Consider the following 57,671-nt stretch of genomic DNA (forward strand, 5'->3'; position numbering starts at 1 on the left):
GGACCATCGCGTCTGGCGCGTGTTTGCCAGCGATACAGGTCAAATGTGGGAGCTGGCTTGCCTGCGAAAGCGGCGGTGCTGCCAATGAATAGGCCGCCTGTGCCGCCGCCTTCGCAGCCTCGCTGAAGCTCGACAGCTCCCACAGGGGATTGGCGGTGATTGGGGACCATCGCGTCTGGCGCGTGTTTGCCAGCGATACAGGTCAAATGTGGGAGCTGGCTTGCCTGCGAAAGCGGCGGTACTGCCGATGAATAGACCGCCTGTGCCGCCGCCTTCGCAGCCTCGCTGAAGCTCGACAGCTCCCACACTGAACAGGGTTGGGCAACAGGATGCCAATGGCGCTACTTGACTAGTCGCTTCTCTTTCGACGGCCTGTAACCGAAGTAGGCGCTGTAGCATTTGCTGAAATGACTCGGCGACACAAACCCGCACGCTACCAGCACATCCACTTGTGACAACTCGGTGTGTTGTAACAGTCGACGTGCCTCCGTCACACGCAATTCCATGTAATAGCGTTGCGGCGTGGTGCCCAGTTGCTCCTTGAACAAGCGCTCCAGCTGGCGCCGGGAGCGGCCGGCGTACACGGCGAGTTGGTCCAGTTCCAGGGGTTCTTCCAGGTTGGCGTCCATCAGTTTCACCACTTCACGCAATGGCGCACTGACGCAGACGTTCTCCGTGGGTTTGATCCGGCGATAGCGGGACTCTTCAAACGCCAGGATGTCTTCGATCCCTTCGACCAACGCCTTGCCGTGCAAGCTCTTGATCCAGTCAAGCGCCATGTGGAAAGCCCCCGATGGGCTCGAAGCGGTCAGGCGGTCGCGGTCGATCACGTAGGGTTCGCTGGTGACCTGGGCTGCCTTGGACACTTCTGCCAGCGCCGGACGATGTTCCGGGTGGATGGCGCAGCGGTAGCCGTCGAGCAGACCGGCACGCCCGAGAAACCATGAGCCATTCCACAAACCAGCCAGGCCGATCCCTTGTTCGGCGGCGGCACGCAGCAGCTGGATCAAGTCATCGCCTGCTTTGAGTTCTGTACGAAAACCGCCACAGACCACCAAGAGATCAAGGTCCGGCAATGCCGACGGTTGCAAGGGCGCGTCGGGGCGGATCACCAGGCCCAGGTCGCTGATGACCTCGGCACTGCTGCAGCCGAAAGTACGGGTGGCAAACAGCTCGGGCCGCAACAGGTTGGCGGTGATCAGGGTATCGAGCGCCTGGGTGAATGCAGGCAGGGAGAAGTGTTCAAGCAACAAAAAGCCGACGCGGGTGAGCGGCGACGGCTGTTGGGGGGAGTCTTTGAGGTAGCGCAGGTTCTTGCCTTTCATGCCACCGCTGAACTGGCGTCTTTCCATTGAGGGTCAGCCCACTTTTATTGTCGATTGCTGTGGGCGACATCTTAGAGGATTGGCGTACCAAAGCGGCGAAAACGTGGCATCCAGTTATCCAGGATCTGCGCCGACGCCAGGATATGGTGGGCACGCCCGATCAGCAGGCGGCGCGGTACAAAGCCGATGTAGCGGGAGTCTGCGCTGTTGTCGCGGTTATCGCCCAGCATGAAGTAGCTGTCGGCCGGCACCACCACCGGGCCGAAATCACGCAAAGCGCGTACCTGCGGGATGAATTGGACAGTGCGCTTGCTGGTGTTCACCTGCTCGGTCAGCTTGACCGCCGCAAGGGTTTGCCCTGCAGCGAAAGGTTCACGGATATCTTGCACATCCGCGTAGGTGGCTGGCGTGCCATTGACCCACAACACTTCGTTTTTCATTTCCAGCGTGTCACCAGGGATGCCGACGATCCGCTTGATCAAGCGCTCGCCATCCTTGGGCGAGGTGAAGGTCACCACATCGCCACGCTGGGGGTTATTCAGCTTGACCAGCGAAATATCGCTGAGGGGCAACTTGAGGTCATAAGCCACTCGGTTCACCAGCACCACGTCCCCCTCGACCAGCGTCGGACGCATGGAACCGGACGGAATGGGGTTCCAATCGGCCAACGAAGTACGGAACACACCAAAACACAGCCAAAAAAGGATGACGTAACGGTATTTGCTCAACCAACGTTGCATAAAGCCTCACACGGTAAAGAAGTGCAGAACAGGCTCCACACGGTCCCGGTCATATTGAGTAACCTTCACAGTTGCCCATGAAGGTTACATTAACGTTTAACACCAAGCGCACAAAACACCGAATCCTGTCCTGATCTTCATAAACACCACCCCTCCCAAGCCCATCTCCCAGCAGGCGAAGCCCCATCTGATACGGTTTTTTCTTTGGCATCTGCGCCTGTATCGAAATCTGTTCCGGGCGGACAATAACCCCATTCCCGACACCCTTGTCGAGCATGGCAGGAAGGTTCCTGCCGTCCCCTTCCCTTCGGAGGCGTTATGACCAAGATGGCACTTTTCCTGTTCGGCTTTTTGGTGCTGACCATCGGCATTGGCATGCTGGCGACCATATCGCCGGTTTAACGCCGATCAGTTGCCGGCGAGCATCGGGTACAGCGACACCACTAGCAGCCCGGCCATCGACCAGTTGAACAGACGCAACCAACGCGGCTCGCGCAGCACATTGCGCAAGCCGCTGCCACAACCGACCCACACACATACGCTGGGCAGGTTGACCACGGCAAACACCAAGGCAATCACTAGCACGTTGGTGACGTAGCCCTCGGCGGGCGTATAGGTGGTGATCGCGCCCAGCGCCATGATCCACGCCTTGGGGTTGACCCACTGAAACGCCGCCGCCCCCAGGAACGTCATGGGCTTGCCCTGGGTATCGCTGCTGTCGGACATGCCGGCGGAGGTGGCGATCTTCCACGCCAGGTACAGCAGGTACGCCGCGCCCATATAGCGCAACAACGTGTAGGCCCACGGGAACAGCTTGAACACCTCCCCCAGCCCCAGACCAACTGAAATCACCAGCACCATGAAACCGATGCTGATCCCCAACGCATGAGGCATCGACCGACGAAACCCGAAGTTCACCCCCGACGCCAGCAACATGGTGTTGTTGGGGCCTGGGGTGATCGAAGACACGAAGGCAAACAGTACAAAGGCTGAGAGCAGACTGGTAGACATGAACATGGCGCGGCATCCGAACGGCGGTGGTATGCCGGTGACAGTAGTGGGTTCCAGCCGCTGGCGCCCCGTACAGCTAAGGGCGGATAGAGGCATACACTTTCGTCAGCGTTGCGCCTATTCAAGCAGCCAATCGATCAGCACCTGGAGCCTTTTGGGCAGCGTTGGATGAGCGGGATGCACCAGGTAATAACCATAGCCGACCGCGTCGATGAAACCGCCGAATGGCAGCACCAGCTCACCCGCCTCCACTCGTTGACGCACCAGTTGCTCACGACCAATGGCGATGCCCGCGTGGTTGATCGCGGCCAGTACGCTCAAGTCGGAACGGTCAAACGTCATGAAACGATCAGGCAACTCAACCGTGTTGCCGGTCGCCTGCAGCCAAAGCCGCCATTCCGCATCGAATGAAACGTTGTCCCACGCTGCCACGTCATGCAACACCGTGCAGTCGGGCAACCGTTGCGGCTGGCCCATCAAGCCATGGGCCATGGCATATTCGGGGCTGCACACCGGGGCGATGCGTTCGGGCATCAACCGGGTGCTTTGCAAGCCGGGGTGTTCGCCGTTCGAGTAACACAGCACCAAGTCGATACGGCGGGTGCGATAGTCGATGGGCTCATTGCCGACCCGCACATCCAACTGGATCGCCGGATAGCGCGCGATGAAGTCCGACAACCTGGGCACCAACCAGCACTGGGCCACTGACGGTCTTGCGTAAAAGCACAGTTGCCCTTCGACCTGGGCGGCGGAGCGTTCCTGGACCGCTTCAGACAGCGTATCCATGGCCTGCTGCATGACCTTGAAGATCCGCTCGCCATCCTCCGTCAGCTCGACCCGCCTGGGCAGGCGATGGAACAGCTTGAGCGTCAGCTCCTCTTCCAGGCGCGCAATGCGGTGGCTGACGGCACTCGCCGTCAGGCACAGCTCTTGCGCGGCGCGGGCAAAACTCAGGTGGCGGGCGGCAACCAGAAAGGTGTGCAGGTTGGACAGATGGGCACCGCTCAGTTTGGGCACCTTTGTCAGACCGCGTGCAGGCATTGCTATTGACCCCTCTCGTGCTATTGTTGGTTACGTCGCAGGCTCCTGCAGCTTGCGCCCTTTATCAAGGTAAGCCGCGAACTCCGTCGCGGGCACCATGCTGCCGCCTGTGCCCCAGATCAGATGCGTGGCGTTGGCCAGCCGGGTCGCATCCATGCCGATGAGCTGCAGGTATGACGCATCGCTGAGCACTCGCACCATACCGGGTGCGCCTGCCATGGCCGACGGCTCCAGTTGCACACCTTCGAGCTCATGGGCCAGGAACATCAGGCGGTAAAGCGTCTGATCGGTGACGGTATAGTAACCGTCGATCAAACGTTGCATCGCCCTGCCGACAAAACCGGACGGGCGCCCTACCGCCAACCCGTCCGCCGCCGTGATGTTGTCGATCCCCACGTCCTGGACACTGACCTGGTCATGCAACCCGGTGTACACGCCCAACAGCATGCAGGGTGAATGGGTGGGCTCGGCGAACACGCAGCGCACAGCATCGCCAAACGCAAGCTTCAACCCAAACGCAACACCGCCAGGACCACCGCCCACTCCGCACGGCAGGTACACAAAGAGCGGGTGTTCGGCGTCCACTTTCACCCCTGCCGCCTCGAACTGCTGCGCCAGACGCTCGGCCGCCACGGCGTAGCCAAGGAACAGGTGAGGCGAGTTTTCGTCATCGATGAAGTAGCAGGCAGGATCGTTTTCTGCCTGCTGGCGCCCGTTCTCCACGGCGACGCTGTAGTCGCTGGTATATTCCACCACCGTCACGCCGTTGGCGCGCAACTTGTCTTTCTTCCATTGGCGCGCATCCGATGACATATGGACCGTGGCCTGGAACCCCAACTTGGCGCTCATGATGCCGATGGACAAGCCGAGGTTGCCAGTGGAGCCGACCGCGATCTTGTGGCGGCCAAAAAACTCCACGGCCGCTGTGCTCGCCAAACAGGCGTAGTCATCCTCAAGGGTGATCAAGCCCGCCTGCAAGGCCAGGTCCTCGGCATGCTTGAGCACTTCATGAATCCCGCCGCGCGCCTTGATCGAACCCGAGATCGGTAGATCGCTGTCTTTCTTGAGCCACAAGGCTCCCTGCCCGGATAACCCGGCGTCACTCAAAAGCCGCTGCTGGAAGGCCTTCAGCGGCTCGATACCCGACTCGATAATGCCGCCAGCCGCTGCCGTTTCCGGGAAAACCTTGGCGATGTACGGTGCAAAGCGCCGCAAGCGTTCACTGGCTTCCTTGACATCGTCCTGGCTCAAGCCGACGTCCCCCAACGCAGTGGCGGTGGGTGCGATAGCGGGGTTGAACCAAGTCACCGGCTCAAGTGACACCAACGCTTTGATCAGTGGATGGCTGTGATACCACGCCTCCAGGGTTTTGCCTTGAATCATAAAAACCACCTTTGGTCACACAAACTGGGAAAGAACCAACGTAAACAACAGTGCCGAGACCGAAGCCAACACGGTGGCGCCGGTGAATGTCTTGAGGGCTTCGGAGAGGGAAATGCCCAGGTACTCCTTCACGACCCAGAACGCGGAATCCGTGACGTGGGTCCAGCCAATGGCGCCGGCACCGATGGCGATGACTAAAATCTCCGGGCTGTATTCCGGGTGCTGAGCCAGCATCGGCAGGATCATGCCAGCGGTGCTGATCATGGCCACCGTGGCGGAGCCGACTGCGAAGTGCATCAGCCCTGCGATCAGCCACGCCAGGATGATTGGGTTGATGTTCGACTGGCCCAGCACATCGGCCAATGCCTTGCCGATCCCGCTGCCCACCAACATGTCGTTGAACGCCCCACCCGCCCCGATCACCAGAAGAATGCCGGCCAAGGGCGGAAAGCAGCGCTGGGTCAAACTGAGCAAGTCGCCCATGCCCAACCCTCGGCGCAGGCCCAGTGACCAGTAGGCAAAGACAATCGACAGCATCAGGGCAATCAGTGGGTGGCCGATAAAGGAGGCCCACTCCAGTGCTATCGAGCCCTTCGCCAATACCGACGCAGCCAGTGTTTTGCCCACCATCAGAGCCAACGGCAATAGCACGTTGAACAGCGCCACCACAAAACTGGGGGCGCGGCTGTCATCAAGGCTGACGTCGCCACGCTCAACCAGAAACCGGGCCTGGTCGTCAGGCGCTTGTCGCGAGCACACCAACTTCACCCAGATCGGCCCGGCGATCACCGCGGTGGGTAGCCCGACGATAAGGCCGTACAGGATCACCGTGCCGATGTCGGCGTTGAGCAAGCCGGTGATCGCCGTTGCCGCCGGGTGTGGCGGAAGCATGCAGTGGACCACCATCAGCGAAGTCGCCAAGGGCACGCCCAGGTACAAGCGGTTGATGTGGGTCTGGCGGGCGACCACGTAAATCAAGGGAATCAACAGGACAAAACCCACCTCGAAGAACACCGGGATACCGGCAATAAAGCCCACCAGCATCATGGCCCACGCGGCGTGTCGTTCTCCCAGAACATGTAGCAAGGTGGTCGCTATACGTTTTGCACCCCCGGACTCCTCCAGCAACTTACCGAGAATACTGCCCAGGCCGATGATGCCGGCCAAAAAGCCCAGCGTGCTACCCATGCCCTTCTCGAAAGCGGCGACGATTGCTCCGGGGCTCATACCGGTGCCGATTCCCACCACCAGGCTGGCGGCTATCAGGGCGAGGAAAGGATGAATGCGCAGTTTGCTGATCAGCACCACGATCAGCAGGATTGAAACACCCAGGATCGATAGGGAAAGCGTAGGGGTCATGGCGGGAGTTGCTCCATCGCAGCTCGCATCGGTGCGAGTTATTGTTTGTTTGCGATGGATTAGATTTCAGGCGAGGAATGGGTACAAACGATGAATCGTCAGGCGCCAGATGAGCTCTCGTCAGCTATTTGAAACGATTACCAAGCAACTTGCCGGGCAAGGCATTCAGTCTTGCGGTCGCTGCCCGCTCGTTGGAACGAATGAAATTATCGGGCTGACGGGCCGACTCCTGCGCCGTATTAAAGAAATTTCACGCAGCATTTAGCTACACGTCTCCTATTTGCATCGGGCTTTCCAAGGCCTACTGAGCGCGTCCCTGCTCAACGCCCGTGGAGAATTCAATGCACGACAACATTTGTTATTCCGCGCTACAAAGAATTGGCCGTTACCTCAAGAGAGGACTGCTGAGTACCGCACTCATGTTCCCCGTTTATTGCAACGCCGTCGTAGGGGGAGCGGATGTCCGCGAAGGAAAATACCCATTCATGGCAACCATTCAGTACCACGCTTCAGGGCCAACATCACTACAGCGCCATGGCTGCGGAGGTTCCCTGATAGCCCCCGACTGGGTGCTGACGGCCGCCCATTGCCTGGTGAACATTGAACCCTCGCAGATCGAAGTCATTGTGGGCCGCACCCAGCTCAGTGATGCCTCGCAGGGGCAAACAGTCCCAGTACAACGCATCGTCCTGCACCCCGACTTCCTGCGCACGCTCGCTCCGGATGTGGCGCTGCTCAAACTCGAACACATCCCGAACGGCATCGGGCCGATTGCGATGGTGGCAAGCCGGGAAAATCTGGAGGACCGCTTGAAGCAGATGATAGTGACCGGCTGGGGTAACACTGCACGCAGTCCAGCCCCCGATACACACCCCGACAAGTTACAGCGAGCCAGGCTGCCACGCATGATGGACGTGCAGTGCACCTCTATCGCGCCGAGCCTGAACCTGCAAAATAGTTTTTGTATCGGTGCCGATGGCTTGATACCGGACAGTGGTGATTCAGGCGGCCCGGTTTTTATCAAACGGCGCGCACAAGGCTATGTGCAGTTAGGCATCGTCAGCCAAGGAATTATCATTGCCCGCTTGTCGAACCCAACAGTGGCCGACTTCATTCGCAAAACCATTGCTACGACGCCTTGAGGCGCGGCTCAATCATCCGATGCAGGCAGGTCGCGCTGCCTGACTAGCCCTTCAAGCGTAAACCGCGCCTGCATCAGCACCACATCCCGCACCAGTTCCATCTCCTTCTGATTGACCTCGGTCCACTTCAGCGCTTCGAGCAGCTTGGGTTTCTGTACCCGAAACGCCAACCCTTGGGTAAACAGTGCCATGGAATGAATCACCGTACGTTCATCTTCCACGGCAAAACCGGCCAGGCGCGCGATCAGTTGGCGGATGACCCGGCCAATACGCGCCTTGAAGCGATCCTCGAATGCCATCGTCGCACTTTCAGGGCATAGACCGGCCTGGTGGCGATCGAGAAATGCGCGCCAGGCCGTGGTCTGGGGACTGTCCTGGATCGTCGAGACGACGGTGCCCAGGATGCCCAGCGACACGTCGATCAAGCTGCTGTCGTTAGCCTGCCCATCGGCCAACGCCTGTTCTGCGGCTTCCACGCAAGGCGCCATCTTGCGCCAGAGCAACGCGATCAAGTGTTCGACGCACGCCAAGTACACGCCTTCCTTGCCATCGAAGTAGTACTGGATCGCCGGAGCATTGACGCCGGCCGCCGTGGCGATGTCACGCGTGGACGCGCCGTCGTAGCCGCGCTCACCAAACACCACGACCGCGGCCTCAACGATGCGTGCACGGGTTTCTTCACCGCGCTGGTAGCCACCTTCAGCGGCAGGTTTATGTCGTGCCATGTGCAGCTCCTTGTCTATACCGAAGCAAAATATACCAGTTGACAAAAATTCGCGAAAAATAGAATTTATTCCATCCGATATAAATCTGGAGTGCCCCTCGATGTCCGCTGCACCTCCCTCCCCTCAGGTCATTCCTGAAGACACCGTCAACGGTCAGCGTGGCAAAGCACGTCGAATCCTCCTGAGCATCGCCGCCCTCGCGCTGTTGATCGGTGTGGGCTGGGCCGCGTGGTGGTGGCTGACCGGTCGCTTTATCGAGACAACCGACGACGCTTATCTGCAGGCCGACAGCATCAGCGTGGCACCCAAGATCAACGGCTATGTGGCCGAAGTGCTGGTGAGCGACAACCAGAACGTGAAGCGCGGCGATGTGTTGGTACGCCTGGACGCACGCAAGTACCAGGCCGTCAGCGACGAAGCCACGGCGACCATCGCCGCGCGTAATGCCGACTACGCCAAAGCCCAAGCCGACCTGGTGCAACAGGACTCGACCATCGCCGAAGCCCGCGCCCAGTTGCAAGGTGCCGAAGCTGATGCACGCCACGCGCAGACCGAAGTGGCTCGCTACGCCCCTTTGGCCCGTTCCGGCGCCGAACCGCAGGAACGCCTGGCGCAACTCAACAACCAACTGGCCCAGGCTCGCAGCACAGTGGCCGCCAAACAGGCCGCGTTGTGTTCCAGCGAAACCCGCTACGGCACCCTGCAGGCCCAGCTCAAGCAGGCTCAGGCGCAACTCGGCGTGGCCAAGGCCAGCGAGGCGCAGAGCCAGTTGGATGTCGATGACGCGGTGATACGCAGCCCGTTGGATGGCCGTGTAGCTGATCGCGGTGTACGGGTTGGCCAGTACGTGCAGCCCGGCACCCGCTTGTTGACGGTCGTGCCGATCAGCGCGATTTACCTCACCGCCAACTACAAGGAAACCCAGATCGGCGAAATGCGCCCCGGCCAGAGCGTCAGCGTGCAAGTAGATGCGCTGCCAGGCCGTAAGCTGCAAGGCCACATCGACAGCCTCTCCCCCGGCACCGGTGCGCAGTTTGCGTTGCTGCCGCCGTCGAATGCCACCGGCAACTTCACCAAAATCGTCCAGCGCGTACCGGTGCGTATTGCCCTGGATGTTCCGGATGACGTGCGTATCGCCTTGATGCCCGGACTGTCGGCAACCGTAGAAGTGGACACCCGCACCTACGGCGCGGACGCCAATCATGGCTGAAGCGCTGATCGCCGGGCTCGTTGCCGATAAACCGCGCAACGCCTCGCTGACCGACTGGATCGCAGTGGCCGCAGGCGCGCTGGGTGCCTTGCTGGCAACGCTGGACGTGTCGATCACCAACTCGGCACTGCCGCTGATCCAGGGCCAGATCGGCGCCACCGGTACCGAGGGCACCTGGATCGCCACCGGCTACCTGATGTCGGAAATCGTCATGATCCCCCTCGCCGCCTGGCTGACCCGGGTATTCGGCCTGCGCCGGTTCCTGATCGGCACCGCCTTGATGTTCACGGCGTTTTCGATGTTCTGCGGCCTGTCCGCAAGCCTCGGCGCGATGATCGCCGGGCGCATCGGCCAGGGCTTCGCAGGTGGCGCGATGATCCCCACCGCGCAGACCATCGTGCGCACGCGCCTGCCGCCCCACCAACTGGCCATCGGCACCACGATGTTCGGCATGACCGTGATCCTCGGCCCCTTGCTTGGCCCGGTGATCGGCGGCTGGCTCACGGAAAACATCAACTGGCGCTGGTGCTTCTTTCTCAACCTGCCCATCAGCATCGCCCTGATCACCCTGCTGATCACCGGCTTGCCATCCGAACGCATGAACCTGCAACGTTTTATCAGCGCCGACTGGCTGGGCATCCTTGGCCTGGCCATGGGCCTCAGTTCACTCACCGTGGTGCTTGAGGAAGGCCAGCGCGAACACTGGTTCGACTCGTTGTTGATCACCTGGCTGAGCATCACCACGGTGGTGGGTTTCTTTCTGATTGCCGTCGGGCAGTTCCGGTCGAGTACGCCGATCCTGCGCTTGCAACTGGTGCTCAACAAAAGCTTCGGCAGCGTGTTGTTGATCGGTACTGCCGTCGGCGCCGGGATTTATGGCACGGCGTATCTGGTGCCGCAGTTCCTCGGCATTCTGTCTGGCTACAACGCCCAGCAGTCGGGCGCGATCATGCTGCTGTCGGGGATTCCTGCGTTTCTACTGATGCCGATTCTGCCGCGCATGCTGGGCCGTTATGACCTGCGCTGGATGGTCGGGATCGGTCTGTTGTTGTATTGGGCCAGTTGCTTTGTAGACACCACGCTCACCGCCGACAGCGTCGGGCACGACTTCGTCTGGTCCCAACTGTTACGGGGTTTCGGGCAGATCCTGGTGATGATGCCCCTCAGCCAACTATCGATGCGCTCGGTCGACACACGGGACGCCGGCGACGCCGCCGGGCTCTACAACATGTCACGCAACCTGGGCGGTACCATCGGACTGGCGTTGCTCGGCGTGCTGATGGACCGGCGCAGCCACTTTCATGACGACATGCTGCGCGAAGGCATCCAGGCCAACAGCCAATTGGCCCAGGACCACATGGCGAGCAACACCGCCAGCTACCTGGCGCAAACCGGCGACCCTTCCAGCGCACCGTTGCAGGCGTTGGCCCAACTGGCCAATGACATTGCCCGGCAGGCGTCGGTGATGGCCTATAACGACTCATTTTATGTCCTGGGACTCGCGATGCTGGCGTGCCTGCCCCTGATCCTCATCCTGAAAAAGCGCACGGTACCACGATGATTGCTCGCTCCTTTCCGCTGCTTCTCACCGTCGGCCTGCTGTCCGCCTGCACCGTCGGCCCGGATTACCAAGGCGCCCCCAGCGTTGCGCCTAAAACCTTGGCGGCCGGGCGTTTGCCCCATGCAGACAACACCGCGCCAGCCGCTCCCGCCGTCGCTCAATGGTGGCGAACCCTGGGCGATGCCCAGCTCACTGAACTGGTTGAAAAGGCACTGCAAAACAGTCCCGACATTGCCACTGCTCAAGCTCGGCTAACACAATCGCGCGCCAGCCTCAGCAGCACTCGTGCCGATGCGATGCCCAAAGTCACCGGCGATGCGGCGATGCTCAGATTACGCTCCCCCGACACCTCGGCGTTGGGCGGCAGCAGCGGCAGCGGTCGTGGCCCATTGAGCCTGTACCTCGCCGGCTTCGATGCCAGTTGGGAGGCCGACCTGTTCGGCGGCACCCGTCGTGCCGTCGAAGCAGCCCAGGCGGAAGCGGACTCGGCCGAAGCACAGCTGGTCGATGCCCAAGTGCAACTGGCCGCAGAAATCGTCCAAACCTACACCGACCTGCGCGACCAACAGGCACGCCTGGCATTGGTGGACGCCAGCGTCGACATCGAAAACCAGGCCCTGAACCTTACCCAGCAACGCCGCGACCGAGGCGTGGCCTCTCAATTGCAGCTTGAGCAAGTGTTGACCCAAGCTGAAAACACCCAGGCCCAGCGCCTACCGCTGCAAGCATCCATCATCGAATCCCTCGACCAACTCGACCTGCTCTGCGGCCTGGAACCCGGTGAACTGGACAGCCAACTCAGCGCCCCGCGCACCCTGCCCGCCATCCCTGCCACCGTACCGCTCGCCAACCCGGCCTCACTCCTGAAGGCCCGCCCGGATATCCGGATGGCCGAACGCAAACTGGCGTCGAGCAACGCACAAATTGGCGAAAAAACCGCGGATTGGTTCCCCAAGCTCAGCCTGATGGGCGACTTGTCATTCTCCGCCGGCGACCCCGGCCACCTCGCCCGCAAAGACAACGGCACCTGGCTGATCCTGCCCCGCATCACCTGGAACGCCCTGGATTTCGGCCGGGTTGCCGCCAGCGTAAAAGGCGCCGAAGCCGGGCGAGACGAAGCGCTCGCGCAGTACAAGAGCGTGATATTGAGCGCGTTGCGTGATGCGGACGTGGCATTGGCGCGGTATGGGCATCAACGGCAAAATGTGGTGCTGTTGCGCAATGTGGAGTCGTCTGCTGTGCGTGCAGCGGACCTGACTCGCCAACGTTATCGAGCGGGCACTGCGAGCACGCTGGATTGGCTGGATGCGGAGCGCACACGGTATCAGGCCCAAGAGAGCCGGATCTCGGGGGATGCACAGTTGTTGAAGGACTTTGCGTCGTTGCATAAGGCACTTGGACTAGGGTGGACGCTTTGAGACGTGATCTGGATGGCGGTCTCTTACGTGTAGCCGTTATTTCAAGTCTTGAGCCAACAGCGCCTCAACCTTTGTACGCAACTCATCCAGCGCAGCCAAATCTTCAGCGCTGTACTCCTTGGCTTCCTCGTGCAAGGCGCAAACGGTGCCATACACCTCGCCATCAGGTCCGTGTACCGCATAGCCTAAATAGTTGCTCAGCCCGAACTCCACCTCATCCTCATTGCCGGCCCAGTCCGCCTCCAAACGCGAGTCCTTGACGTAGAGTGGCTGGTCGGTGTCCACAACCCGCTCACAGTAGAGCGCTTGGCCGTTGTGAGCCAGGGTACTTTTCTTGCCCTGAGCGCCAATGGGATATGTATCCTCATGACGTCCGCCAGAAGCCTCTACCTGCATGTGTTGGGGAAGTGATCGCATAACCAGGATGGAGCTGACACCGAGTTGTTTAGCTAACGCGTCGATATCCTCGCGTAGCGAGTCGAATACTGAGCTGGATTTGGCCACAAGAAGATCCGGACTATGGGTTGGAAAAGTCCAACTATAGGACGCAGGATCGAAGATCCTAAATACTCAATGGGTATTAGAATAGAAGCGGCTGCCGAGCGCGACGGGCCGGTATGCACCGTTTATTCGTGGATACCGGCCGGCTTTGTGTTCCGTTTACTTACTCGTCCCAGAAGCGTCCTGCTCGACCACCAGATCCAGCACATAGACCTTCGAAGGGGCGTCTGCCGGCGGGTTCTTCCATTCGTATTCCTTTACCCGCAGCACAGTGCGCACACCCTCATGATGTTCGAAGCCTTCGATAGACTGGTACAGCGGGTGCCATGTGTCTTGGGTTGGACGTTGCAGGCCGGCGTCGTCATAGCGGCGCTCGCGCACTTGTAAACATTGATAGTCAGGGATCATCGGGTGACTGCACTTCACGGTCTTTGCAGCTACTTCCAGGAACTTGATCTCACCCTTGCTACCGTAACGTGTCTCCGGTGTGGCCTCGCCCTTTAGCTTGAGCACCGAGCCGTCCGCTGTCGTCAGCTGCAGCATCGGCTCCGCGTTATCGCCGGTGATGGCAGCGCGCAAATCCCCCTTGAACAGTCGACCGACTTGGGCGTCAAGGTCCATCAAACTCTTGTCACAGGCCATAAGCGTCGAGGCCAGCGGCTGCACACTCAACATCCCGCCCTGATAGTGGTAGCCACCGAACTGGCCATTGCAACCACCGCTGATGTTCAGGTTCTTGTCACCGAATGAAACGCGCAGCTTGCGCTCGATGCCTTTGCTCATAGCGATAAGAGGCTTGCCTGAAGCATCAACAGCCGAGACCAGGTTCCAGTGGTAAGCGGATAATGCTGGCTGGGCTACAGCAGCCGAAGTAGCAGTGGGCATGGAAGGTGATTCTTCATGGCTTTTGGAGGTGGCGGCACAGCCTTGGATCAGTGCAGCACAAACGGCCACAAGAAGAATGTTTTGTTTCATGGTTCACTCTTTCAGCTTTGATGAGTACGGGCGTTATCTTGCGCCGGCAAGATAAACGCGCGGCTAAACCGGTATTTTGAGGTCATTCGAAGCATTGACTGAGTGTAGACCCAATGGTGGCTCGGACGACCTCGTCCTTGACCGATAGCAATCGGACATCATCTGCTTCGTTCGGTTTCACCGAACAGGAGCACTGGAAGTGTTGCCAAATCTTACATAGAAATTGAGCCTAACTTTCCAGTAGTGTTTGGCTGTGACAGCGAAGCGCCTTGCCAGGAAAACAGGTGCTATCCAGCCGAAAAGAACTGTTCACTTTGCCGCTCAGCATTCACCCGTTTTCTCAAAATGCTCTACGGCCGCAAAGACCTTCAATCTTGCCCTATGCAACAGCACACGAACGTTAGAGAGAGAAATTTCCAAAATATTGCCGATATCTTCCAACTCCAAACCCTGCTGCTCCCGCAGCAACAGCACCCTATTTTGCAACTCTGGCAACTTTTGCAAAGTTTGCTCGAGGCACTGGCCCAATTCACTTTCAGTCAACAGCGCTTCAGGCGTGTCGTGATGCCATGCATGAGGGGCTGTGAGCCAATGAGCTGAATCAGAGGAAAAACGATCAGCATCGATTGTTCCATGAGGAGACGACAGATCATCGAGTAGTACTTCCCGGCGATTCTGCTTGTAGCGACTCTTGGCGAAGTTGGCCGTGATGGTCAGCAACCAGGTCTTGAGACTGGAGCGACCTTGGAAATCCTTCAGGTTTCGCACAACCGACAACCAAGCATCCTGCACCACATCATCCACACTTCGAGTGCCGACAATGGCGTAAGCCACGGCCCGCATTGCGCTGTGATAAGTACTGACCAGCTCTTTGTAGGCCTGTGGCTCACCCGCCAACAAGCGTTTGAGTAGTTGAGTCTCGTCAGTTTGGAGATCACTCCCTCGACAGGTGTGATCAGTCGCGAACGGAAGATTCAGCATAAGACACCTTACGGACCAAGAGTCGACGGGGTCGATGCTACTGCCCGTAATTGCACCGGTACTGTAGGGCATTTCCGAAGTGCTTGAGAGAAAACTACGTGGGCGCCAGGCCGCGCTACCGAAGTCGACCCAACCAAGTCAGGTATTCATGCTTCGGACATCCCGCCGTATGGCCTGAGGAGGAACGCCAAAACCACGAATGAATACCTCGCGCATATGACGGCGATCACGAAAGCCGGTTTCCTTGGCGATCACGTCCAGCGAATGGCGGCTCTGTTCGATCATCAGCCGCGCAGCCTCCAGGCGCAGGCGCTCGACGGCTTTGGCCGGGGATTGCCCGGTTTCCGCTGTGAACACACGGGTGAACTGGCGCGGGCTGAGGTGTACGGCCTCGCCCAGTTCCTCGACGCTGAGCGGCTTATGCAAGTTCTGTCGGGCGTAGTTCAGCGCGTTCTGAATGCGGTCGGATTTCGGCGCGAGGGTAAGCATCTCCGAGTGCTGCGACTGCCCGCCCGAGCGACGCTGATGCATGACCAGTTTGTGCGCCACCGAACGTGCCACTTCCGCGCCCAGATCCTTTTCCACCATGCCCAGTGCCAGGTCCAGGCCAGCGGTCATGCCGGCGGACGTCCACACGTTGCCATCGATGATGAAGATGCGGTCATCCTCCACGCTGATCTGCGGATACAGGCGTTGCAGGGCGGCGCCGTAGGCCCAATGGGTTGTCGCGCGGAGGCCGTCGAGCAGGCCGGCCTCGGCCAGTACGAAGCCCCCGGTGCAGATGCCTGCTACGCGGCGCGCCTGTTGCCCGGCCTGGCGCACGAAGGCCAGGGCCGCCTCGCTGGGCGGCGTTTCCAGTGGTGTGTTGACCCCAACTATCATCCAGGTGTCCGCCCGGCCGGGGTTGTTCAGCGCGTGGGTTTCGATGCCCAGTCCCAGGGATGAGCGCACGATGCCGCCAGCGATTGAGAAGAACTCGATGGCGTAGAAAGGTGTCTCGGCCACAATGTTGGCGTACTCGAAGACAGTCTGGGTGGCGAGTGACAGCACCTGGAAGTCGTCAGAGAGTAGGTAGCCGATTCTGTGCATGGCGGAGTCTCGTGTCAGTCATGTCCTAAAATACGACTATATATGTCATTTAGGTCTTCCCCAACCCTCGTCATGATGTGTCCCAAGCCCACCCTACTTGGAGACACAGCATGAGCAACGTATCGAAAGGCACTGCACTGGTCACCGGAGCCTCGTCGGGGATCGGCGCTCTCTACGCCGAGCACCTGGCACGTCGTGGCTACGACCTGATCCTGGTCGCCCGCAACCGCGAACGTCTGAACGACCTGGCCCGTCGCATCACCGACGAAAACCAGCGTGTCGTCGAGGTGCTACAGGCAGACCTAGGCGACGCCCTGAGCCTGGCCACCGTCGAGGCCAAGCTTAGGGACGACGCGAGCATCACCCTGCTGGTCAACAATGCCGGCATCGGCACCCACACACCGCTGCTCGATAGCGACGTCGACCTGATGACGCGGATGATCGACCTCAACGTAACCGCGCTGATGCGCCTGAGTTACGCCGCCATCCCCGGTTTCGTCGAGCGTGGCAACGGCGCCATCATCAATATTTCCTCCATTGTCAGCATCGCCCCGGAACTGCTCAACGGCGTATACGGTGGCACCAAGGCATTCGTCACCGCCTTTAGCCAGTCGCTGCATCACGAGTTGGCCGACAAAGGCGTGCGCATCCAGGCCGTGCTGCCAGGAGCGACCGCCACCGAATTCTGGAGCAACGGTGGCCTGCCGCTAGAGCACCTCGACCCCGCCATCGTGATGCCGGCCAACGCTTTGGTCGACGCCGCACTGGTCGACTTCGATCACGGCGAACTGATCTCCATCCCCTCGCTGCATGACGCCAGTCATTGGCACGCCTACGAGGCGGCTCGCAAGACAATGTTTAACCAGCTTTCCAGCAACCAACCCGCGCCGCGCTATAGCGTTCAGCGTTGATTGACACGACCGACCTTATCCACAAGAGCGGCGATCCACGTGTCATGCCGCTGGATGCCTTCATCGCCGAAACCCTGGCCAAGCTGGAAACGGCCACAACCGAAGTGATCGTCGATGGCATCGCCGCGCTGCGCGCCAACGTCGGGCCGAACGAGCACGCGTTGGTGGAGCAGTTCAACCAGTCGATCATCGACAATCCCATCCCTGTTGCCTGAGCCCGGCGCCCGGCCTCTGAATGAGGTTGGGCGTCTCTGCGCATCTCTTTTTATGATGACAAATTCTTCGGCTTGCTCGGCCAGGAGCTGCTTGAATCGGACGTTTGAATCGCCTCTGATTTTGTAGGAGCTCGATGGCTGCTTTCGGGTCGACAGCGGCCAGACATAGCTGAATTCTTCGTTCATCTTCCCCCCCCGATTGCTATTAGACGTTTTTTGCCTATCACCAAGAGCAGGAATCAACCCCGAGGAAAACAGTCTGGAAATTACAACCTCATTGCACACTTGTCGGTGACTCTTATCCGGCATGGTGTGGCTTACAACCTCCCAACATTAGGTACTTTAAGGTCGAACAACAGCTCATCGGTTGCACGTTCAAAATGGTCAGTAAGGAAATCCAGCAATACACGAACACGGGGAGTCCGGTAGCGATTGCCATGCAATACTGCGTAGACGCCGGCCTCACGAACACAAAAGTCAGGCAACAGGACTTTCAGCCTTCCAGCACGTATATCGGCTGCGGCATCCCAAATGGTCTTACGTGCAATGCCATGTCCGGCCAACGCCCATGCGCGCGCGAGGGCGCCATCATTTGTTTCCCATGCCTGGCTCATGGACACGGTGTGGTTCCATTCCTGGCCGTCCACCACAAAGTGGAAGGTGTTCAATGGACCTGCGGAAGTCACCAGCACGATGAACTTGTGGTTAGCCAAGTCAGCAGGAGTCTGGGGTTCACCATATCGCGCCAGATAATCAGGCGAAGCGCAAAGTACTCGCCAGTTGGGAGCCAACTGCCTGGCGATCATCGAGCTGTCATGTGGCTGTCCAAACCGAATTGCTAGATCGACATCGTCTTGTACCAGGTTCGACACCGAATCCGACAACGTCAGTGCGACGTACAGCTCCGGGTACAGCGTGCTGAATGCCTCAAGCCAATCATTCAGTAGATTGCGACCAAAATCGGCAGATGCGGATATCCGTACCTTACCACGCACCTCTGTTTGACTAGCTTGAAGCCCCGCTTCGGCCTCATCGATAGCCCGCAATGCGACCCAGCACTGTTGTAAATAGAACCGACCTTCTTCTGTGAGACGCAACTGGCGCGTTGTGCGATCAAACAATTTGGTGCGCAGCGCCGTCTCAAGCTTGATAAGTCGCGCGCTGGCCGCGGCTGGTGACAGCGCCAGTTTGCGTCCAGCAGCAGACAAGCTGCCGAGTGCTGCCGCCTCGACAAACAAACGCATATCACCCAATCGATCAGTAGCCATATTCAACTCAAATTTGATAGTTCATCAAATGGTAGGCCAATTATCAAATTCGTGAAGACTCACCACACTCATACCTCCTATCCCGTTGAGCACAGGTCATGACCGGCGAATCGCAATTTGAAAATGGCTCTTTCACGACATCGGACAATGCAGAGGATCGCACTACTGGGCGTCTCCCACTGGCGGCTCTGTTGGCGCTAACAATGGGTAGTTTTATCGCCACCGCCAACGAAACGATGCCAGCAGGACTTTTGCCACAAATCGCCGAGGCGTTCGGTGTGTCGCAAGCGTGGGCTGGTCAGATGGTGACCTTATGTGCACTGGGCTCAGGGTTGGCGGCTACTCCATTGACCATTGCATTGCAGGGTTGGCACCGGCGTTTGGTTCTACTGCTGGCCGTCGGGGTGTTTTTCGCCTCGAATGCGGTGACTGCCTTGTCGCCCTGGTTCTCCTTGACGCTGGCTGCCCGCTTCATCGTGGGTATCGCAACAGGTTTGGCTTGGAGCCTGCTGGCAGGCTACGCCAGGCGGATGGTCCCCCCTGCGCTGCACGGTCGCGCGATGGCATTGGCCATGCTCGGCATTCCTTTGGCACTGGCACTTGGGGTACCGCTCGGTGCCTGGCTCGGTCAACTTCTGGGGTGGCGTTGTGTGTTCGGGACGCTCTCAGGGCTGAGCCTTTTACTGATGGCCTGGATCTATCTGAACGTGCCTGAGTATCCTGGGCAGCGCTCCGATCGACGCCTTCCGCTACGCACGGTTTTGCAAACTCCAGGCGTGCGGCCTGTGCTTGCGGTGGTCATGCTCTGGATTTTGGCCCACTACACCCTCTATACCTATATTGCTGCATTCCTGGCTTCTGTCGGATTGGCTGATCAGGTAGAGCGTGGCCTCTTTGCATTCGGCATTGCTGCCTTGGTCGGTCTATGGATGATCGGCACGCTGATTGATGGCAGGCTTCGGCGTCTGATCCTGCTCAGCCTGACATCCTTCACCCTGGTTTCGTTTGTCCTTGGGCTGGGTGGCCTGCCCGTCAGTGTGATTTATATCGGCATCGTCCTGTGGGGGATGAGCTTCGGAGGTGCGCCAACTTTATTACAAACCGCCTTGGCCGATGCAGCCGGTGACGGCGCTGATATTGCGCAATCCATGCTGGTCACCGTCTTCAACCTGGCGTTTGCTGGAAGTGGTGTGGTCGGCGGCATTCTCCTGGAAACCAGGGGGGCAAGCGCTATTCCCTGGGTAGCGTTGGCATTGTTACTGCCAGCGCTGTTGATTGTTTCGATAGCCAGGGGGCATGCATTCAGGCGTTAAATACCACCGAAGCGTTGAGGATTTAGGCAACCCGTATTTGCATAAGCTCTCCTGAGAACCACCCGCGTGACTCCCAAGAACAACAAAGCCCAGCGCGGGTCTGGGCTACTCCAAGGACAACATTCGGCCAGAAGCAGACAGTCCCACACGGGTCAATGGGCTCGCTTTGGGTATCGAAGTTTCTAGAAAAGCTGTACCTATTCAGCATCGATCTGCATGCGGAAGCCGATATTTTCCAGTCGCAAACAGGCATCGGCTATGCGTTGAAGTCGAAGCCGGCAGCTCAGGTCGGAACCGCTCTGGGTATCAATTTTCGCCGTGAGGCAGGAACACACCACGGAATCGCATCTTCCCGGAGGACAGGCGGTCATAAGCCTCCGTTGCTTGATCAAGCGAGAAGGTTTCGACAATAGGCTTGACCTTACCCTTCGCGGCCAAGTCGAGAATTTCGGCGAGGTAATGCTGTCCGCCATGCGTGGAGCCAACCACCCGTTGGCGCATCATATGGAATGGCTTGCCGTCGGACGGAATCGAGAACGGCTTGCTGAAGTCGAGCCCGCAAAGGACGATGCGACCGTCAGGATTGACTCCCGCAAGCATCTTTTCGGCGGTTTCGAAGTCGTTGGTGGTGATCAGCAGCACGTCGGCACCACCGACTGCCAACAGCTCCTCGGCATTGGTGACGACGTGGTCGGCACCCAGGTCGGTCGCAAGCTTGTGCTTGTCTGGGGAGTGCGTGATCGCGATGGTCTCGAATCCGCACGCCTTGGAGAACTGCAAGGCGACATGGCCCAACCCGCCGATACCCAGCACCGCGATCCTGTCACCAGGTTTCGGCTCCGCATCTCGCAGGCCGCTCCAGGTGGTATAGCCCGCGCACATCATGGGCGCGGCGTCCGCGTAGGACAGCCCATCGGGCAACAATACGGTGCCTTCCGCAGAAATTGCGATGTACTCTGCGTGCCCGCCCTGCGACGCGAAGCCGGTCGTTCTCGGCGAAACGCAGTTCATGGCCGTCTGGCCGGTCAACGGGCGGTTCTGGCGGCAGTACGGGCATCGACCGCACGAGGACTGTACCCAGGTGGTGCCGACTCGGTCTCCAACCTTGCGCGTGTGGACGCCCGAACCGACTTCGACGATTTCGCCGACCACTTCGTGACCCGGGGTCTGGGGATAAATGTCACCGCCAGCCCCCTGAGTTGCCCACACGTCCGTGTAGCACATGCCGGAGGCGTGAACTTTCACCAGGACCAGCCCTGGCTCTGCCTTGGGCATGGGAACCTCATGAACCTCCCAAGGCTTGTTCGCCCCGGTCATCACAACTGCCTTCATCTTCATCGCATTTTCCTTTCGATCAGGTGGTCATTACTGTCAGGGCTGCGGACGAGATGCTCTCAGAGCGACACCGGCCATTTTGGGCCCGCGATGCTGCAGCTTCATTCGAGTCTATGATTCATTGACTGTTGCAACAATCCGGTCAATATTTGATTCCATGATGAAATCAATTCACCAATCTAAGGGCAATGACCTGTCGGCCTTTGCCGCATTCTTAGCGGTCGCAGCCCACCGAAGTTTCCGCCGCGCCGCAATCGATCTCGACATGACGCCCTCGGCGATCAGTCACTCGATCAAGGTTCTCGAACAGCGGTTGAACGTCCGCCTTTTCAACCGGACGACTCGAAGCGTCTCCTTGACCGAGGCGGGAGAACGCCTAGCCACAAAACTAAGACCGGCAATGGCCTCAGTTGAAGAAGCCGTTCGGGAGCTGGAGGGCAATGACCACGCTCCCAGCGGCACAGTGCGAATCAATGCCAGTGAGGGCGCCATCCGGTTGGTACTGTGGCCAGTGCTTGCGCGCTTTTTGCGCGAGTATCCTCGCGTCCATCTCGACATATTCAGTGATGGCAAGCTGAGCGATATCGTTGCCGATGGTTTCGATGCGGGTATCCGATTATTGGACGCCGTACCAAAAGATATGGTGGCCATCCCAGTCATGGGAGAGGTCCGCTTTGCGGCAGTGGCGTCGCCCGAGTATTTCGAGCAACGCGGATATCCAAGGGTGCCGCAAGATCTGTATGACCATCATTGCATCCGCTTCCGGTTTGAAAGTGGTGCAATCTACCGATGGGAGTTTGAGCGCCAAGGCGCTGTCGAAAGGATCAACGCTCCCGGCCCTCTCACATTGACTGATCAACCGCTGATGGTGGAGGCAGCAATCGATGGAATAGGCATCGCCTTCGTGCCCGACCATCTTGCAGCAAATGCGCTCAAGGACGGCCGACTCAAACGAGTTCTGGAAGAGTGGTGTCCCGCGTATCCGGGGCTGTGCCTCTATTACTCGGCGAATCGCCATGTACCATCCGGCCTGAGAGCGTTGATCAATATGCTGACTGAAACGCTGTCCCGCAATTAGACGACCTTGCGCTTAAGAGGCGGCCGGTCGGTTGTAACACCGCCTGGCACAACTCGACGACCGGCCTCGTCAGCGCCTTGCCATTGCAGCTAGTTGCGGCTCGATCGAGGAGAGACATATCGACGTCGACGTCTCAAATTTACCGGCAAAAAAGTGGGGTTGCGAAATCGTTGATCAAATCGCAAGCAATAAAAAACCCCGTAGAAGTTAATCTACGGGGTTTCCAAGAGTGGAGGCCGAGGTCGGAATCGAACCGGCGTAGGCGGATTTGCAATCCGCTGCATAACCATTTTGCTACTCGGCCTCAAACGATCATTGCCCTTGTCGCTGGCACTCACCGCATAAAAACTTGAGTGGACTATAAAGCCCTGCCTCTACTCTAACTCATTGAATACATTGAAGTTTTTAATGCTTCGTTGCGTTCGATGGGCGCCATTATGTACTTATTTGCTTTTGCCTGCAACCCCTTGATTTCAAAAATATTTCGTACTGGCATCAATGAGTTGCGGGCGTGTCTTACTCCTTGATGCGTTGCTCGCGATACTGCGGGTCAGCCTGGATCTGGGCGTCGGTGAACGGCAGTGGGCGCAGTTTTTTCTCGGAGAAAGCTTGGGTCTGGTCCTTGGCGTGTGGCGACGTGGGGTCGCTGGATTCAGAGAACGCCAGCACGCCGAGGGCTTGGGGGCCGTTGTCGCCGAAGGTCACGATTTGCAGGTAGCTGGTGCCACTGACCACTTCGCGTTTGCCGTCGGCACGGGGCACGGTTTGCATGGCGTTGTAGATGCCCAGTTGCTGCGGGCCGCCGTGCATCGGGGTTTGGCCGGAGACTTGGATGTCGCCCCAGCGGGTCAGGCCGAGTTTGCTGACCTCTGCCGTCGATGTGAGCATGGCTTCGCGCAATGCCTTGGCCACGGGCGCACGGTCGATGGCTAGGCCGCGGGGCGTGGTGAGCGGTTGGGACGGGTTGAAGGCGACGCGCCAGGCGTCGGGGATCTGCTGCAGGTGTTCCACCAGGTTGATGAAGTGCACCAGGCCCAGGCCGCTGTCGAGGTTGGCGCGCTGGTCCCAGTTTTTCAGGCTGGTACACAGTGGCTGCAAGGCAGTCGCGTCCGTGCCCAGGCGTTTGGCGCAGAACTCAAGCAAGTCGGGCATGACTTGGCTGGCAAGGTACACCTCGTTGTCCATGACCATGTTTTGCAGGTCGGTGACGGTGATCGGTTGTTTCTCCAGGGATTGCAGGCGCTGCACGGCGAAACGGGCACGTGGCCCGAGGCCAATGTGGTCCTGGCTGATCACGGGTGAGAACCCGGTCAACGGCGCCTTGGGGTTGGCCAGCCACGCCGAGTCGTTGGAATGCTGCACGTAGTCGCTGCGTTGCAGTTGCGGCAATTGCTCGGCTGGGAAGATGCCAGGCTGGGCCGCACGCGGGTCGATGTCCCAGGCACAGGCGCTGTGGGCGCCGTCGAGCATGATCATCTGCAGGCCGGCCCGAGGGTCGCTGCATTGTTTGAGTTTGGCGGCGCTGACGTTGGGCACCACCGACAGGTTCATGTACAAGCTCTGGCCCTGGTCGTCGGCGGCCAGGGTGTTGACCCACGGGATGCCTTGCAGGGCATGGACAGAGGCTTGCAGTTCCTTGAGGCTGGCGGCGCGGTTCATCGCATACCATTGCTGCAAGACGCGGTCATTGCCCAGGTTGGCGTCGCGCAGGCTGAAGGCGTAATGGCTGTCCCAATCCAGCTTGCCGGGCCATTGCACCACGGGACCGAACTGCGAGCTGTAGACCGTATGCACCTGAGGCTTGAGGCTGCCGTCCGACTGCTTGACCTGCACAGTGACCGAGGTTTTATCCAAAGGGATGGATTGACCATCGAGCAAGTAGCGTGTGGAATCCTTGGGATCGAGCGTCAAGCGATACAAAGTGAAATGCCTGGAGGTGTCGACCGTATGGGTCCAGGCCACATGCTGGTTGAACCCGATATTGATCACCGGCAAGCCGGGCAAGGCAGCGCCCATCACGTCCAATTGGCCAGGAATGGTCAGGTGCATCTCATAAAAGCGCATGCCACCCACCCAAGGGAAATGGGGGTTGGCCAGCAGCATTCCACGACCGTTGAATGAACGATCGCGGCCAACAGCCACGGCATTGCTGCCCCGCTCAAGGTTGAAGCGCTGCTGACGCTCAGCCGCCAGTTCAAAGGCTTTCGCGTCATGTTGCACACGGACTGTGGCTTGAGGTGGCGTTGCGCCAACCAGGGCTTCGGCGAATTGGCCGACACCACCTTCCACCAGTAGCCGGCGTGTCAGCTTGACCAAATCTTCAACCACCAGCGGCCTCACCCACGTTGCCTGGCAGTGGTTTGGCGCGCCCTGCTCTTTCAGATAGCGGTTGTAGCCGGCCACATAACCCTGCATGCGCTGCTGCATTTGGGGGCTTTGCGCCTTCCAGAAAGCGCCAACGGCCTCAGGGCTATTGAGCCAAGTGAAAAACACATCGCTGGCCAGGTTGTTGCGCTCTTCCAGCGTCGCCTGTTCCGGGCCGAAGTAACGGGCGCGCTCACCGTTCACTGTTACGACTTCATTGGCCAGTAAACACAGGTTGTCCTGGGCATAGGCGTAACCGATGCCGAAGCCCAGGCCGCGTTCGTCATTGGCGCGAATATGCGGCACACCGTACGTGGTGCGGCGTATTTCCGCCGACGCCTGCGTCACCTGTTCGCGTGCCGACGCGGCAACACTCAACGCCAGCAGAACCCCTGCCACACCCACCCTGGCCAACCCGTTGGAAATAATCACGCAAGCTCCACAGTCAAATTGAACACCCCACTGGCGGGCATCTTCCCCACCGTAAGGACGCATACAACCCGAAACAATTTAGCCAGGCGGGGCTGATTCGCAGCGTTTGACCTGTGACAAACGTGATACCGACAAATTTTCTACATCTGTCGCTTCATGATTTGCGTCGCTCGTTCGTCTTACTGACTAAGAGCGCCATCATTTTCCTGATCAGGCTCTGATAAGGAGTTTTTTGCATGTACAACTCGCAACTGCCCACGGACGGACACTCACAGGCTGCCGACGCCAATTTCAGCGCAGCCCCCCAAACGCTTGGCAAAGTTCCCGACCAGCAAGGCAACCAACGTATTCGCCATTTGCTCAAGTGTTTTGGCCTGCGCACCAGCCTGATTCGACTGAAAGTCATCGACGCCCTGCTCACTGCCGCAGACAACCAGCGCACCCTCGGGGTACGCGGTGTGCACAGCCATTTGCTGGAGCTGGGCATCCCGTTGTCGTTTCTCAGCGTGCGTGAGGTGCTCAAGCGCCTGTGCAGCGAGGGCGTGATCACCCTCAATGCCGATAAAAGCTACAGCCTCCATGAAGAGGCTGCCAAAGTGCTCGACGGTCGTGCCTGACGCACGTCCTTGAGATCAGAAGTGAGGCTTGACCTTGCGACGCATGATGCCGTTGATGATGACCACGATCACCGCCACGGCAATGGCGATGTACTGGAACGTCTTCTCACTGATAACCCCAGTGTTTTGCAGGTACGACAGACCAAACATCGTCGCCAGTACTGCCAGGGCTATCAGAATCGAATATTTCAAACGTTGCTTTTGAGTCATGACGGGTTCCTGAACCTTGAGAATGTATCCACTTTGTACCGACGAGCATGCCAAGCACATACCCGTTAGCGGGGATGGATGGGAGTCGGCAAGGTCCTATGTTACAGGCGATGTAAAAGTTTGGCTCGTACCACGCCTGATAGAGCCTGTAAGTACTTAGAGGATTTTGAAATGTTCCGTCGAATCACACTGCTGATTCCATTGCTGATCATGCTGAGCATGAGCGGCTGCTTCTTCTTCCCACACGGCGGTGGCGGCTGGCATGACCACCGCTATGACGGCGGCCACGGTTACGAACACCGCTGATTACACGTTGGTCTCGCTTTCCTGACCTGAAGGCGAGACCCGCTGATTCTTCTTCTCACACTTACCCAACCGTCCGCCAGGAACGTCTGTCGCTGATTCGCACACCCACCGGAGCGCCCAACGCACCTCTGCGTTGCTGTGTTGGCTCCTTCGTGTGCACTTCAGTGAGAGAAATAATGACGATATCCATCAGTCGTTCCGCGTCACTTACCTATCCCCTGCCGTCCCTTGATCCGGTAAATACGCAGCAACCTGCACCACAATCTCGTGTGACACGCTCCACACCCAACACCCCATCACCTGACGGCCGATTAGTACTGAATACCGCCTTGGGCGATCGGCGTGACCTGCAAAAGCTGGTGCATGCACTTCGTACAGTCGTCAAGACACTCCCCGAGAACGCCGAATCCGCAGCGGTGTTGGCTGCCTTGAAAGAAACTCACGTAGCAATCGACCCGCACTCCTCACTTCGTCGCGAACAAATGTTTACACAACACGCCGTCAGTCTTGACACTTTCCTCCAGGCCAAGGGAATTCGTCCGCCAACCTCAATGGCAGACCTGCAGACGCTGGCTGACACCTTCACCGACCACTCCCTGACTCACCCACTAGGCAATTTCGGCGGTGCCTTGTCGTGGGCATTGCCCCTGAGCGTGGCAAACCAACGCAAAGTGTTTGACGTAGTCGCCTGTAATAGCGCCAACCTGGAAGGCCTACCCCTGCAAACCCCTCGTTTGGGCGCTTTGGATTACCTCGCCAGTGCAGTGTCACTGTCGGCAAGCGACATGCAAGCCCCGGACAAAGCACTGGAAAAACTGCTCGACACTTCAAGATCGCAGGCCCTGGGTGAAACAATCCAGCGCGATCTCCAGGACATCTCCACCCAAAGCAGCGTCAACGATTACGTATTGGCCGCCATCCATCTAGGGCTTGACCCTGAATCTATCGAGTCCCCCAAAAGAAACAACGTAGCGGGCTTCAACCTGGCAGCGCATGCCTATTTTGGCAAATCACCCGCAGACGTCATCGAGGCGCTGGCCGATCACCTGAGAAACAGCGGCAGAACGTCAAGTGACAACGCAGAACTGGGCGCCCACTTGTTACTGGCGCGCGTCGCGCCACAGTTTCTGGTCAAGGACATCCCTGCCGGGGTAGACATAGGAAGCCAGGCATGGACAAACCTATGCCTTGCGGTGTCACGCGTCGAAGCCGAAACACCCGGCAAGACCGCGTTAATGAGCTTCGGCGAGGTGATGCTGGCTGCCGACGAAATGCCGCAAGTCAGTGAATCAACACAAAAAGCCTTGCTGATTGACTGGTCCATTGCCAATCAGGTCGTCGATGAGCGCATGGACAAGACTTACTCCAACGAAGACGTCGAAGTAGCACGAGTAGCCTTCAACCAGCAGCAGAGCGACCTGAAAACCGCATCCGAGATGCTCGAAACCCCGATGCCCAACCGCAAAGCCATGGCCTTGGCGCTGCTCAAAAAGACATTCGGCGACGGTATCGACTTTGAGCATAAGGCTTTGCGAATAAACTATGGGAGCGAAACCCCTGGCCCTCGTTTCAGCGACCCCTATTCAATGCTGGACATCACCATGCAGGGGCTGAAGCTCAGCGACAGCTGGCAAGTGTTCGCAAATAACCCCCTCGATCTCCAAGCGTTCACTGCCTTCACCCATCGACCTGAATTCAACATTCCTGCCGCCTTCGACAAAGCCTTCAGTGAAGTCACCCAGCACTACAAAGATATCAAGCAGCACCTGATGATGAATGCCATCACGCACCTGCCCCTGGAAGACCGTACACAACTCAATTACGGCAAGTTGAGATTCTTCAAAGAAAACTCATACAAGACGTCACTGATTCCATTCGTCGATGACAGCTTGTTTCATTCCAGCACCACGATACAGGTGCAAGCCGAGCACAATGGTCAAACTCGGTCTTATGCCTTCGACACCGAGAAAGGCACCATCAAAAAGGTCCTCACTCGCCCGGCAGACCGCAAGCCGGAATATGTCTCCAATGAAGTGACCAAAATCGAAGAGTTCTTCCCCGATGCCAACGCTCTGGCCCTCCAGGAATACCGAACAATTTATCGCAGGCCCAACCACTTCCAGAACCCGCGTATCCAGCAAGTCGCGGCAACGGTCGTCAAGGGCCTGGGCATCGACAGCGCTGCTGTCAGGCGCCAGGCAGAAGGCCGTACACCCGCTGAACAGCGCAGTGACACGTTGAGTTCGATGGGTGAGTTCTTGCTCGATCTTATCCCGCTCCGGTCAGCCATCGTCAATTTGAGTAATGGCAACTACAAAGACGCCGCTGTCGACCTGACACTGGATGTATTCGGCTTCGTCACTGCGGGCTTGGGCATGTCGGGAAAACTGGCGAAAGTCGCCGGTAAAACCAGTAACGCACTCACGAAGGTGGCTCAGGGCAGTCGAATAATCAGCGCCACCGCGTTTAACGCATTCAACCCGCTGGGAGGTTTGGGCGACCTGGCGGTAGGTGCCGGCAAGCTTGCCGTACAAAGCACCAGCGCTGTGTCTACAGGCATTCAACGTTTGCGCGGCATGGGCAACGGCGCCGACTTGGCGTATGCCAGCTCACGATTTGATGCGGCAGCCACCGGGGTACTCAAGGTGGGTGACCAGACCGTCGTGGGAAGCGCCGTCAAACACAACGATCACTGGTATGCATTCGATGCTGACCGCTTGCAGCCTTACGGCCCCCCTCTGGAAGGCTTCAACCCCACGGACACCTTGATGCCACATCCCCTCAAGATCTACACCCACACCCCTCAACGTGTTCAGCCCTACTTGGTGCGCCCTCCTCACCCCCACGTAGGCGCGATCAAAGTCCCACTGCCTGCCGGGGATTATGTTGAAGGCACAATGGGCAAACTGGTGCCGGGGCACTTCATCCCGGGCAATGGCATGGAGCAGACAAAGGCCTACTTCACCCAACAAATGGAGAATTACCACAACACGATAAAGGCCGGTGGCGCCTTACCAGCACCGCCAACGCTACCTGCTCTGCCCAAGCAAATGCCGCCACAAGACCTGATTACCGAAGCGTTGAAGGTTTCGCAGGGCTTGGTGTTCGGAGAAAGCCACTCACAAATGGCCAGCTTCAAATTGCTGATGGCCAATATGCAAACCTTCAAGGCGCAAGGCGTCAAAAAGGTCTATTTCGAGGGCGTCATCGACCTGCCGCCCTTTGGCGCCGTGGACGATGGCATCAGCAGTTTGGGGAGCACAAAAAATGGCCGCTCGAACCCGACGTTCAAACAGCTTCGCGATGAGTTCAGGAAAAACGGCATTGAGGTCTTGCCTCTGGACCATTACTACCTGACGCGGCACAAGGATGAACGACCGTTGCGCAGCCGTACCATTCAGGGCGTCAACTCCGACATACGCCTGAAAGAATTCAATTATTTTGCCGCCGAAACAATCCAGTCAAACTCCGGTACAGAGAAATGGATCGCCCTGGTGGGCAACGCTCACATGAATACCTCGGAAGGCGTGAGAGGTCTGGCGGAGTTGACCGGCACCGTGGGTATCGGCGTGTTTGACAACAAGAACGTACCGGCCTCCGTGGGTTTCAGAGATACCCGGCACGTTCCTGACCCCAATCAACCCTTGAAGCGCACAGACCTCCCCGGCAATTTGCATATCTACATGAAGCCTTAGTCAGTGCACCCAGCGCTGGTGCAGCCATCGCGCCAGCGCATCCAAGGCAAACCCCAGGAGACCGATCAACACCACCATCGCCATCAATTCCGAATACGCCAGCCGGTCCCGGGTGTCGAGAATGTAATACCCCAACCCCGCACTGACGCCGAGCATTTCGCACGGCACCAGCACGATCCACAAAATTCCGATGGCCAGGCGCACGCCCGTCAACACATGCCCCACCACGCCGGGAATGATCACGCGGCGTAACGTCTCCCAACGCGTGGCACTCAAGCTCTTGCTCAACTGCAACCAACGCGGGTCCAACTGACGCACGCCGGCGGCAGTATTGAGCATGATCGGCCACACGGCAGCAAAGGCCAGCAGGAAGTAGATCGGCTGGTCTCCAACGCCCATCAGCATCACCACGATGGGCATCCAGGACAGCGGCGAGATCATCCGCAAAAACTGAAACGCCGGGGTAGTCGCCGCCTCCAGGTTGCGCGAACTGCCCACCAGCAAGCCCAGCGGCACACCGATCAGCAACGCCAGGAACAGGCCGACGAAGATACGCTTGAGGCTAACGGCAACATGCAAGTACAGATCGCCACGACCGAGCAATTCCCACAGGCTGCTGAACGTGGCCGCCAGGGAAAACCGCGCCGACAAACCGTCAGCCTCGCCAAACACCTTCACCCCAAGCCACCACAACAGCAGCAAGCCTGCCAAGCCACTCAACCCGAGCAACCAGCCCGGGATTCTGCGGTTATTCAAACGCCGATCTCCTCGTGCCGCTCAAAGCCATCCGGCAAGCCGAAGGTCTTCATGCCGCCGACGGCCTCGATGGCGTTGCGCACGAAGCGGTCATCCACCAGGTCCTTGGCGACGAACGCCGGGTCGAGGTCGGCGAGGAATTTTTTGTCGCCTTCGATCAATGTGTCTTTCAGGCGGCGCACCAACTCTTCGGTGTAGCTGGGGAACGGGTAAGGCTGGAAGTCGATACGGTGTTCGTCCCAGTTGGCATGCTGGATCGCACCGTCGGCCAGGTAAGCGGCGCGGTCAGCCGCGGCTGGCGCCAGGACCTTGCTCAACACCGGCTCCGCGTGGGGCGTGTAGCGGTTCGGGCCGTCCTTGGACAGCAACTTCACCGCCTCTTCGCGGTTGTCGCGGGTCCACACCTGGGCCTTGACGATGGCGTTCACCACCTTCTGCGACCACTCCGGGCGGTTGGTCAGGTCGTGCTCGTGCATGAACACCACGCAGCACGCATGGTTGCGCCACACATCGCCGGTAAAGCGCTGCACGCGACCGACCTTGAGGTTCTCCGCCAAGGCGTTGAACGGCTCGGCCACGATGTAACCGTCGATGCGCTTGCTGGCCAGGGCCGGAGGCATGTCGGAAGGCGGCAACACGATCAGGTTGACCTCGTTGGCCGCGATCGCACTGCCCGCTGCGCGCGCCACCGGTGTCAGGCCGTTGTCGCGGAACAGTTGCTGCACCACTACGTTGTGGATCGAGTACCAGAAAGGAATCGCCACCGACTTGCCGCCCAACTGCTTCACGTCGCTAATGCCGGGAGCCACGGTCAGCCCAGAGCCGCCCACGTGGTTCCAGGCCACCACCTTGGCCGGTACTTTACTGCCGTAGCGCGCCCACACCGTCATCGGCGACAACAGGTGAATCACGTTGACCTGCCCGGAAATGAACGCCTCGATCACCTGCGCCCAGCTACGCAACAACACTGGACGTTCGGCCTTGATGCCCTCGGCCTCGAACAGGCCATTGTTGTGCGCCACCAACAGCGGCGTAGCATCCGTGATCGGCAGGTAGCCGATACGCACCGGCGCGTCCGGCTCACTGGCGGCGCGAGCTTGCAGGCTGCTCAGCAGCGGTAATGCACCGGCGGCGCTGAGCACCGCCGACAGTTTGAGAAAATCACGGCGCGAGTGGGTGAGGTCATCCAGACACATGGCTAAGCTCCAGCAGTTCAAGGGGGTTGGGTTGAGGGCGGCTCGCCTGCCGTAGGGTTTTCAGAATGTCGATACGCAGCGCACCCATCGCCTCCACCTGCTCTTCACGTGGTTGTGGCAGGTCGATGTGCCATTCGCCCAACGTCCGCGCCGGGCGGTTGCCCAGTAGCAGGATGCGGTCGGACAGCAGCAGCGCTTCATCAATATCGTGGGTGATCAGCACCGCCGCCGAACCTTGCTCGCGGTTGATCTTGAGTAACAGGTGCTGCATGTCGGCGCGGGTCACTTCGTCCAGGGCGCCGAACGGCTCATCCAGCAGCAGGACTTGCGGTTGTCGCGCCAGGCAGCGGGCCAGCGCGGTGCGCTGGGCCATGCCGCCGGACAGTTGTGCGGGAAACTGCTGACGGGCATGCTCCAACCCCACCGCCGCAATGGCGTGGTCGATGCGCCGACGACGCTCCTCGGGGCTCAAGTGCGGCTGCCGGGCGAAATCCAGGCCGAAAGCGACGTTTTTTTCCAGGCTCAGCCAGGGCAACAGGCTAGGGTCCTGAAACGCGACCACCACCCGTGGGTGCGGGCCGCTCAACGACTCGCCCAACACCTTGACACTGCCGCCCTGGGGCGCCTGCAAACCGGCCAGTACGCGCAACAAGCTGGACTTGCCGACCCCGCTGGGCCCCAGGATCGACACCACTTCACCCGGTTGCAATTGCAGGTCGAACCCTTGCAGCACCGGGCCAGCGGCATACCCCAGGCAAATACCCTGGGCGCTCAGTACCGCCTGGCTCATAGGTTGGCCTGGCGATGCAACTCGGTGCGCAATTGCACCAGGCTTGGCGTCACGATCGGCACAAAGGCCGACTCACGCCAGCGCCGGGCAAAACCACTGCCGTGGGCGGTGAGGTAAGCCTTGCCGCCACTCGCTTGCAATTCGAGCTGTACAGCACTGGCAGCGGTTTCAGCGAGGGCGATGCGCAACTTGAACAATGGCACCGGCTCTGCGGCAAAACGTCCGGCGAGCAGGCCATTCTTGAGTTCGGTGACCAGATGATCCAGGGTCACCCGCAGCGCTTCCAGTTCCTCACGCAATACGGTGCGGCTGGCACCTAGGTGATTGGCCACCTCCGCCAGGGAACGGCGGGCCAGGCCGATGGACATGCCACATTGCAACCCCAGGAACGCCGGGCGTACCGCCGGCAGGAACTTGCGCGCATCTTCATGCAGCAACCAATCACGGCTCAGCTCGACGCCTTCCAGGCCCAAGGCAGCGGTATTACTCGATTGCAGGCCCAACAGCTCCAGGTCACGGGAGCGCTGCAAACCGGCCACGGAATCAGGGATCGCCAGGATAAACGGCGTGCCGCCCTGGGCATGTTCGATGGCCGCTGCCGCAACAAAGCCGTTCTTGCGCAGGTTGGTCACCCAATGCAAGCGGCCGTTGAGGGTCCAGCCGTCGTCGGTCGGTTCGGCGCTGATCTGCAGCGTCTCGATCCCCGACAAAAATTTCATCGCATTCGACAGCCCGGTGGCCCCGGCCAGCTTGCCACTGAGCAGGTCCGGCATCAGTTGCTCGCGCAGCCGCTCATTCGGGCTTTGCAGCAGGTATTCGATAAAGGAACGCTGGCCCCAGCAGACAAACGCCGCCGCCAGGGAATGGCTGGCGACATTGGCGATCGCTTCCACCGCGCCGGTCACATCACCGCCCAAGCCGCCGAGGTCTTTCGGCACACCGATACGCAACACATTGGCTTCTGCCAGCCGTGGCAGCACTTCCTGTGGATCGCAACTGCCCACATCCAGGGCCTGCGCTTGAACATCGAGCCAACGGCTCAAGATTGGGTCAAGCATTTATGTATCTCCTTTTTACAGCAGGTGGACCATCGCCGATTCAGCTTGCCGGTTGTTCCCAACGGTATTGCGCCAGCTCCGGGTTCAGCGGGGTTCGGGCAAACACGTTAGCGAAGTTGCACAAGGTTGCCAGGCTCACGCCCAAGATAACTTCCAGCGCCTGGCCTTGGGTATAACCAGCCGCCAGGAACGCCTCAAAACCGGCATCGCTGACATCCCCACGGGTGGCGATCACTTCACGGGTAAACGCGGCGAGTGTCTCATAGCGCGCGTTGGGCAACTCACCGCGTTGGCGCAGTGCGTCAATCACCTCTTCAGGCAACTTGGCCTTGTTGCGCGCCACGGCGGTATGGCCAGCGACGCAAAAGTCGCAGCCATGGGTGGTGGCCGCAATCAGTTGCACCACTTCACGGTCGGCCAGGCTCAGTTCCGCCTTGGCATTGAGGCCGGACACGGTGATGTAGGTTTCCAGGGCCGCCGGTGCGTTGGCCAGTACCGCGAGCAAGTTGGGGATGAAGCCCGAGGCTTTCTGGGCGTTTTCCAGGAAGGGCTTGGCGGCTTCCGGCGCGGTTTCGGGAGTCAGCAAAGGTACACGGGACATGGAGTGGTCTCCTGATGGGTTCGTGCAACCAGTCTGTTGGTTATAAAAAATAGGCTCAATAGGCTAAAGTAGCGATTACTTGCTCTAGAGTCTTTCCGTTAGATGAATTCGTCCAACGCACTTGTCGATTGGTTATTAGACAGCCTCGAACTCGATACCAGCCTGTTCCATGTCGGCCGCTATTGCGGTGATTGGCATGCGAGCACCCACGGCCTGGCCAGCGCGAGCTTTCACCTGATTGTTCAGGGTGAATGCTGGCTGCATCTCGAAGACGACCCCACGCCCCAACGCTTGAATAATGGCGACGCCGTATTTCTTTTGCGTGACCTGGCCTATCGGCTCTCGGGTGAAGCCACGGCTGCCGGCGCCCAGGAGTGCCCACGTCGCCCGATGCTGGCGCTGGACAGTACGGCCAATGACGGTGTGGGGCTGGTGTGCGGTTTCTTCCATTTCCAGTCCGGTTTGTCGGCCATGATTGTCGACACCCTGCCCGCCTGGATCATCCTGCGGGCCGGCGACCCGTCGCTGACCGCCGCACGCAATCTGTTCGAGCTGATCCTGCAGGAGTGCCAGCGCACCCCGGCGCCCTCTGCCGCTTTGCTTGAGCGACTTTGCCACCTGTTGTTCCTGTATGTGCTGCGTCAGCAAGTCATCGACAACACGGACCTTGGCGGCCTGGCGGCGCTGGGTCGACAACCGGCGTTTGCCCGACTCCTGGAACAACTGATCGCCCACCCGGCAGAGCCCTGGACCTTGGAAAGCATGGCGGCCTGCACCGGATTGTCGCGATCGGCGTTCTTCAAGCGCTTCAACGAACTGTGCGGCCAGTCGCCGGGGCAAGTACTGCTGATGATGCGCATGCGTCATGCCTGCCAATTGTTCAAGCAGGACCAGACGGTAGCCGATGTGTCGCTGGCGGTGGGTTATCAGTCGGTCGCGGCCTTCACCCGGGCCTTCCATAAAGTCACCGGGCAGCAGCCGGGCGCCTATCGCCGGGCTCAAACCTAGCGCTGCAAGCCGTTACCCGGGCGGGCGCACAGTTCAACCAACCAATCGACAAACACCCGCACCCGCAGTGACAGCTGACGGTGCGGCGGGTACAGCGCCGTCAAGGCCATGGGCGGCACCGCCAGTTGGGGCAGCACTTCCACCAGCGTCCCTTCGGCCAAACGGCGCATGGCGTGATAATGCGGCGCCTGGATCAGGCCGTAGCCCGCCTCACAGGCCGAAAAATAGCCGTCTGCACTGTTGACCGCGACGGTCTTGGCCAAGTTGATCGAGCGCAGTTCCCCATCGATCTGGAATTCCAAGCCGAAACGTTTGCCGCTGGCACTGGAGACATACTCGACCATCCGGTGCCCGGCCAAATCGTCGATGCATTGCGGCACGCCCATGCGTTCGAGGTAATCCGGGCTGGCCAGGGTCATTTGATCGAGCATCGCCAAGGGCCGCGCCACCAGCGATTCGTCCAGGGCCAAACCGCCGCGCAACACGCAATCCACACCTTCGCGGATCAGGTCCACCGGGCGGTCGTTAAGGCCGATCTCCAGTTCAATCTGCGGATAACGCGCGGTAAAGCTCGGCAACGCCGGAATCACAATAAAACGCCCGATGCCCGACGGCATATCAATGCTCAAGGTGCCGCGCGGGTTCTGGCGGCGGGTAGAGAACACCGCCTCGGTTTCCTCCAGGTCCGCCAGCAACTGCACACAGCGTTGGTAATACGCCGCGCCGTCCAGGGTCGGGTTGACCTGACGCGTGGTGCGTTGCAACAGCTGCACGCCCAAGTGCGCTTCCAACTGTTTGATCAGGACGGTCACCGATGCCCGTGGCAATTGCAGGCTGTCGGCGGCCTTGGCAAATCCGCCCAGCTCCACAATCCGTGTAAACACGCGCATGGCGTTGAAACGGTCCAAGGGGTGACTCCTTCAGGATTATTTAGATTATACGAACAGTGATAGTGCTTTTAGCCGGTTTATCTCGGTTTTGTCGAGGATAACAATGGAGCCCTACCCCACCCAGGAGCTGAACCCATGCACACCCGTCAACTCGGTAAAAACGGCCCCACTGTTAGCGCCATCGGCCTCGGCTGCATGGGCATGACCGATTTCTACACCACCGGCACCGACACCCGGGAGGCCAATGCCACCCTGCACCGTGCCCTGGAGTTGGGGGTGAGTTTCCTCGACACCGCCGATATGTACGGCCCGCATACCAATGAACAACTGATCGGCCAAGCCATCGCCGGCAAGCGTGACCAGGTATTCCTGGCCAGCAAATTCGGCATCGTGCGCGACCCAGCCAACCCGGCACTGCGCGGCGTGAATGGCCGCCCCGAATACATCCACAACGCCATTAACGGTACGCTGAAGCGGCTGGGCATCGAAACCTTGGACCTGTACTACCAACATCGCATCGACCCGGACGTAGCCATCGAAGAAACCGTGGGAGCCATGGCCGAGCTGGTGAAACAGGGCAAAGTCCGTTACCTGGGCCTGAGCGAAGCCAGCGCTGCCACCCTCGAACGTGCGCACAAAGTGCATCCCATCAGCGCCCTGCAAAGCGAATACTCGTTGTGGAGCCGTGACCAGGAAGACAATGGCTGCCTCGCCGCCTGCCAGCGCCTGGGCATCGCCTTTGTGCCCTACAGCCCGCTCGGTCGTGGTTTTCTCACCGGAGCATTGAAAAGTCCGGATGACTTCGCCGTCGATGATTACCGTCGTTTCAGCCCACGCTTCCAGGGTGAGAACTTTGCAAAAAACCTGCTGCTGGTTGAACAGGTGCAAGCCTTGGCGGCAGACAAGGGTGTGACGGCCGGCCAACTGGCACTGGCGTGGGTGTTGGCCCAGGGTGATTTCATCATCCCCATTCCCGGCACCAAGCAGCGCAAGTACCTGGAAGAGAATGTGGCGGCGGTTTCCATCGTGTTGAATCCAACTGAGCGGGCCGCGCTGGACGCGATTTTCCCGGCGGATGCAACCGCCGGCTTGCGTTACCCCGAAGACGTCCTGGCCATGCTGGATATCTGACCGCGCCATTCGACGGCGGACGCCACATTGATGAGCCGCTTCAAGGTTCGTTGAAAAATGATTGGAACACTCCCGTGCAATGCGCGGGAGTGGGACTATTCTGACAGCTCCTAGTGCCAAATCTCGCCACACAGGAGGTGTGTCATGCACGCTGCTGAGCATTCGGTCCGCTTGGAGCAGATCAGTCAGGAACGCTTCATCAAGGCGCCCATCGACCGGGTTTACGACTATGTGACTCAACCGGACCGTTGGCACGAATGGCACCCTACCTCCCTCAGTGCCGACACGGGCACCACCGGGTCACTCCCGATGGGCACCCGTTTCACCGAAGTCATCGACCTGCTGGGCATACGCGTCTCCATGAGTTATCGCGTACAGATCGCCCGTCGACCCAGTGAGTTCAAGACTGTATTCACATCCCTGGCCGTTGACGGCTCCATTCACTATTTCTTGCTGCCCCATCAAGGCGGCACGCTGTTCAAGCGCGTGTTGACCTATGAAACCGAATTGCAACTGGCCACCTTGCATGACCGCATGATCGAGCTGTCGACCCTTGCCCTCGACCAGTTGAAGCACCGCCTGGAAAATACGCCCGCCGTATAATCTTGAAACAAACCGCCCCTGTGGGAGCTGGCTTGCCTGCGATGACGTCGTCATGATCGCCCCGTTCTGACGACGTCCTCCAACCTGCGAGCCTCACCATGAAAACCCCACTGCGATTGGCCCTGCTTTCAGCGCTGCTCACCACCACCCTGGCCCAGGCGGCCGATTTAATCCCGATCGATGTGCATCGCGACGCCAACTGCGGCTGCTGCAAAAAATGGATCAGCCACCTGGAAAGCAACGGCTTCAAGGTCAATGACCATGTCGAAGCCGATATGAGCGCCGTCAAGCAACGCCTGGGGGTGGCGCCGCGCCTGGGCTCATGCCATACCGCTGTGATCGACGGCAAGTTCGTCGAGGGCCACGTACCCGCCGAACAAGTGCTGGCCCTGCGCAAACGTGACGATTTGCTCGGCATTGCCGCACCCGGCATGCCCATGGGCTCGCCCGGCATGGAAGTCGACGGTCACAGTGAGGCTTACAAAGTGATCGGTTTGACCCGGGACGGCAACGACGTCGTAGTGGCTGATTACCCAGCACGATGATTGCCGGCTACCTGGGGTTGTTCCTTGCGGCCTTTGGCGCCGCGACCCTGTTGCCGTTGCAGTCCGAAGCCGTGCTGGTCGGGCTGCTGCTCAGTGGGCACTACAGCCTGTGGCTGCTGCTGGGCATTGCCACGCTGGGCAACGTGCTGGGTTCGGTGGTGAATTGGTGGCTGGGACGTTGGGTTGAACACTTCAAGGCACAGCGCTGGTTTCCCGTCAGCCCCCGACAGTTGGACAAAGCCCGTAGCCACTACGAGCGCTGGGGGCACTGGACGCTGCTGCTTAGTTGGGTACCGATCATTGGTGACCCGCTCACGTTGGTGGCGGGCGTGATGCGCGAACCGCTGTGGCGATTTCTGCTGCTGGTGACACTGGCCAAGGCCGTGCGCTACGGCGTGCTTGCAGCGCTGACCTTACAGTGGGCGTTAATCCCCACTTAATCCCCTCCAAACAGCATCCGGGCATCTTATTCGGAGCCCGCCCCATGCCTCTAATCCGCGCTGTTTGCATTGCCGGCCTGCTCACGGTCGGCGCTGCCCCAGTGTTTGCCGCCACCTACGAGCCTGAGTTGCAAGGCTTTCAATACCCGTACCCGGTCGAGCATTTCAACTTCCAGTCCCAGGGCAAAAACCTGCAAATGGGTTATATGGACGTACCCGCCAAGGGCCGCGCCAACGGCCGCAGCGTGGTGCTGCTGCACGGCAAGAACTTCTGCGGCGCCACGTGGGAAGGTTCGATCAAGGCGCTAAGCGATGCAGGCTACCGGGTGATCGCGCCGGACCAGATCGGCTTCTGCACCTCCAGCAAGCCCGATCATTACCAGTACAGCTTCCAGCAACTGGCGATCAATACCCATCAATTGCTGGAAAAACTCGGCATTCAAAAGGCCACCCTTCTCGGCCATTCCACCGGCGGCATGCTCGCCACTCGCTATGCCCTGCTCTATCCCGCGCAGACCGAACAACTGGCGCTGGTCAACCCCATCGGCCTGGAAGACTGGAAAGCCTTGGGCGTGCCCTATCGCAGCGTCGACCAATGGTATGAGCGCGAGTTGAAACTCAGTGCCGAGGGCATTCGCAAATACGAACTGGACACTTATTACGTCGGCCGCTGGAAGCCCGAATACGACCGCTGGGTGGACATGCTCGCCGGCCTCAACCAAGGCCCGGGGCATACTCAGGTCGCATGGAATTCGGCATTGATTTACGACATGATCTTCACCCAGCCGGTGTACTACGAGTTCAAGAACTTGCAGGTGCCCACCCTGCTGCTGATCGGCACCTCAGATAACACGGCGATCGGCAAGGACCTGGCCCCGCCGCAGGTCCAGGCGAAGATCGGCAACTACGCGGTGCTGGGCAAGCAAGTGGCCAAGCTGATTCCCCACGCGACCCTGGTGGAATTCCCCGGCCTGGGCCACGCGCCGCAAATGGAAGAACCGGTACAGTTTCACAAAGCGCTGTTGCAAGGCCTGAACGCCCTTTAATCCCACTTGATCGAGGCACGGGTGAATGTCGATACAGATAGCAGTCATTGATGATTGGCAGAATGTGGCCAGTGGGGTGGTGGATTGGTCGATGCTGGCCTCGATTGGCCAGGTGCACTTCCTTCACGATTACCCGGCGGACACCGCCACGATGGTCGAACGTTTGAAGGGTTTCGAGGTGATTTGCGTGATGCGTGAACGCTCCACCTTCGACAAGGCCTTGCTGCAGGGTCTGCCCAACCTCAAGCTGCTGGTGACCGGCGGCATGCGTAACGCCGCCATCGACATCCTCGCCGCCAAGGCCTTGGGTATCCAGGTGTGCGGCACCGACAGCTATAAACACGCGGCCCCCGAATTGACCTGGGCGCTGATCATGGCCTCTACCCGTAACCTGTTGGCTGAAGCCAACTCGTTGCGCGCGGGCGGTTGGCAGGTCGGCCTGGGTGGCGACTTGCATGGCAAGACCCTGGGCATTCTCGGCCTGGGCAGCATTGGCCAGAAGGTTGCGCAGTTTGCCAAGGTGTTCGGGATGCGGGTGATTGCCTGGAGTGAAAACCTTACCCCTGAGCGCGCAACTGAATCGGGCGTCACATGGGTCAGCAAGCGCGAACTGTTTGAACAGGCCGATATTCTGACTGTTCATCTGGTACTCAGCGACCGCAGCCGCGGTCTGGTGGACGCCGAGGCGCTGGGTTGGATGAAGCCGAGCGCACGGTTGGTGAACACGGCACGCGGGCCGATTGTGGATGAACAGGCGCTGATCGCCGCGCTGGAAAGCGGCCAGTTGGCCGGGGCTGCGCTGGATGTGTACGCCGAGGAGCCGCTGCCGGTGGACCACCCCTTCCGCCGCCTGTCGAATGTACTGACCACGCCTCATGTCGGTTATGTGAGTGAACAGAATTACCACCAGTTCTACCAGCAGATGATCGAAGCTATTCAGGCGTGGGCTGCCGGCATGCCCATCCGCACGCTGGGCTAACGCACCAATGTAGTGAGCAGGCTTGCCCTGCGCTGGAGCGCGCTGCGCCCCCAACCCTACACACCCCTCACAACGCGCGACCGCAAAGGGAGCGCTTGGCACTCCTGCGCAGGGCAAGCCTGCTCACTACAGCCCTGCTCATAACCATCGCATTTGTGGTTACAAGTTTTTTGTCCTACAAAATCCTTCCAGAAACCTTACAGGCTCTAGGATCTGTCCTAGACTCATGACTGATGGGTCCGTTCGAAAACAAAAGCCCCGCAAAAAATCTAAACTTTTCAACTCGGCCATTGGTCAAGTTTTAAGGTACGGCGAGCACGCTTGGCCCTGGCCAGATGCCCGTCCATCCAATCTGTTTCTGCCAACCGTACAACTGGCATAAGCCTTGCCAGAGTCTGTACAGCGCTTGTGCGCGTGGCCGCAGGATGCGGCCAACGGAGATAGTGGCAGCGGGCCATTAGCCGACCAACACGTGGAGAGAACTATGATCAGTGCTGCTTCAAGTATTCAGGGAGAACGTGTTAGTCAGCCCGTTGGCGGGGCGACCTCCTTAGTTGACCTCAACACAATGCGGCCGGTCTTGAGTCAGAACCCCAATCGCAAAAAAGTCCTGTTTGTCACCTCCGAATTCGCCGACCTGGTGAAGACCGGTGGCTTGGGCGATGTGTCCGCGGCCCTGCCCCGTGCCATGGCCCACTTGCACGATGTGCGGGTGTTGATCCCGGGTTATCCGCAGGTAATGGAGAGTGACAACCCGATCCATATCATCGGTGAGCTGGGTGGCCACGCCGCGCTGCCACCGTGCAAGATCGGGCGCATGGACCTCAAGGATGGCCTGGTCATCTACGTGCTGATCTGCCCCGAGCTCTACGAGCGTGAAGGCACGCCCTACGGCGCCAATAACGGTCGCGACTGGCCGGACAACCATATTCGTTTCGCCCGCCTGGGTCTGGCCGCCGCCGATATGGCCGCCAACCTCGCGCAGATCCACTGGTGCCCTGACCTGGTGCACGCCCATGACTGGCCAGCCGGCCTCGCGCCGGCCTACATGCACTGGCGCGGGTCACGCACGCCGACCCTGTTTACCATTCATAACCTGGCGTATCAGGGGGTCGTGAGCCTGGCGTCGACCCCGGAACTGGGGATTCCGCCCCATGCCCTGCAACAGGAAGGCATGGAGTTTTACGGCAAAATGTCGTTCCTCAAGGCGGGCATGGCGTACTCCAGCCATATCACCACTGTGAGCGCGACCTATGCGCAGGAAATCACCACCCCCGAATTCGGCTGCGGCCTTGACGGCTTCTTGGCCAGCAAGACCCAGCAAGGTTTGCTCAGTGGCATTCCCAACGGGATAGACGAAAGCTGGGAAACCTCCACCGACACCCACCTGACCCACAACTTCAATATTGGCGACTGGGAAGGCAAGGCCATCAACGCCGCCCACGTGCGCCACCTGTTCGGCCTGCACGACTCCACCGGCCCGCTGTTCGCCGTGGTCTCACGCCTGGTCTATCAGAAAGGCCTGGACCTCACCGAAGCCGTTGCCAGCTTTATCGTCGAGAACGGCGGCCAGATCGCCATTATCGGGCGCGGCGAGCCGGAAGAAGAACAGGCCATGCGCGAACTGGCCCTGCGCTTCCCCGGACAGGTAGGGGTGCGTATCGGCTTTAACGAAACCGACGCTCGCCGCATGTTCGCCGGCAGCGACTTCCTGCTGATGCCGTCGCGTTATGAACCCTGCGGTCTGAGCCAGATGTACGCCCAGCGCTTCGGCTCACTGCCGGTGGCGCGCAATACCGGCGGCCTGGCAGACACCATCGAAGACGGCGTGACCGGCTTCCTGTTCAACGAGTCCACGGTGGTCAGCTACGAAGCGGCCCTGGCGCGCGCCTTCAAAGTGTTTGCCTACCCTGGCTTGCTCAACGCCATGCGCAGCCGTGCCATGACCCAACCGTTCAACTGGTGCCAGGCGGTGGAACCCTACGCCGAACTCTACGAGCAACTGGTGGCCAAGGCCCAGGGGAAGTCGGCTAAATAATCAAGGGAGGTCTTCACAGATGCCCTCACGGACTCTGGAAACCTGGCCCCACGGCGCAATCATGCTGGACGCACAACACACGCGTTTTGCCTTGTGGGCGCCAGACGCGTTTTATGTCAGCGTCGAATTCAAAGACGCAAAGTCCATCGCCATGTTGCCCCAGGCAGAGGGCTGGTTCGAAGTTGACATCAAGTGCCCGGCAGGCACTTGCTATCGCTACAACATCGACGGTGAAACCGACGTTCCCGACCCGGCGTCCAGGGCTCAAGCCTCGGACGTCCATGGTTGGAGCCGGGTCGTCGACCCGTTGGCCTACCCCTGGCGCAATAGCCAGTGGCAAGGTCGGCCCTGGCATGAGGCGGTAATTTATGAACTGCATGTCGGCGCACTGGGCGGCTATGCGGGCGTTGAAAAACACCTGCCACGCCTGGCCGAACTGGGCATCACCGCCCTCGAACTGATGCCGTTGGCGCAATACCCCGGCGAGCGTAATTGGGGCTACGACGGTGTGCTGCCCTATGCACCGCAGGCTTCCTACGGCCCCCCCGAACAACTCAAGCACCTGATCGACAGCGCCCATGAACACGGGCTGGCCGTGATCCTCGATGTGGTCTACAACCACTTCGGCCCGGACGGTAACTATTTGGGCCAATACGCCAAGGGCTTTTTCCAGGAAGACCTACATACGCCCTGGGGCGCGGGCATTGATTTTGATCGCAGGGAAGTCCGCGACTTCTTCTTGGATAACGCGCTGATGTGGCTGCTGGAGTACCGCTTCGATGGCCTGCGCCTGGACGCCGTGCACGCCATCGACAACCCCGGTTTTTTGAAGGAGTTGGCGCAACGGGTACGCCAACACATCGATATCGGCCGACACACCTGGCTGGTGCTGGAAAACGAGCACAACCAGGCCAATCTGCTGGAGCACGATTTCGATGCCCAGTGGAACGACGACGGCCATAACGCTTTGCATGTCTTGCTGACGGGCGAAACCGACGCCTATTACCGTGACTTCGCCCATGACACCACCGCCAAACTGGCCCGCTGCCTGAGTGAAGGTTTTATCTACCAAGGCCAGGCCACACGCCACGGCACTGCGCGCGGCGAACCCAGCGGGCACCTGCCGCCCAGCGCCTTCGTGCTGTTTTTGCAGAACCATGACCAGATCGGCAATCGCGCCTTGGGAGAACGCCTGCACCAGCTGTGTTCGCCGCAAGCCTTGAAAGCAGCCACCACGTTATTGCTGCTATCGCCGATGATTCCGCTGATGTTCATGGGCGATGAGGTCAACGCCAATGAGCCGTTCCTGTTTTTCACCGATCACCACGGCGAGCTGGCTGAAGCCGTGCGTGAAGGCCGGCGCAATGAGTTTTCCGAGTTTGCCGCCTTTGATGACCCCGAGCAGCGTGAGCTGATCCCCGATCCCAACGCCCTGTCGACTTTCCTGCACTCGACACCTTCATTTATCGAGAACGAACACACTCAGCTCTACCGCCAACTGCTGAGCCTGCGTCACCAACAGATCGTGCCCCACTTGCCCGGTTGCGTGGCCTTGGGCGCGCAGGTGCTGGCCGACGCTGCCATCAGCGCACGCTGGCGACTGGGCAACGGCAACTTGCTGCAAATCGACCTCAACCTCAGCACCCAGCCCGTCGATCACGCTGCGCCCCACGCCTGTCTTTTCGAAACGCCAGCCAGCCAGGGCGCGCACTTGGCCCCCTACAGCGCCCGCGTCTTCCTAACCCCTGTTGGAGAGCACCCTTGAGCGAAGCGAACCTGGAAATCCTCGCCAGCCGCGCGGGCCTGGCCGTCGATTGGATCGATGCCAACGGCCGCCCGCAACATGTGAAACCTGACGCCCTGCGCGCCGTGCTCAAAGGTTTGGGACATCCGGCCGACACCGATGCCGAAATCGACGCCAGCCTGCTGGAGCTTGAGCAGGTGCAACAAGACAAACACCTGCCCCCACTGATGACCGTCGACAGCGGCGCGGGTCTCGACCTGGCGCGTTACTTCACCCCAGACACCGCCTGCCGCGTCAACCTGGAACACGGTGAAACCCTGGAATTGCGCCTCGACGGTAACGCCGTATTGCCTGGCGTCATCGCCTTGGGTTACCACCAGGTGCACATTGCCGACCAGACCTTCACCCTGGCCGTCGCCCCCACCCACTGCTACAGCGTGGCCGAAGCGGTGAACAGCCACCCTGCCCGCGCCTGGGGCCTGAGTGCCCAGCTGTATGGGCTGCGCCGTCTGGGTGATGGCGGCTTCGGCGACACCCAGGCCCTGGAGCACCTAGCCCGTTCCGCCGCCGAGCGCGGTGCCGATGCCCTGGCGATCAGTCCGATGCACGCCATGTTCAGCGCCGACACTGAGCGCTACAGCCCATATTCACCGTCCAGCCGTCTGTTTCTCAACAGCCTGTATGCCTCGCCGGCGTGCATCCTGGGCGAACGCGAAGTGCACAGCGCCATCGAAGCCGCCGGGCTGGCGGACGAACTGCACACCCTCGAACAACTGACCCTGATCGACTGGCCAGCCGCCGCCAAGGCCAAGCAGCGTCTGTTGCGCACCCTGTATGAAGGCTTCCGCCACGGCGAGCACCCGCAACAGGCCGATTTCTTGAGTTTCCGACAAGCCGGCGGCGAAGCCCTGGAAAACCACTGCCGCTTCGAAGCCGTACAAGCCGCACGTGCCGCTGCCGGGGAAGACCTCGATTGGCGGCACTGGCCACAAGACTGGCGCACACCGCAGAGCCCAGCCCTGACGCAATTTGCCGAAGACCACCGTGACGAGATCGGCTATTTCGCCTTCTGCCAATGGCTGATCGCCCGCAGCCTGGAGCGTGCACAGCAAGCCGCGCGTGGCAGCGGCATGGGCGTCGGCCTGATCGCCGACCTGGCCGTGGGCGCCGATGGCGGCGGCAGCCAGGCGTGGAGCCGTCAGGACGAGTTGCTGGCCGACCTCACGGTGGGAGCGCCACCGGACATCCTCAACCGCGCCGGTCAAGGCTGGGGGATCTCCGCGTTCTCGCCGGAGGGCCTCAAGCGCAACGGCTTTCGCGCCTTCATCGAAATGCTGCGGGCCAACTTCGCCCATGCTGGCGGCCTGCGCATCGACCATGTGATGGGCCTGCAGCGCCTATGGGTCATCCCCAACGGCGCGTCGCCCCGTGAAGGGGCTTACCTGTATTACCCGGTGGACGACCTGCTGCGCCTGTTGACCCTGGAATCCCACCGTCACCAGGCCATCGTGCTGGGTGAAGACCTCGGCACCGTGCCCGACGGCCTGCGCGAAAAGCTCATCGGCCGCTCGATCCTCGGCATGCGGGTGTTGCTGTTCGAGCAAAACCATGAGGGCCAGTTCAAACCGATCCTCGACTGGCCGGACAATGCCCTGGCAACCACCAGCACCCACGACTTGCCCACCCTCAACGGTTGGTGGCACAGCCGCGATATCGAATGGAACATCCAGCTGGGCCTGATCGACGCGCCCACCGTGGAGCAATGGAGCGAACACCGCCTGCGCGAACGCCAGGCACTGCGTCAGGCCCTGAGCCAGGACCCGCAGAACTTCGTCGATGAGATCCGCAATGACACCGATCACATGATCGATGCCAGTGTGCGATACCTTGGCCACACGCACGCGCCGTTGGTGCTGCTGCCCCTGGAGGACGCGTTGGGCATGGAAGAACAAGCCAACCTGCCCGGCACTATCGACACCCACCCCAATTGGCGCCGCCGCCTGCCGGGTGAGGCGTCCAGCCTGCTCGACAATGCGGGCGCCGCCCGCCGCCTCGAATTGCTCGCCGTTGCGCGCAACCAAGCCTTCGAGCGTGACCGGTGAACGTGTCGCCTCTACGCGCCACCCAGCGCCTGCAATTTCATAAAGGTTTCACCCTGGACGAGGCGGTGCCACTGGTACCGTACTTCGACCGACTCGGCATCAGTCACCTGTATGCCTCGCCGCTGCTCAGCGCCCGTGCCGGCTCCATGCACGGCTACGATGTGGTCGACCCCACCCGGATCAACCCAGAGCTGGGCGGCGAACCAGCGCTACGTCGCCTGGTTGCCGCCTTGCGTGAGCACGACATGGGGTTGATCCTGGATATCGTCTCCAACCACATGGCCGTGGGCGGTGCCGACAACCCCTGGTGGCTGGACGTGCTGGAGTGGGGCCGCCTGAGTCCCTACAGCGAGTTCTTCGATATCCAATGGCATTCCCCCGACCCACTGCTCAAAGGCCAGCTATTGATGCCCTTTCTCGGCAGTGACTATGGCGAAGCGCTGCAAAGCGGCGCGCTGACGCTGCAGTTCGACGCTGAACACGGCGCGTTCTACGTCGAGCATTACGAACATCGCTTTCCGATCTGCCCGAAGGACTACGCGGTGATTCTCGGCACCGAAGCATCACTCAAGCCACTGGCAGACCGATTCAGCGCCCTCGCCTATCAGGACGATGCCTACATCGAAGCGAGCTGGCTGAAACACGCGCTGGCCGAACGGGCGACGGAAGTGTTGCCGGCCATCAAGCGGCGGCTCACGGCGTTCGACGGGCGTACGCCGGAAGGTTTCCCGCGACTGCATCAATTGCTTGAACAACAGGCCTATCGTCTGGCCAGTTGGCGTACCGCCGCCGACGACATCAACTGGCGGCGCTTCTTCGACGTCAACGAACTGGGCGGCCTGCGCGTCGAGCGCAGCGCCGTGTTCGAAGCCACCCACGCCAAGATCTTCGAACTGATCAGCGCGGGCCTGGTCGACGGTTTACGCGTCGACCATATCGACGGGCTCGCCGACCCGCGTGGCTACTGCCGCAAGCTGCGCCGCCGAGTGAATGCGCTGGTGCCCGGGCGACATGTGCCGATCTTCGTGGAAAAGATTCTCGGTGAGGGGGAAACCCTGCGTGAAGACTGGCAAGTGGACGGCACCACCGGCTACGAATTCATGAACCAACTATCGCTGCTGCAACACGACCCGCAGGGCTTCGAAGCGCTGGCTGAATTGTGGATGCACCACAGCGAGCGTCCCTCGGCGTTTATCGAAGAGGCGTGGCTGGCCCGCCAACAGATTCTCAACGGTTCCCTGGCCGGGGACTTTGAAAGCGTCGCCCAGGCGCTGCTGCAAGTGGCCCGTGATGATGTGATGACGCGGGACCTGACCTTGGGCGCCATCCGCCGCGCCTTGCAGGCGCTGATCGTGCACTTCCCGGTGTACCGCACCTATATCGGCGCCTTGGGCCGCAGCCCTGCCGACGAGCGTGTTTTCCAACAGGCTTTGAGCGGTGCCCGCAACATTCTGGGCGAAGGCGACTGGCCGGTGCTCGAACACCTGCAAGCATGGCTGGGCGGCCAGCCCTGGCGTCAGCGCCCGGTGGGCCGCGAGCGCAAGATCCTCAAGCATGCCTGTGTGCGCTTCCAGCAACTGACCTCCCCGGCCGCGGCCAAGGCCGTGGAAGACACGGCGTTTTATCGATCGGCGGTGTTGTTGTCGCGCAATGACGTGGGTTTCAGCACCGAGCAGTTCAGCGCTCCGCTGGCCGACTTCCATGCCGTCAACCAACAGCGCTTGTGGACGTTCCCCGACAACCTGCTGGCCACCGCCACCCACGACCATAAACGCGGTGAAGACAGCCGTGCACGCCTGGCAGTGCTCAGTGAGTGCGCGCCGTGGTATGCCGAGCAGGTGGAACACTGGCGCGCCCTGGCCGTGCAATTGCGCGACGCTACACATTGCCCCTCGGCCGGCGATGAACTGATCCTCTACCAAGTGCTGTTGGGCAGTTGGCCACTGGAGACCAACCCCGACCTTGAGGGCTACCAACATCGACTCTGGCAATGGCAGCAGAAAGCCCTGCGCGAGGCCAAGTTGCAGAGCAGTTGGAGCGCCCCCAATGAAGCCTATGAAAAAGGTGTCGACGCCTTCCTCCAGCGCCTGCTGCTCAGTGATGAAGGTCGCCCGTTACGCAACGCTCTCGGTGCCGCCGTCCAGGTAATCGCCCCTGCCGGCGCGCTGAATGGGCTGGCGCAAACCTTGCTTCGCCTCACCGTGCCGGGCGTGCCGGACCTGTACCAGGGTGATGAATTCTGGGACTTCAGCCTGGTGGACCCGGATAACCGTCGCCCGGTGGATTTCAACGCACGGCAACGGGCGCTCGATACACCACCGGACATCGGCGAACAGTTGTCCAACTGGCGCGACGGGCGTATCAAACAGGCGTTGATTACTCAGGTACTGGCCTTGCGCAAGGCCCACCCTGACGTATTCAGCCGAGGCAGCTACACACCTGTGGAGGTCGAGGGTGCCTATGCCGAACACGTGGTTGCGTTCTGCCGCGAACATCAAGGCAAACGCGTACTGGTGGTGGTGCCACGCTGGCCCCATCGCCTGCTTGAAAACAGTGAGCGGCCGCACATCCCTGCGCAGGTTTGGGGCGATACGCGGGTAAGACTACCGTTCACTGGCACAACACAAAACTGGAAGGGACTTTTTCAAACAGGCGCAGTCACACCCAACAAGGAGCTGTTGATCAGCACTGCCCTGGGGAGATTCCCGATCAATGTCTTTATCAATCCTGATGATCAAGAAAGCTGAATATTTTCTGCGAGGAGCATTGTGATGAGTACTGAAGACAAACGTATTCGTGAATTGGCGCATCAGATCTGGGAATCCGAAGGCAAGCCTCACGGCCAGGACACCCGCCATTGGGAGATGGCCCGCAAGCTGGCTGAGGCCGAGGCGTTGACCCCGAGCAAACCCAAGCCTGCGGCCAAGCCGAAAACCGCACCCAAGGCAGCGGCCAAGGCCAAGCCTGCGGCGGCCCCGAAGCCCGCCGCCGAGAAAAAGCCCAAGGCCCCACGCAAACCTTCCAGCTGACTCGGCCCCCTGTGGGAGCTGGCTTGCCTGCGATAGCGGTGGCTCAGTCAACATTTTCAGTGACTGACACACTGCAATCGCAGGCAAGCCAGCTCCCCCATAAGCCGTGGCATTCCAACCCCGTTTTTAACTGACGCTCAGTCGGAACGGACGCACTCGGCCCGAATAAACCTTTTGCAGGAGCAATTTTCTGATGAGTCCATCCGACAAACCCGAACCGTCAGCCACCACCGAACCTTCGCGCATTCGTGAAGGCTTACCCTTCCCGCTCGGCGCCACCTGGGATGGCCTGGGCGTGAACTTCGCACTGTTCTCGGCCAACGCCACCAAGGTGGAGCTGTGCCTGTTCGACGATACCGGTGAGGTGGAGCTGGAACGCATCGAGTTGCCCGAATACACCGACGAAACCTTCCACGGCTACCTGCCCGACGCCCACCCCGGGCTGATCTACGGCTACCGCGTGTACGGTGCATATGACCCGGCCAATGGTCACCGCTTCAACCACAACAAATTGTTGATCGACCCTTACGCCAAACAGCTGGTGGGCAAACTCAAATGGTCCGAGGCGCTGTTTGGCTACACCATCGGCCACCCCGACGATGACCTCAGCTTTGACGAACGCGACAGCGCGCCCTTCGTACCCAAGTGCAAGGTGATCGATCCGGCGCACACCTGGGGCAACGACCAGCCAGTGCGTGTGCCATGGGACCGCACGATCATTTACGAAACCCACCTGCGCGGCATCAGCATGCGCCACCCTTCCGTGAGCGAAGCGGTGCGCGGCACCTGCGCCGGCTTGATGGACGATGACGTGCTCAAGCACATCCGCCAATTGGGCGTGTCCTCGGTAGAGCTGCTGCCGGTGCATGCCTTCGTCAACGACCAGCACTTGCTGCAAAAAGGCATGACCAACTATTGGGGCTACAACAGCATCGCGTTCTTTGCCCCTGACCCGCGCTACCTGGCCAGTGGCAAGATCGCCGAGTTCAAGGAAATGGTCGCGCACCTGCACGAGCAAAAGCTGGAGGTGATCCTGGACGTGGTCTACAACCACACCGCCGAAGGCAACGAACGCGGCCCGACCCTGTCCATGCGCGGTATCGACAACGCTTCCTACTACCGGCTGGTGCCCGACGACAAGCGCTTCTACATCAACGACTCCGGCACCGGCAACACCCTGGACCTGAGCCACCCGTGTGTGCTGCAGATGGTCACCGACTCCCTGCGCTACTGGGCCAACGAAATGCACGTCGATGGTTTCCGCTTCGACTTGGCAACGATCCTCGGGCGCTACCGCGATGGCTTCGACGAACGCCACAGCTTCCTCGTCGCCTGCCGCCAAGACCCGGTACTGCGCCAATTGAAACTGATCGCCGAACCCTGGGACTGCGGCCCCGGCGGTTATCAGGTGGGCAACTTCCCGCCAGGCTGGGTGGAGTGGAACGACCGCTTCCGCGATACGGTGCGGGCGTTCTGGAAAGGGGATGATGGCCAGTTGGCGGATTTCGCCGGGCGCATGACTGCTTCAGGCGAGATGTTCAACCATCGCGGGCGTCGACCCTATAGCTCGGTGAATTTCGTCACCGCCCATGACGGTTTCACCCTGCACGACCTGGTCTCTTACAACGACAAGCACAACGAAGCCAACGACGAGAACAACCAGGACGGCAGCAACAACAACCTGTCGTGGAACCATGGTGTCGAAGGCCCCACCGACGACCCGGCAATCAACGCACTGCGTCTGCGCCAGATGCGCAACTTCTTCGCCACCCTGCTGTTGGCCCAGGGCACACCGATGATCGTGGCCGGCGACGAGTTTGCCCGTACCCAGCACGGCAACAACAACGCCTATTGCCAGGACAGTGAAATCGGCTGGGTCAACTGGGACCTGGACGATGACGGCAAGTCGCTGCTCAAGTTCGTCAAACGCCTGATCAAACTGCGCCTGGCCTACCCGATCCTGCGCCGTGGTCGCTTCCTGGTGGGCGACTACAACGAAGCTATCGGCGTGAAAGACGTCACCTGGCTGGCGCCGGACGGCAAAGAGATGAGCACTGAACAGTGGCAGGACAGCCACGGACGCTGCCTGGGCATGCTCATGGATGGCCGCGCCCAGGAAACCGGGATTCGTCGCCCGGGCGCCGACGCCACCTTGCTGCTGGTGGTCAATGCGCACCACGACACGGTCAATTTCCGTCTACCACCGGTGCCTGAAGGTGAGTTCTGGACGTGCCTGCTCGATACCAATCAAACCGCTGTACATGGCCAGGAACGCTTCGATTTCGAGCATGAATACGCGGTGACCGGCCGCTCATTGTTGTTGTTCGAACTACAGCGCGACGGCGAGGTGTGACGGGGTTTTGCATCATTCCTTGATGAGGTTTCGTAAAAAACCGACATTACAAAATGTAAAAGCGAGAATTCCTTGTCTATGCTCATAACGCCTTGCACAGCATTCCAGGGTTGGAACGCCGCGCACTCACCGCAGCGGAGCCTGAGGTGAATAAAAAAGAGTCGTCCCGTCAACGGAGTACGACCCCCGCATCAACCGACAAGGATGTGCCCCCCATGAAACCTGCCTCCTTAAGCGAAGGCCGCCGCGGCCCCACGCAAATCTGGAACAGTGTGCCGCAGCTGGCGCAAACCCCCGTTATCACATTGAATTCACTGGTGCCGCCCGGCGCACGCGTGGTGGTGATTGCTCCCCACCCGGGCGATGAAGTGCTGGCCTGCGGCGGTTTGCTGCAACTGCTCAGTACTCGCGAACACCCACTGCAATTGATCTCTATGACCGATGGCAGCGCCAGCCATCCCGGCTCAAACGTGTGGCCGGCCAGCCGCCTGAGTGTGGTGCGCCCCCAGGAAAGCGTCGAAGCCTTGCGTCGCCTGGGCATGCCGTTGCACAGCCTGAAGTGGATTCGCGGCGGATTTCGCGACAACGCCTTGGCCGCTCGGGAGCAGCCGATGAGCCAATTCATCGCCCGCTACCTGCAGCCCGGCGACGTGGTGTTTACCACTTGGCGCAACGACGGCAATGACGACCACGATGCCGTCGGCCGCGCCACTGCCAAAGCGTGCAGCCTGGTAGGCGCGCAGTTGTATGAAATGCCCATCTGGGCCTGGCATTGGCCGACTCGTGAAGGTGCGCTGATTCCCTGGCAACGCGCACGCAAGGTGCGCCTGGACAGCTGGTGCGTGGCGCGCAAACTGCACGCTGCCCACGCCTACGCCAGCCAATTGGCCGGCGACCCGCAAATCGGTCTGGCGCCGATGATGGCCCAGGAGTTGCTGGAGCGAATGCGCGAGCCTTATGAGGTCGTGTTTGTCTAGCCAGCCGCCGATCAGGCTGGCACGCCAAGGATAATGTGCGACGCCTTGATCACCGCCGTGGCGTTCACACCCGGGGCCAGGCCCAATTCAGCCACGGCGTCGCGGGTGACGATGGAGTAAACCTTGGCGCCACCGACCAACTCGATCACCACCTCGGCATTGACCGCACCGTCGTTGACGCTCAACACCTTGCCTTCCAGGCAGTTGCGCGCCGACAGGCGAATGTCGCTGGATTCTGTCATCAACATCACCCATGGCGCCTTGACCAGCGCCACAGCTTCTTTGCCCACGGCGATGCCCAGGTTGCGCACACTCTCCATGGTCACCACCGCCACCAATTGCTCGCCACCGGGCAAGGTCAGCACCACCTCGGCATTGACGGCACCGTCCTGGACTTGGCTGACTTGACCTTTGAATACGTTACGGGCACTGACTTTCATGGAGAGGGTCCTTTTTTTGACTTATAGGTTAGGAAACGCCGGGCATGATTAAACGTAGCGGTGTGTAAAAACAACTATAGCGAGAGTGCGTTGATGACACAGCTGGCATAATCGCCCTCAGTTTATATCGGGGCCGAATCAATGAGCACAGAGCGTTACGACCAACTGGCGATCTTCTCGGTTGTGGCCCAGGAACGCAGCTTCACCCGTGCGGCGGCGAAGCTCGGCATGTCACAACCGGCGTTGAGCCGGGCCATGCGCCAGTTGGAAGAGCGCCTGGGTGTACGGTTGCTGGCCCGCACTACTCGCAGCGTGTCGGCGACCGAAGCCGGAGAGCATCTGTTGCGAGTCATCGCGCCCCGGTTCGAAGAAATCGACAGCGAACTGGCCCGGCTCAGCGAATACCGCGACAAGCCGATGGGCAAACTGCGCATCACCGCCGGAGAACACTCGGCGATCAGCGTACTGCAACCGGTGCTCGCCAAACTGCTGCCGGACAACCCCGACCTCAGTATCGAGATCATCGTCGACTACGGTTTCACCGATATTGTCGCCCAAGGCTTCGATGCCGGCGTGCGCCTGGGTGAGCAAGTGGCCAAGGATATGATCGCCATGCCCATCGGCCCCGATATGCGCATGGCGGTGGTGGGTTCACCCGCGTACTTCGCCCGCCACCCGATACCGTTGATCCCCAACGACCTGATGGCGCACAACTGCATCACCCTGCGCATGCCCACCCATGGCGGGCTTTATGTGTGGGAGTTCGAAAAGAACGGGCAGGAACTCAACGTACGCGTCGAAGGGCAACTGGTGTTCAACACTATCGCCATGCGCCTGGAAGCTACGTTGCAAGGCTTGGGCCTGGCCTATATGCCCGAAGACCTGGTGCACGAGCATGTGGCGCAAGGGAGGCTGATTCGGGTGTTGGAGGACTGGTGCGAACCCTTCTCTGGCTACCACCTTTACTACCCGAGCCGCCGCCAAAGCTCGCCGGCCTTCACCTTGTTGCGCGAGACCCTGCGCTATCGTGGCTAGCCACGTGTTGATCCAGCGCTGTACCTGTACGCTCGGCCGCCTGGGCCTGGCCGTGATCCAGCAGCAACTGCGCCAGCTCACGCAATTGCGCAACACTTAAACCCACCCGCAGGCTGGCCGCCACATGAGAGCGCAATTGCGCTTCCACACCCGGCGTAACCGCGAGCGCAGCGACCGTCGCCAGTTCGCGGCTCTGCCAATCGAGGTTATCCCGAGCAAAGATGTCGCCGAACAAATGGCTTTGCAGGTATTGGTTGATCACCGGGGCAAAGTCGAACAACGGCCCCTGTACAGGAGCGCCAGCGATTTGCGTCTGGTTGGCCTTGCCCAAGGCCAGTAACGCATCACCGGAAGGAATGGCTTTGCTCGGCTCGCGACCAGGATCGTCCTGAATCCCCTGCTCCTTGCGCGCCTGCACCACGCTCATCAACTCACTCAACGCATTGAGGCTGCGCGGAAAGCCAACATAGGCGTAGAGCTGCACCAGGATTTCCTTGGCCTCACTGATCGACAGCCCTGCATCCAAGCCCTGATTCAACGCCACATTGAGCGCGGCCAGATCACTCGTGGCCATCGACGCCGCAATCAACGGGATGGCCTGCTGCTTGGCCGACAGTGCCTCGGCGGCCTTTACCGACGATGGCGCGGCGTACTCAGCTTCCGTGACCTTCTCCAGCCACTCCACATTTTTGCCATCCACACTGCCGGTCACCGCCAGATGGGTCATGGCACTGTTCGGCGCCGCCCCGTGCCAATGCTTCACACCTGGCGGGCAGACGATGACATCCCCCGGCAGAATCTGCTGCACCGGCTTGCCCCACTCCTGGGTCAGCCCGACACCCGACACCACCACCAACCGCTGCCCCGCCGGGTGCGTGTGCCACGCCGAACGCGCGCCTGGCTCAAAGCTGACATACGCGCCCGACGCGTTGACCTCGTCGGAGGCCGGGAACAGCGGGTCCACCCGCACCTGTCCGGTGAAATACGCGTCCGGCCCAGTCATGGAGGCTTGGGTGGTTGCACGGCGGATCTGCTGGGCCTCGTGGGTGGTTTCAACGCCAGCGGCAAGCGGTGTGGTCGCGCACATGGCGATACCGATCAGGGTATTTTTCATGGTGATGCCCTCGGTCAAAGTGTTCTGCCGTAGAACGCAGTCAGCTGGTCAATGGCACTGTTCACATAGGCTGGTACCCAATACGTCTCGATATGCGTGGCGCCATCGATCTTGAACAACTGCTTATCCTGCGTGCCCGTGGCCTTGGCGAACGCCTGCTCGGTCATGTAGAGGCTGTCGGCCTTACTGCCGGCGATCATCAAAAGAGGCTTGTCGATCAACTCGATCTGGTCGGTGGCATCAAAACTCATCAAATCCAGCAAGCTGCTCAAGGTGTACTTGAAGGTCGAATTCGGGTGCGCATGGGTCTTGCCGTAATACTCAAAACCCTGGCGATACAGATCGAATGGCAGTTGGGCGACCTGCTCGTCAGTCAACTTGACGTCGCCGGTATACACTACCGCCCCGCCAGCGGCCTCTTGCGCCCGGGCTTGGGATGCCTGTTGCAAACGCTCCTGGATAGTCGCCACCTGCGAGTCGCGAAAGCCATTGCGTCGTACCAGCCCCGAATTGAACATGCTCACCGTCGCAATCGACTGAAAGCGCTTGTCTGTACGCGCCGCCGCCAATGAATAACCGCCGCCGCCGCAAATCCCCAACAGGCCCAAACGCGAACTGTCGGCACCGGGATAGCCGGCGATAAAGTCCGCCATGCCATGAATATCCTCAATACGGTTCGCCGGCTTATCCACATTACGCGGCTCACCGCCGCTGCCCCCCTGATACGCCGCATCCGCCGTAATCGTGATGTAACCCTGGCCGGCCAGACGCTGCGCATACAGCCCCGCCACTTGCTCCTTAACCCCGCCGTTGGGATGGGCCACCACGATGACCGGGTACTGCTTGGTCGCGTCGTAATGGGCTGGGGTGTAGACGTTGGCGGCGATGTCGAGACCGTTGAGTCTGTAGGTCACGGGATGGATGTTGACCTGGCCGGGCACGTTTTTGGTCAGGGCGTCGGCGTAGGTCAGGGTGAAGGGATTTTGTTGGGAGTCGGCGGCTTTGAGCTCGACGGAGGACATGCCGATCATGGCGGCCATGAAGGTGGCCTTAAGTGGGGTTCGCATGGGGTAGGTGCTCCCTGGCAGGTAGGTTTTTAAGGGCAGGGAGCACGGTAGCTTTTGGGGATTGATTGATAAATGGGTTGAATCGGATAGGAGTTATATCAAGGATGCATAAGTCGGAAAGGAGCTCTAGACAGCCGAAATCGGTAAAAGGCGCGCGTTTGAAGGTGTCTAGGAAACAGGGGGATGCATACCGCGAGGGTCATCGGTGCGCTGAGATGTCCGAATTGTGAAGCAAGTCATACCTTGGACTGAACGGCATCGATTTATTTGTGGGCTTCGTTTCTATGGTCTAGATAGAACTACACCGCTGAGTTTTCCAAATTATTAGAACAACAATAGATGAGAAGAAAACTATGCATCGTGTACTGCGCACAGGGAAAAACCATCTGCTTCAGGTGGGAGCGCTGTCTCTTTTAAGTGTGGCATTACAACAAGCACAAGCAGCTTGTGTGCTCACTCCCGGCCCCGGCGTCGACGCTTACGTCTGCGACAGCGGTAGCAGCGCCACGGGGCTCACCGACCTG

Annotated in this window: 51 protein-coding genes, 1 tRNA gene and 1 pseudogene (1 of these 53 running past the window's edge); 27 read left to right on the forward strand and 26 right to left on the reverse strand. The window is 59.9% G+C overall.

Annotated elements, in window-relative coordinates; translation table 11 throughout:
* Nucleotides 1-341: 341 nt before the first annotated feature.
* From AC07V4_RS15885 to AC07V4_RS15915, 7 genes are all read right to left on the reverse strand, one after another.
* Nucleotides 342-1,325 carry a GlxA family transcriptional regulator gene (locus AC07V4_RS15885; protein WP_492637595.1) on the reverse strand — a complete coding sequence of 328 codons (984 nt, stop codon included), beginning with the start codon at nt 1,323-1,325 and terminating at the stop codon, nt 342-344.
* Nucleotides 1,326-1,396: 71 nt separating this feature from the next.
* Complete coding sequence (lepB, locus tag AC07V4_RS15890) at nt 1,397-2,065, reverse strand: signal peptidase I (RefSeq protein ID WP_492637382.1); 669 nt, start codon at nt 2,063-2,065, stop codon at nt 1,397-1,399.
* Between the two features lie 49 nt (nt 2,066-2,114).
* A complete protein-coding gene (locus AC07V4_RS15895) occupies nt 2,115-2,342 on the reverse strand; it encodes a hypothetical protein (protein WP_492637383.1) in 228 nt (75 codons plus the stop codon).
* A gap of 131 nt (nt 2,343-2,473) precedes the next feature.
* Complete coding sequence (locus AC07V4_RS15900; RefSeq protein WP_492637384.1) at nt 2,474-3,082, reverse strand: LysE family translocator; 609 nt, start codon at nt 3,080-3,082, stop codon at nt 2,474-2,476.
* A 111-nt stretch (nt 3,083-3,193) separates the two neighbouring features.
* Nucleotides 3,194-4,117 carry a DNA-binding transcriptional regulator DsdC gene (gene dsdC, locus AC07V4_RS15905; protein WP_492637385.1) on the reverse strand — a complete coding sequence of 308 codons (924 nt, stop codon included), beginning with the start codon at nt 4,115-4,117 and terminating at the stop codon, nt 3,194-3,196.
* A gap of 30 nt (nt 4,118-4,147) precedes the next feature.
* The gene (gene dsdA, locus AC07V4_RS15910) at nt 4,148-5,500 is read right to left on the reverse strand and encodes a D-serine ammonia-lyase (protein WP_492637386.1); all 1,353 of its coding nucleotides are present in this window, start codon (nt 5,498-5,500) and stop codon (nt 4,148-4,150) included.
* 15 nt (nt 5,501-5,515) lie between these two features.
* On the reverse strand, nt 5,516-6,859 hold the full coding sequence (locus AC07V4_RS15915) for a GntT/GntP/DsdX family permease (protein ID WP_492637387.1): 1,344 nt from the start codon (nt 6,857-6,859) through the stop codon (nt 5,516-5,518).
* A gap of 341 nt (nt 6,860-7,200) precedes the next feature.
* Here AC07V4_RS15915 and AC07V4_RS15920 point away from each other — a divergent pair, with 341 nt between their 5' ends.
* Nucleotides 7,201-8,001 carry a serine protease gene (locus AC07V4_RS15920; protein WP_492637388.1) on the forward strand — a complete coding sequence of 267 codons (801 nt, stop codon included), beginning with the start codon at nt 7,201-7,203 and terminating at the stop codon, nt 7,999-8,001.
* 8 nt (nt 8,002-8,009) lie between these two features.
* Here the strand turns inward: AC07V4_RS15920 and AC07V4_RS15925 are convergent, their stop codons facing one another.
* Nucleotides 8,010-8,726: a CerR family C-terminal domain-containing protein gene (locus tag AC07V4_RS15925; protein WP_492637389.1), complete on the reverse strand. Its 717-nt coding sequence runs from the start codon at nt 8,724-8,726 to the stop codon at nt 8,010-8,012.
* 100 nt (nt 8,727-8,826) lie between these two features.
* On the opposite strand from AC07V4_RS15925, the gene AC07V4_RS15930 reads away from it, so the two are divergent.
* From AC07V4_RS15930 to AC07V4_RS15940, 3 genes are read left to right on the forward strand one after another with little or no spacing between them, the layout of a single operon-like run.
* Nucleotides 8,827-9,936, forward strand: a complete 1,110-nt coding sequence (locus tag AC07V4_RS15930) for an HlyD family secretion protein (RefSeq protein ID WP_492637390.1) — start codon at nt 8,827-8,829, stop codon at nt 9,934-9,936.
* On the forward strand, nt 9,929-11,497 hold the full coding sequence (locus tag AC07V4_RS15935) for a DHA2 family efflux MFS transporter permease subunit (RefSeq protein WP_492637391.1): 1,569 nt from the start codon (nt 9,929-9,931) through the stop codon (nt 11,495-11,497). Before AC07V4_RS15930 ends, AC07V4_RS15935 begins: the two co-directional genes overlap by 8 nt.
* Nucleotides 11,494-12,915 carry an efflux transporter outer membrane subunit gene (locus AC07V4_RS15940; protein ID WP_492637392.1) on the forward strand — a complete coding sequence of 474 codons (1,422 nt, stop codon included), beginning with the start codon at nt 11,494-11,496 and terminating at the stop codon, nt 12,913-12,915. Before AC07V4_RS15935 ends, AC07V4_RS15940 begins: the two co-directional genes overlap by 4 nt.
* A 36-nt stretch (nt 12,916-12,951) precedes the next feature.
* Here AC07V4_RS15940 and AC07V4_RS15945 read toward each other — a convergent pair whose 3' ends face one another.
* The 4 genes from AC07V4_RS15945 to AC07V4_RS15960 all read right to left on the reverse strand — a co-directional run bounded on the left by AC07V4_RS15945 (nt 12,952) and on the right by AC07V4_RS15960 (nt 16,461).
* A complete protein-coding gene (locus AC07V4_RS15945; protein ID WP_431750123.1) occupies nt 12,952-13,419 on the reverse strand; it encodes a GAF domain-containing protein in 468 nt (155 codons plus the stop codon).
* 156 nt (nt 13,420-13,575) lie between these two features.
* Nucleotides 13,576-14,391, reverse strand: coding sequence for a DUF4377 domain-containing protein (locus AC07V4_RS15950; RefSeq protein WP_492637393.1), 816 nt, complete (start codon nt 14,389-14,391; stop codon nt 13,576-13,578).
* A gap of 321 nt (nt 14,392-14,712) precedes the next feature.
* Nucleotides 14,713-15,372: an RNA polymerase sigma factor gene (locus tag AC07V4_RS15955; protein ID WP_492637394.1), complete on the reverse strand. Its 660-nt coding sequence runs from the start codon at nt 15,370-15,372 to the stop codon at nt 14,713-14,715.
* A gap of 138 nt (nt 15,373-15,510) precedes the next feature.
* Complete coding sequence (locus AC07V4_RS15960; protein ID WP_492637395.1) at nt 15,511-16,461, reverse strand: GlxA family transcriptional regulator; 951 nt, start codon at nt 16,459-16,461, stop codon at nt 15,511-15,513.
* A gap of 110 nt (nt 16,462-16,571) precedes the next feature.
* Here AC07V4_RS15960 and AC07V4_RS15965 point away from each other — a divergent pair, with 110 nt between their 5' ends.
* Entirely contained in the window at nt 16,572-17,372 is an 801-nt protein-coding gene (locus tag AC07V4_RS15965) for an SDR family NAD(P)-dependent oxidoreductase (protein WP_492637396.1), read from the forward strand.
* A gap of 8 nt (nt 17,373-17,380) precedes the next feature.
* Nucleotides 17,381-17,587, forward strand: a pseudogene (locus AC07V4_RS15970) (short-chain dehydrogenase); the annotation flags it as partial.
* Nucleotides 17,588-17,904: 317 nt separating this feature from the next.
* Here AC07V4_RS15970 and AC07V4_RS15975 read toward each other — a convergent pair.
* A complete protein-coding gene (locus AC07V4_RS15975) occupies nt 17,905-18,855 on the reverse strand; it encodes a LysR family transcriptional regulator (protein WP_492637397.1) in 951 nt (316 codons plus the stop codon).
* Nucleotides 18,856-18,953: 98 nt separating this feature from the next.
* Here AC07V4_RS15975 and AC07V4_RS15980 point away from each other — a divergent pair, with 98 nt between their 5' ends.
* Nucleotides 18,954-20,168, forward strand: a complete 1,215-nt coding sequence (locus AC07V4_RS15980; RefSeq protein ID WP_492637398.1) for an MFS transporter — start codon at nt 18,954-18,956, stop codon at nt 20,166-20,168.
* A gap of 306 nt (nt 20,169-20,474) precedes the next feature.
* On the opposite strand, the gene AC07V4_RS15985 is transcribed toward AC07V4_RS15980, so the two are convergent.
* Nucleotides 20,475-21,506 carry an alcohol dehydrogenase catalytic domain-containing protein gene (locus AC07V4_RS15985; RefSeq protein ID WP_492637399.1) on the reverse strand — a complete coding sequence of 344 codons (1,032 nt, stop codon included), beginning with the start codon at nt 21,504-21,506 and terminating at the stop codon, nt 20,475-20,477.
* Nucleotides 21,507-21,663: 157 nt separating this feature from the next.
* On the opposite strand from AC07V4_RS15985, the gene AC07V4_RS15990 reads away from it, so the two are divergent.
* On the forward strand, nt 21,664-22,581 hold the full coding sequence (locus AC07V4_RS15990) for a LysR family transcriptional regulator (RefSeq protein WP_492637400.1): 918 nt from the start codon (nt 21,664-21,666) through the stop codon (nt 22,579-22,581).
* A 230-nt stretch (nt 22,582-22,811) separates the two neighbouring features.
* Here the strand turns inward: AC07V4_RS15990 and AC07V4_RS15995 are convergent.
* Nucleotides 22,812-22,885 (reverse strand) — tRNA-Cys (locus AC07V4_RS15995).
* A 212-nt stretch (nt 22,886-23,097) separates the two neighbouring features.
* Nucleotides 23,098-25,377, reverse strand: coding sequence for a bifunctional acylase PvdQ (gene pvdQ, locus AC07V4_RS16000; protein WP_492637401.1), 2,280 nt, complete (start codon nt 25,375-25,377; stop codon nt 23,098-23,100).
* Nucleotides 25,378-25,613: 236 nt separating this feature from the next.
* Between pvdQ and AC07V4_RS16005 the strand changes: the two genes are divergently transcribed.
* On the forward strand, nt 25,614-25,994 hold the full coding sequence (locus AC07V4_RS16005; protein ID WP_431751900.1) for a fe2+ zn2+ uptake regulation protein: 381 nt from the start codon (nt 25,614-25,616) through the stop codon (nt 25,992-25,994).
* Between the two features lie 15 nt (nt 25,995-26,009).
* On the opposite strand, the gene AC07V4_RS16010 is transcribed toward AC07V4_RS16005, so the two are convergent.
* The gene (locus AC07V4_RS16010; protein ID WP_431751901.1) at nt 26,010-26,204 is read right to left on the reverse strand and encodes a hypothetical protein; all 195 of its coding nucleotides are present in this window, start codon (nt 26,202-26,204) and stop codon (nt 26,010-26,012) included.
* A 171-nt stretch (nt 26,205-26,375) separates the two neighbouring features.
* Here AC07V4_RS16010 and AC07V4_RS16015 point away from each other — a divergent pair, with 171 nt between their 5' ends.
* Together AC07V4_RS16015 and AC07V4_RS16020 are read left to right on the forward strand one after the other, a co-directional pair.
* Complete coding sequence (locus AC07V4_RS16015) at nt 26,376-26,510, forward strand: hypothetical protein (protein WP_431751902.1); 135 nt, start codon at nt 26,376-26,378, stop codon at nt 26,508-26,510.
* Between the two features lie 176 nt (nt 26,511-26,686).
* A complete protein-coding gene (locus tag AC07V4_RS16020; protein ID WP_492637402.1) occupies nt 26,687-30,205 on the forward strand; it encodes a membrane-targeted effector domain-containing toxin in 3,519 nt (1,172 codons plus the stop codon).
* Here AC07V4_RS16020 and AC07V4_RS16025 read toward each other — a convergent pair whose 3' ends face one another.
* Genes AC07V4_RS16025 through AC07V4_RS16045 form a run of 5 tightly spaced genes read right to left on the reverse strand, consistent with a single transcriptional unit; the run spans nt 30,206 to nt 34,606 of the window.
* A complete protein-coding gene (locus tag AC07V4_RS16025; RefSeq protein WP_492637403.1) occupies nt 30,206-30,961 on the reverse strand; it encodes an ABC transporter permease in 756 nt (251 codons plus the stop codon).
* On the reverse strand, nt 30,958-32,157 hold the full coding sequence (locus tag AC07V4_RS16030) for an ABC transporter substrate-binding protein (RefSeq protein ID WP_431751904.1): 1,200 nt from the start codon (nt 32,155-32,157) through the stop codon (nt 30,958-30,960). The genes AC07V4_RS16025 and AC07V4_RS16030 overlap by 4 nt, the downstream gene beginning before the upstream one ends.
* Complete coding sequence (locus AC07V4_RS16035; protein WP_492637404.1) at nt 32,144-32,947, reverse strand: ABC transporter ATP-binding protein; 804 nt, start codon at nt 32,945-32,947, stop codon at nt 32,144-32,146. The genes AC07V4_RS16030 and AC07V4_RS16035 overlap by 14 nt, the downstream gene beginning before the upstream one ends.
* Nucleotides 32,944-34,005, reverse strand: a complete 1,062-nt coding sequence (locus AC07V4_RS16040) for an acyl-CoA dehydrogenase family protein (RefSeq protein ID WP_492637405.1) — start codon at nt 34,003-34,005, stop codon at nt 32,944-32,946. Before AC07V4_RS16040 ends, AC07V4_RS16035 begins: the two co-directional genes overlap by 4 nt.
* 40 nt (nt 34,006-34,045) lie before the next feature.
* A complete protein-coding gene (locus AC07V4_RS16045) occupies nt 34,046-34,606 on the reverse strand; it encodes a carboxymuconolactone decarboxylase family protein (protein WP_431752886.1) in 561 nt (186 codons plus the stop codon).
* A 102-nt stretch (nt 34,607-34,708) separates the two neighbouring features.
* Between AC07V4_RS16045 and AC07V4_RS16050 the strand changes: the two genes are divergently transcribed.
* Entirely contained in the window at nt 34,709-35,614 is a 906-nt protein-coding gene (locus tag AC07V4_RS16050) for a cupin domain-containing protein (protein WP_492637406.1), read from the forward strand.
* Here the strand turns inward: AC07V4_RS16050 and AC07V4_RS16055 are convergent.
* Entirely contained in the window at nt 35,611-36,522 is a 912-nt protein-coding gene (locus AC07V4_RS16055) for a LysR family transcriptional regulator (RefSeq protein ID WP_492637407.1), read from the reverse strand. The genes AC07V4_RS16050 and AC07V4_RS16055 overlap by 4 nt on opposite strands.
* Before the next feature lie 117 nt (nt 36,523-36,639).
* Between AC07V4_RS16055 and AC07V4_RS16060 the strand changes: the two genes are divergently transcribed.
* The 13 genes from AC07V4_RS16060 to AC07V4_RS16120 all read left to right on the forward strand — a co-directional run bounded on the left by AC07V4_RS16060 (nt 36,640) and on the right by AC07V4_RS16120 (nt 53,491).
* On the forward strand, nt 36,640-37,635 hold the full coding sequence (locus AC07V4_RS16060) for an aldo/keto reductase (RefSeq protein WP_492637408.1): 996 nt from the start codon (nt 36,640-36,642) through the stop codon (nt 37,633-37,635).
* A 144-nt stretch (nt 37,636-37,779) separates the two neighbouring features.
* Nucleotides 37,780-38,238 carry an SRPBCC family protein gene (locus AC07V4_RS16065; protein WP_492637409.1) on the forward strand — a complete coding sequence of 153 codons (459 nt, stop codon included), beginning with the start codon at nt 37,780-37,782 and terminating at the stop codon, nt 38,236-38,238.
* Between the two features lie 98 nt (nt 38,239-38,336).
* Complete coding sequence (locus AC07V4_RS16070) at nt 38,337-38,783, forward strand: DUF411 domain-containing protein (RefSeq protein ID WP_431752891.1); 447 nt, start codon at nt 38,337-38,339, stop codon at nt 38,781-38,783.
* Nucleotides 38,780-39,223, forward strand: a complete 444-nt coding sequence (locus tag AC07V4_RS16075; protein ID WP_492637410.1) for a YqaA family protein — start codon at nt 38,780-38,782, stop codon at nt 39,221-39,223. Before AC07V4_RS16070 ends, AC07V4_RS16075 begins: the two co-directional genes overlap by 4 nt.
* Before the next feature lie 44 nt (nt 39,224-39,267).
* A complete protein-coding gene (locus AC07V4_RS16080) occupies nt 39,268-40,269 on the forward strand; it encodes an alpha/beta fold hydrolase (RefSeq protein WP_492637411.1) in 1,002 nt (333 codons plus the stop codon).
* Nucleotides 40,270-40,294: 25 nt separating this feature from the next.
* Nucleotides 40,295-41,248, forward strand: a complete 954-nt coding sequence (locus AC07V4_RS16085; protein WP_492637412.1) for a D-2-hydroxyacid dehydrogenase family protein — start codon at nt 40,295-40,297, stop codon at nt 41,246-41,248.
* A gap of 484 nt (nt 41,249-41,732) precedes the next feature.
* Nucleotides 41,733-43,286, forward strand: a complete 1,554-nt coding sequence (gene glgA / locus AC07V4_RS16090; protein ID WP_492637413.1) for a glycogen synthase GlgA — start codon at nt 41,733-41,735, stop codon at nt 43,284-43,286.
* A gap of 19 nt (nt 43,287-43,305) precedes the next feature.
* Nucleotides 43,306-45,051, forward strand: coding sequence for a malto-oligosyltrehalose trehalohydrolase (gene treZ, locus AC07V4_RS16095; RefSeq protein ID WP_492637414.1), 1,746 nt, complete (start codon nt 43,306-43,308; stop codon nt 45,049-45,051).
* Nucleotides 45,048-47,132 (forward strand): 4-alpha-glucanotransferase, encoded by a 2,085-nt coding sequence (gene malQ / locus AC07V4_RS16100; RefSeq protein WP_492637415.1) that lies wholly within the window; start codon nt 45,048-45,050, stop codon nt 47,130-47,132. The genes treZ and malQ overlap by 4 nt, the downstream gene beginning before the upstream one ends.
* Nucleotides 47,129-49,879, forward strand: a complete 2,751-nt coding sequence (locus AC07V4_RS16105) for a malto-oligosyltrehalose synthase (protein WP_492637416.1) — start codon at nt 47,129-47,131, stop codon at nt 49,877-49,879. Before malQ ends, AC07V4_RS16105 begins: the two co-directional genes overlap by 4 nt.
* Nucleotides 49,880-49,903: 24 nt before the next feature.
* Entirely contained in the window at nt 49,904-50,161 is a 258-nt protein-coding gene (locus tag AC07V4_RS16110) for a DUF2934 domain-containing protein (protein WP_492637417.1), read from the forward strand.
* 193 nt (nt 50,162-50,354) lie between these two features.
* The gene (glgX, locus tag AC07V4_RS16115; RefSeq protein ID WP_492637418.1) at nt 50,355-52,514 is read left to right on the forward strand and encodes a glycogen debranching protein GlgX; all 2,160 of its coding nucleotides are present in this window, start codon (nt 50,355-50,357) and stop codon (nt 52,512-52,514) included.
* A gap of 215 nt (nt 52,515-52,729) precedes the next feature.
* Entirely contained in the window at nt 52,730-53,491 is a 762-nt protein-coding gene (locus AC07V4_RS16120; RefSeq protein WP_492637419.1) for a PIG-L deacetylase family protein, read from the forward strand.
* Between the two features lie 11 nt (nt 53,492-53,502).
* Here AC07V4_RS16120 and AC07V4_RS16125 read toward each other — a convergent pair whose 3' ends face one another.
* On the reverse strand, nt 53,503-53,931 hold the full coding sequence (locus AC07V4_RS16125) for a TOBE domain-containing protein (protein WP_492637420.1): 429 nt from the start codon (nt 53,929-53,931) through the stop codon (nt 53,503-53,505).
* A gap of 141 nt (nt 53,932-54,072) precedes the next feature.
* Here AC07V4_RS16125 and AC07V4_RS16130 point away from each other — a divergent pair, with 141 nt between their 5' ends.
* Nucleotides 54,073-54,966: a LysR family transcriptional regulator gene (locus AC07V4_RS16130; RefSeq protein ID WP_492637421.1), complete on the forward strand. Its 894-nt coding sequence runs from the start codon at nt 54,073-54,075 to the stop codon at nt 54,964-54,966.
* Here the strand turns inward: AC07V4_RS16130 and AC07V4_RS16135 are convergent.
* Together AC07V4_RS16135 and AC07V4_RS16140 are read right to left on the reverse strand one after the other, a co-directional pair.
* Nucleotides 54,929-56,080, reverse strand: coding sequence for a (R)-mandelonitrile lyase (locus tag AC07V4_RS16135; protein ID WP_492637422.1), 1,152 nt, complete (start codon nt 56,078-56,080; stop codon nt 54,929-54,931). The genes AC07V4_RS16130 and AC07V4_RS16135 overlap by 38 nt on opposite strands.
* A gap of 14 nt (nt 56,081-56,094) precedes the next feature.
* On the reverse strand, nt 56,095-57,147 hold the full coding sequence (locus AC07V4_RS16140) for an alpha/beta hydrolase (protein ID WP_492637423.1): 1,053 nt from the start codon (nt 57,145-57,147) through the stop codon (nt 56,095-56,097).
* A 353-nt stretch (nt 57,148-57,500) separates the two neighbouring features.
* Here AC07V4_RS16140 and AC07V4_RS16145 point away from each other — a divergent pair, with 353 nt between their 5' ends.
* Nucleotides 57,501-57,671, forward strand: the start of a protein-coding gene (locus AC07V4_RS16145; protein ID WP_492637424.1) for an autotransporter family protein. The gene runs 2,499 nt beyond the window's last position; the window shows 171 of its 2,670 coding nt (coding positions 1-171); the start codon lies at nt 57,501-57,503; its stop codon lies beyond the right edge, outside the window.

Source organism: Pseudomonas sp. GW821-FHT03A09 (assembly GCF_059421065.1).

Bases quoted from the DNA above. Each gene is read 5' to 3' on its own strand.
- AC07V4_RS15885 (WP_492637595.1), bottom strand. From the start codon at position 1,325: ATGAAAGGCAAGAACCTGCGCTACCTCAAAGACTCCCCCCAACAGCCG.
- lepB (WP_492637382.1), bottom strand. From the start codon at position 2,065: ATGCAACGTTGGTTGAGCAAATACCGTTACGTCATCCTTTTTTGGCTG.
- AC07V4_RS15895 (WP_492637383.1), bottom strand. From the start codon at position 2,342: ATGCTCGACAAGGGTGTCGGGAATGGGGTTATTGTCCGCCCGGAACAG.
- AC07V4_RS15900 (WP_492637384.1), bottom strand. From the start codon at position 3,082: ATGTTCATGTCTACCAGTCTGCTCTCAGCCTTTGTACTGTTTGCCTTC.
- dsdC (WP_492637385.1), bottom strand. From the start codon at position 4,117: ATGCCTGCACGCGGTCTGACAAAGGTGCCCAAACTGAGCGGTGCCCAT.
- dsdA (WP_492637386.1), bottom strand. From the start codon at position 5,500: ATGATTCAAGGCAAAACCCTGGAGGCGTGGTATCACAGCCATCCACTG.
- AC07V4_RS15915 (WP_492637387.1), bottom strand. From the start codon at position 6,859: ATGACCCCTACGCTTTCCCTATCGATCCTGGGTGTTTCAATCCTGCTG.
- AC07V4_RS15920 (WP_492637388.1), top strand. From the start codon at position 7,201: ATGCACGACAACATTTGTTATTCCGCGCTACAAAGAATTGGCCGTTAC.
- AC07V4_RS15925 (WP_492637389.1), bottom strand. From the start codon at position 8,726: ATGGCACGACATAAACCTGCCGCTGAAGGTGGCTACCAGCGCGGTGAA.
- AC07V4_RS15930 (WP_492637390.1), top strand. From the start codon at position 8,827: ATGTCCGCTGCACCTCCCTCCCCTCAGGTCATTCCTGAAGACACCGTC.
- AC07V4_RS15935 (WP_492637391.1), top strand. From the start codon at position 9,929: ATGGCTGAAGCGCTGATCGCCGGGCTCGTTGCCGATAAACCGCGCAAC.
- AC07V4_RS15940 (WP_492637392.1), top strand. From the start codon at position 11,494: ATGATTGCTCGCTCCTTTCCGCTGCTTCTCACCGTCGGCCTGCTGTCC.
- AC07V4_RS15950 (WP_492637393.1), bottom strand. From the start codon at position 14,391: ATGAAACAAAACATTCTTCTTGTGGCCGTTTGTGCTGCACTGATCCAA.
- AC07V4_RS15955 (WP_492637394.1), bottom strand. From the start codon at position 15,372: ATGCTGAATCTTCCGTTCGCGACTGATCACACCTGTCGAGGGAGTGAT.
- AC07V4_RS15960 (WP_492637395.1), bottom strand. From the start codon at position 16,461: ATGCACAGAATCGGCTACCTACTCTCTGACGACTTCCAGGTGCTGTCA.
- AC07V4_RS15965 (WP_492637396.1), top strand. From the start codon at position 16,572: ATGAGCAACGTATCGAAAGGCACTGCACTGGTCACCGGAGCCTCGTCG.
- AC07V4_RS15975 (WP_492637397.1), bottom strand. From the start codon at position 18,855: ATGGCTACTGATCGATTGGGTGATATGCGTTTGTTTGTCGAGGCGGCA.
- AC07V4_RS15980 (WP_492637398.1), top strand. From the start codon at position 18,954: ATGACCGGCGAATCGCAATTTGAAAATGGCTCTTTCACGACATCGGAC.
- AC07V4_RS15985 (WP_492637399.1), bottom strand. From the start codon at position 21,506: ATGAAGATGAAGGCAGTTGTGATGACCGGGGCGAACAAGCCTTGGGAG.
- AC07V4_RS15990 (WP_492637400.1), top strand. From the start codon at position 21,664: ATGAAATCAATTCACCAATCTAAGGGCAATGACCTGTCGGCCTTTGCC.
- AC07V4_RS16005 (WP_431751900.1), top strand. From the start codon at position 25,614: ATGTACAACTCGCAACTGCCCACGGACGGACACTCACAGGCTGCCGAC.
- AC07V4_RS16010 (WP_431751901.1), bottom strand. From the start codon at position 26,204: ATGACTCAAAAGCAACGTTTGAAATATTCGATTCTGATAGCCCTGGCA.
- AC07V4_RS16015 (WP_431751902.1), top strand. From the start codon at position 26,376: ATGTTCCGTCGAATCACACTGCTGATTCCATTGCTGATCATGCTGAGC.
- AC07V4_RS16020 (WP_492637402.1), top strand. From the start codon at position 26,687: ATGACGATATCCATCAGTCGTTCCGCGTCACTTACCTATCCCCTGCCG.
- AC07V4_RS16030 (WP_431751904.1), bottom strand. From the start codon at position 32,157: ATGTGTCTGGATGACCTCACCCACTCGCGCCGTGATTTTCTCAAACTG.
- AC07V4_RS16035 (WP_492637404.1), bottom strand. From the start codon at position 32,947: ATGAGCCAGGCGGTACTGAGCGCCCAGGGTATTTGCCTGGGGTATGCC.
- AC07V4_RS16040 (WP_492637405.1), bottom strand. From the start codon at position 34,005: ATGCTTGACCCAATCTTGAGCCGTTGGCTCGATGTTCAAGCGCAGGCC.
- AC07V4_RS16045 (WP_431752886.1), bottom strand. From the start codon at position 34,606: ATGTCCCGTGTACCTTTGCTGACTCCCGAAACCGCGCCGGAAGCCGCC.
- AC07V4_RS16050 (WP_492637406.1), top strand. From the start codon at position 34,709: ATGAATTCGTCCAACGCACTTGTCGATTGGTTATTAGACAGCCTCGAA.
- AC07V4_RS16060 (WP_492637408.1), top strand. From the start codon at position 36,640: ATGCACACCCGTCAACTCGGTAAAAACGGCCCCACTGTTAGCGCCATC.
- AC07V4_RS16065 (WP_492637409.1), top strand. From the start codon at position 37,780: ATGCACGCTGCTGAGCATTCGGTCCGCTTGGAGCAGATCAGTCAGGAA.
- AC07V4_RS16070 (WP_431752891.1), top strand. From the start codon at position 38,337: ATGAAAACCCCACTGCGATTGGCCCTGCTTTCAGCGCTGCTCACCACC.
- AC07V4_RS16075 (WP_492637410.1), top strand. From the start codon at position 38,780: ATGATTGCCGGCTACCTGGGGTTGTTCCTTGCGGCCTTTGGCGCCGCG.
- AC07V4_RS16080 (WP_492637411.1), top strand. From the start codon at position 39,268: ATGCCTCTAATCCGCGCTGTTTGCATTGCCGGCCTGCTCACGGTCGGC.
- AC07V4_RS16085 (WP_492637412.1), top strand. From the start codon at position 40,295: ATGTCGATACAGATAGCAGTCATTGATGATTGGCAGAATGTGGCCAGT.
- glgA (WP_492637413.1), top strand. From the start codon at position 41,733: ATGATCAGTGCTGCTTCAAGTATTCAGGGAGAACGTGTTAGTCAGCCC.
- treZ (WP_492637414.1), top strand. From the start codon at position 43,306: ATGCCCTCACGGACTCTGGAAACCTGGCCCCACGGCGCAATCATGCTG.
- AC07V4_RS16110 (WP_492637417.1), top strand. From the start codon at position 49,904: ATGAGTACTGAAGACAAACGTATTCGTGAATTGGCGCATCAGATCTGG.
- glgX (WP_492637418.1), top strand. From the start codon at position 50,355: ATGAGTCCATCCGACAAACCCGAACCGTCAGCCACCACCGAACCTTCG.
- AC07V4_RS16120 (WP_492637419.1), top strand. From the start codon at position 52,730: ATGAAACCTGCCTCCTTAAGCGAAGGCCGCCGCGGCCCCACGCAAATC.
- AC07V4_RS16125 (WP_492637420.1), bottom strand. From the start codon at position 53,931: ATGAAAGTCAGTGCCCGTAACGTATTCAAAGGTCAAGTCAGCCAAGTC.
- AC07V4_RS16130 (WP_492637421.1), top strand. From the start codon at position 54,073: ATGAGCACAGAGCGTTACGACCAACTGGCGATCTTCTCGGTTGTGGCC.
- AC07V4_RS16135 (WP_492637422.1), bottom strand. From the start codon at position 56,080: ATGAAAAATACCCTGATCGGTATCGCCATGTGCGCGACCACACCGCTT.
- AC07V4_RS16140 (WP_492637423.1), bottom strand. From the start codon at position 57,147: ATGCGAACCCCACTTAAGGCCACCTTCATGGCCGCCATGATCGGCATG.